This is a genomic window from Luteimonas panaciterrae (assembly GCF_020511115.1).
In the GTDB taxonomy this organism is placed as follows: Bacteria; Pseudomonadota; Gammaproteobacteria; order Xanthomonadales; family Xanthomonadaceae; genus Luteimonas; species Luteimonas panaciterrae.
Genome location: NZ_JAJAVH010000004.1, coordinates 457,584 through 515,254 on the forward strand (window position 1 = coordinate 457,584; position 57,671 = coordinate 515,254).

Consider the following 57,671-nt stretch of genomic DNA (forward strand, 5'->3'; position numbering starts at 1 on the left):
TTTCTCGCGAATCACATGTCAAGCCGACAGGCTGGTGAAAGCCTCGCGCAAGGTCTGCACGCTGCCGCAATACGACGGATCGTAGCCGGGCAGCATGCCGAGTTCGTGGCGGAAGATCGGATCGCGCAACAGCGCGAGCAACTCGGTCAGGCGCGCGGATTGCAATGCTTGCTCGCGGCAGAGGAAGAAATAGTGCTCGGTGAGGATCGGCACGTAGTCCAGGCCGTAGCGCCGCGCCGGCGGCTCCAGGCCGAGGCCGGCATCAGCGAGCCCGCTGGCCACATAGGCCGCCACGGCGGCGTGGGTGAATTCCTCGACATCACATCCATGGATGGCGGACAGCTCCAATCCCTGCCGCGCCAACATGCATTCCAGCAGCAACCGAGTGCCAGAGCCGGGTTGGCGATGGATGAAGCGCACATCGTCGCGCAGCAGATCGCTGAGCACGCGTAGATGCTTGGGATTGCCGGGCGCGACGACCAACCCTTGCCGACGCATCGCCAGATGCACGACACGATCGTTTTCGAGATCGAGGCGATCCAGATAGTGCTGCAACAACTCGCCTTCCAGTTCGCCGATCGGCAGATGCAAGCCGGCGAGATCGCAACTGCCCGCGCGCAGCGCGCTCAGTGCATCGTCCGGGCTGCGATATTTCAGATCGAGTGGCAGCCCGGCGGTGGCCATGGCCCGGCGCAGCGTCTCCACGCCGAAGCCGTGCGAAGCATGCAGGCGCAGCGGCGCGGCATCAGCTGTCATGCTACGTTCGAGTTCGGCTTCCAGCTCGGTGGCGAGACTGTCGAGCGTAGGCGACAGGCGCGCGGCGATGCGGTTGTCCGCCCAGATCAGGCGCTCGCCCAGTGCCGTCAGACGCGCTCCTCGGCCACGCGTGGAACGCAGCAGCGGCAGTCCGAACAGCTGGCGCGCCTCGCGCAGCAGACCCCAGGCATAGCGATAGGACACCCCGGCTTCGCGACTGGCCGCCGCCAGCGAGCCAGTGGCGTGCACCGCCAGCAACAGCTCGATCAGCCGCGGCGGCATCTCCCGGCCGTCGGCGGTGCGCAGCTCCCATTGCGGGCGGATGGTGACCTTGTACATGCGTTCGCACCCTTCCGGTCAGCGTTGGTGCTGCGCGGCAACACCAGCAATGCGCCTATTTAATAGGCTATTGAAATCCTATTATTAGACCATCGCACCCAAGCAAAATCCTGTCAAATGGGGATAATTCCTCCCGATCCTTGAATCTATTGTGTTTCTGAAAGCATATTTATCGACTGACAGTCTCCGCCAGCCGCCACAACCTCGGGAGGGTTCATGGCCAGCACAGACGTAGTGGATGCGCCAACTCGGGAATTTCCGAGGGAAGAACATGGCTCCCAAGAGCAGGGCTTCCTATCGCGCGAACGGATCGTCGCCAAACCCGGATTCAACCGCTGGCTGGTACCGCCGGCGGCGCTCGCCATCCACTTGTGCATCGGCATGGCCTACGGCTTCAGCGTGTTCTGGCTGCCACTGTCGAAGGCGATCGGCATCACCCAGCCGGTTGCCTGCCCAGCCGACATGGGCACACTGGCACAGCTGTTCACCACCACCTGCGACTGGCAGGTGAAGATGCTCGGCTGGATGTACACGCTGTTCTTCGTGCTGCTGGGCTGCTCGGCGGCGTTGTGGGGCGGCTGGCTGGAACGCGTCGGCCCGCGCAAGGCCGGCGTGGTGGCCGCGGTATGCTGGGGCGGCGGCCTGCTGATTTCCGCGCTCGGCGTGTACCTGCATCAGCTGTGGCTGATGTGGCTTGGTTCTGGCGTGATCGGCGGCATCGGCCTGGGCCTGGGTTACATCTCGCCGGTGTCGACGCTGATCAAATGGTTCCCCGATCGCCGCGGCATGGCCACCGGCATGGCGATCATGGGCTTCGGCGGCGGCGCCATGATCGGCTCGCCGCTCGCCGACATCCTGATGAGGCACTTCGCCACCGGCAGTTCGGTCGGCGTGTGGCAATCGTTCGTGGTGATGGGCCTGCTCTACTTCACCTCGATGATGTGCGGCGCGCTCGGCTATCGCGTGCCGCCGCCCGGCTGGAAGCCCGCGAACTGGACGCCACCCGCGACCAACGGCAACGCCATGATCACCAGCGCGCAGGTGCATCTCGACCAGGCCTGGCGCACGCCGCAGTTCTGGTTGATCTGGGCGGTATTGTGTTTGAACGTCACCGCCGGCATCGGCGTGATCGGCATGGCCTCGCCGATGTTGCAGGAAGTGTTCGGCGGCCGCCTGATCGGTGTGGACGCCGGCTTCAAATCGCTCGACGAAGCGCAACTGAAGGAACTGGCGACGATCGCCGCCGCCTTCACCGGCCTGCTCAGCCTGTTCAACATCGCCGGCCGTTTCTTCTGGGCCTCGCTCTCGGACAAGATCGGACGCAAGGCCACCTATGCGGTGTTCTTCCTGTTCGGCATGGTGCTCTACGCTTCCGCGCCGCATCTGGGCGCCACCGGCAGCGTCGCGCTGTTCGTGCTCGGCTTCGGCGTCATCCTGTCGATGTACGGCGGCGGCTTCGCCACGGTGCCGGCATATCTGGCCGACATGTTCGGCACGCGCATGGTCGGCGCGATCCACGGACGGCTGCTCACGGCCTGGGCCGCGGCCGGCATCTTCGGTCCGTTGATCGTCAACTACCTGCGCGACTGGCAGCTCGCGCGCGGCCTGCCGCCCGCGCGCGTGTACGACCAGACGATGTACATCCTTGCCGGATTGCTCTTGCTCGGCCTGATCTGCAATCTGCTGATCAAGCCGGTGGATCCGAAATATCACATGAGCGAACAGCAACTCCGCGAGACCGAGCCGCCCAAGCCAATCGCCGCCTCGCCCGATGCGCCCGTCCATGCGCCGTCCGTCGGCAGCCAGGGCGTTCTGGTGGCGATCTGCTGGCTCGCGGTCGGCATCCCGCTGGCCTGGGGCGTGTGGATCACGCTGCAGAAAGCATTTGTGTTGTTCAATTAACCTCCAGGACGGAAAACACCGATGGGCAAACGCTCTAGGCAAATCGAATCGGTCACGCAGGTCGTTCCGCAGCTTGCCGCTTCGCAGCAGCAGGCGGTCTCCGCGGCGATCGAGCGGCATCGTGACCGGCTCGGTGCGCTGCTGCCGATCCTGCACGACGTGCAGGACGCGCTCGGCTTCGTGCCCGAAGGCGCCGTCGCGCCGATTGCTTCCGCCCTCAATCTCAGCCGCGCCGATGTGCATGGCGTGATCAGCTTCTATCACGAGTTCCGTACCGTGCCGGCAGGCCTGCACGTGGTGAAGCTGTGCCGCGCCGAAGCCTGTCAGTCGATGGGCGGACGCGCGTTGGAAGCGCATGCGCGGCGCAGGCTCGGGTTGAAACCGGGCGAGCACGACACGCCCGATCGCATCTTCACGCTGGAACCGATCTATTGCCTCGGCAACTGCGCGCTGTCGCCAGCGATGCTGCTCGACGGCGAACTGCACGGGCGCGTGAACCCCGAGCGTTTCGATGCGCTGATCGAAGCCAGCCTGACGGGAGAGCACGCTTGAGCGCCGTCACCGTCTACGTGCCTGACGATGCTGCCGCCGTGTCTGTCGGCGCGGACAAGGTCGCCGATGCGATCGCGAGTGAAGCGGCCGCACGCGGCGTCGAAGTGCGCATCATCCGCAATGGTTCGCGCGGATTGCTGTGGATGGAACCGCTGGTGGAGATCGCAACGCAAGCCGGCCGAATCGCCTACGCGCCGGTCGCGCCGGAAGATGCTCCTTCCCTCTTCGATGCCGGCTGGATGCAGGGCGGCGAACACCGTCTCCGCCTGGGCAATATCGAAACGCATCCGTACTTCGCTAAGCAGGAACGTCTGACCTTCGCCCGCGTCGGCCTGATCGATCCGCTCGATCCTGACGATTACGCCGCGCACGGCGGCTGGAAGGGATTGCAACGCGCACTGGGGATACCGCAAGCCGACATCGTGCAAGCCGTCGCCGACTCCGGCCTGCGCGGACGCGGCGGCGCGGCATTCCCGGCGGGCATCAAATGGCGTACCGTGCTGGACACGCCCGCCGCGCAGAAATACATCGTCTGCAATGCCGACGAAGGCGATTCCGGCACTTTCTCCGATCGCATGCTGATGGAAGGCGATCCGTTCTGCCTGATCGAAGGCATGATCATCGCCGGCATCGCCACCGGTGCCACGCAGGGCTACATCTACCTGCGCAGCGAATACCCGCATGCGTGGCGCAAGCTCAACGCCGCCATCGCCCGCGCTTATCAGGCCGGCTGGCTCGGCGAGAAGGTCGGCGGGTCGCAACATCGCTTCGATCTGGAAGCGCGCCTCGGCGCCGGCGCCTACATCTGCGGCGAGGAAACCTCGCTGCTGGAAAGCCTGGAAGGCAAGCGCGGCATGGTGCGCTTCAAGCCACCGCTGCCGGCGATCGCGGGCCTGTTCGGCAAGCCCACCGTGATCAACAACGTGATCACGCTGGCATCCGTGCCGTTCGTATTGAGCGAAAGCGCGACGGCTTACCGCGACTACGGCATGGGCCGTTCGCGCGGCACCTTGCCGCTGCAACTGGCCGGCAACATCAAGCATGGCGGCCTGGTCGAGAAAGCCTTCGGCCTGACCTTGCGCGAACTGTTGTACGACTACGGCGGCGGCAGTGCCAGCGGGCGGCCGATCCGTGCAGTGCAAGTCGGCGGGCCGCTTGGTGCCTATCTGCCCGAATCACAATTCGACACCCCGATTGATTACGAAGCATTCGTCGCCATCGGCGCGATGCTCGGTCACGGCGGCATCGTCGTGTTCGACGACAGCGTCGACATGCGGGAACAGGCGCGCTACGCAATGAAATTCTGCGCCATCGAATCCTGTGGCAAGTGCACACCCTGCCGCATCGGATCGACGCGCGGCGTGGAAGTAATCGATCGCTTCAAAACCGCTGGCGGAGACGACGTGCACGAAGCGCTACTGCGCGATCTGTGCGAAACGATGCTGCATGGCTCGCTATGCGCGCTCGGAGGCATGACGCCCTACCCCGTGCTCAGCGCACTGAATCATTTTCCGGAAGATTTCGGCAGCCGGCCCCAAGAAGCCGCTGCCTAGGAGGCCCCATGCGTTCCATCGCCGAACGGGATCTTGGCACCCCTGCCCCACAATTCGTGGAGCTTGAACCGCTGCAGACGGTCTGGCTTGAAATCGACGGCGAGCGCGTCGAAGTACCAATGGGTACCTCGATCATGCGCGCCGCCGCCATCGCCGGCACGCAGATCCCGAAACTCTGCGCGACCGATTCACTGGATGCTTTCGGTTCCTGCCGCCTGTGCCTGGTCGAAATCGAGGGCCGCAAGGGTTATCCGGCCTCCTGCACCACGTCGGTCACCGAAGGCATGATCGTACGCACCCAGTCGCCGAAGCTCGCGCAGCTTCGGCGCGGCGTGATGGAACTGTACATCTCCGACCATCCACTCGACTGCCTCACCTGCCCCGCCAATGGCCACTGCGAACTGCAGGACATGGCCGGCGTGGTCGGCCTGCGCGAAGTGCGTTACGGCTACGACGGCGAAAACCACGTCAAGCCGCAGCGTGCCGACGGCAGTCGTAATCCGCTGTTCGTCGGCAAGGACGAATCCAATCCCTATTTCGCCTTCGATCCGTCCAAGTGCATTGTCTGCTCGCGCTGCGTGCGCGCCTGCGACGAAGTGCAGGGCACGTTCGCATTGACGATCCAGGGCCGCGGCTTCGAATCCAAGGTCTCCGCGAGCCAGGACCAATCCTTCCTCGAATCCGAATGCGTGAGTTGCGGCGCCTGCGTGCAGGCCTGCCCCACCGCCACGCTATCGGAAAAATCGCTGATCACGATGGGCCAGGCCGAGCACAGCGTGGTCACCACGTGCGCCTACTGCGGCGTCGGCTGCTCCTTCCGCGCCGAGATGCAAGGCCAGGAACTCGTGCGCATGGTGCCGAATGCGGACGGCCACGCCAATCACGGCCACTCCTGCGTGAAGGGACGTTTCGCGCTCGGCTACGCCACGCACCCCGACCGCATCACCACACCGATGATCCGCGCCAGGATCACCGATCCCTGGCGCGTGGTGAGCTGGGAAGAAGCCATCGCTCATGCCGCCAGCGAATTCAAGCGCATCCAGGCCGAACATGGCCGCTTCGCCATCGGCGGCATCACCTCCTCGCGCTGCACCAACGAGGAAACCTATCTGGTGCAGAAGCTGGTGCGGGCCGGCTTCGGCAACAACAATGTCGACACCTGCGCGCGCGTCTGCCATTCACCGACCGGTTATGGCCTGAAACAGACGCTCGGCGAATCCGCCGGCACGCAGGATTTCGATTCCGTGCGTGATTCCGACGTCATCATGGTGATCGGCGCCAATCCCACCGATGGCCATCCGGTGTTCGCCTCGCAGATGAAGCAACGCCTGCGCCGTGAGCACGCTGATCGAGCGCCGGGAAAAGATCGCGCCAAGCTGATCGTGATCGACCCGCGCCGCATCGATCTGGTCGAAACCCCGCACATCAAGGCCGACTATCACCTCAAGCTGCGCCCGGGCACCAACGTGGCGATTCTCAATGCCCTCGCCCACGTGATCGTGACCGAAGGGCTTGTGAACGAGGAATTCGTCGCCGCGCGCTGCGAACCGGACGCGTTCGCCAAATGGCGCGCCTACGTCGCAGATCCGTCGCGCTCGCCGGAAGCGATGGAAGCCGAACTCGGCGTCCCGGCCACGCTGGTGCGTGGCGCCGCACGGCTCTACGCCACCGGCGGAAGCGCTACCGATCAACGCGGAAATAGCGCGATCTACTACGGCCTCGGTGTCACCGAACATTCGCAAGGCTCCACCGCGGTGATGGGTATCGCCAACCTCGCCATGGCGACCGGCAACATCGGGCGTCGCGGCGTCGGCGTGAATCCGCTGCGCGGGCAGAACAATGTGCAGGGTTCCTGCGACATGGGCTCGTTCCCGCATGAGCTGCCCGGCTATCGCCACGTCTCCGACAGCACGGTGCGCGGTCTGTTCGAGCAGGAATGGAACGTCACGCTGCACGACGAACCCGGCCTGCGCATTCCCAACATGTTCGAAGCCGCGCTCGACGGCTCCTTCCGCGGCCTGTACATCCAGGGCGAGGACATCGGCCAATCCGATCCCAATACCCAGCACGTCACCGCCGCGTTGTCGGCGATGGAATGCGTGGTGGTGCAGGACCTGTTCCTCAACGAAACCGCCAAGTTCGCGCACGTGTTCCTGCCCGGCAGTTCCTTCATGGAGAAGGACGGCACCTTCACCAATGCCGAGCGCCGCATCTCGCGGGTGCGCAGGATCATGGCACCGAAGGCCGTCTACGCCGATTGGGAGGTCACCCAGCTGCTGTCGAACGCGATGGGCTATCCGATGCACTACGCGCATCCGTCCGAGATCATGGACGAGATCGCGCGGCTCACGCCGACCTTCACCGGCGTCAGCTTCGAGAAGCTCGACCGCCTGGGCAGCATCCAGTGGCCCTGCAACGCGGAGCATCCGGAAGGCACGCCGACGATGCACGTCGAGGAATTCGTGCGTGGCAAGGGCAAGTTCATGCTCACGCCGTACGTCGCAACCAGCGAGAAGGTCACGGCGCGCTATCCGCTGCTGCTCACCACCGGCCGCATCCTCAGCCAGTACAACGTCGGCGCGCAGACACGGCGCACCGCCAACACGGTCTGGCACGACGAGGACCGGCTGGAACTGCACCCGCACGATGCCGAGGAGCGCGGCGTCAACGATGGCGACTGGGTCGGCGTGGAAAGCCGCGCCGGCGAGACCGTGCTGCGCGCCCGCATCACCGATCGCGTACAGCCGGGCGTGGTCTACACCACCTTCCACTTCCCGGGCTCGGGCGCGAACGTGATCACCACCGACAACTCGGATTGGGCGACCAACTGTCCGGAATACAAAGTCACCGCCGTGCAGGTCACACGCGTCACGCAGCCGTCGGAATGGCAGCGGCGACACAAAGTCTTCGACGAGTTCCAGTCGTCGCTGCTGCCGGAAACGGCGTCGCCCTGATCCATGAATATTGACGCCGTGGCCGCCGAACCGTCCGCGCAATCGCCACAAGGCAGCGTGCTGCGCCCCGTCGAGCGCCATCGCGCCGACGCGGAACGCCGTTTCGACGACCACATCGCCGAAGAAGTGCCGGTCGCCTTCGTCTACAACGGCCAGCCGTTCGCGGTGATGATGGCCACACCGGCCGACCTCGAGGATTTCGCGCTCGGATTCGCCTTGAGCGAAGGCATCGTCGGCGATGTCGCGGAAGTCACGATCGAGAGCATCGAGCATCTGCTGGAAGGCGTCGAAATCCGCATCCGCATCCCGGAAAACCGGCTGGACGCGCTGGAGCGCCGCCGGCGTTCGCTGAGCGGGCGCAGCGGCTGTGGCATCTGCGGAAGCGAACTGCTCGAAGCGGCGTTGCGACGGCCGGAGCCGGTCGGCGAAGGCATCCGCACGACACCGGACGCCCTGCACCGCGCCTTGCGCGAACTGCGCGACCGCCAGCGCCTCAACGCGCACACCGGCGCCACGCACGCCGCCGGTTTTGCCGATGCGCAAGGCCAGGTGCTGCTGGTGCGCGAGGACGTCGGCCGCCATAACGCGCTCGACAAGCTGATCGGCGCCATGCATCGCGGCGGCCTCGATGCGCAATCCGGCTTCGCCGTCGTCACCAGCCGCGCCAGTTACGAGATGGCGATGAAGGCCGCGAGCGCCAATCTGCCGATGCTCGCGGCCGTATCCGCGCCGACGGCGCTGGCGATCTCGCTCGCCGAACACAGTAACCTCACCCTGATCGGCTTCGCGCGCGAGGACGGCTATGCGCTCTACACGCATCCGCGACGCCTGCAGCACGACGCCACGCCATGACGATTCCATGAATGTGACCCGCCTGGCCGAGATGGCCAACGACATCGCCCACTATTTCGACGCGGAGCCGGATCACGCCGCCGCCATCGACAGCATGGTGTTGCATCTGCAGCGCTTCTGGGAGCCGCGCATGCGCGAGCAGATCGTGCTGTATCTGCAGGAAAATGACGGCGCGGGACTTTCTTCTTTCGCCCGCGAATCCATCGCCGAACTGGCGCGGCGGTCGCACGCGCCGCCGCGCTGACGATGCCCGCCAAGCTGGAGCTTCAGCTCCGGTCGTGCAGCTTCACCCAGTCGACGTACTTGTCCACCCAGCCCTGCAGAAACTTGCGGGTATCGTCGTTGCCGATGTTGCCATCCGCATCGATCAGCCCGTCCTTGTACTGCAGGAACACCTCCACCTGCCCCATCGTCGGCGTGTCCAGATAAGCCAGGACATTGCGCAGATGCTGCTGCGCCAACGCGGTTCCGATCGTTCCCACCGAAATGCCGAGCACGCTCGCCGGCTTGCCCGCGAACGAATTGGTTCCCCACGGACGCGATCCGATATCGATGGCGTTCTTGAGCACACCGGGAATGGAGCGGTTGTACTCCGGCGTCACGAACAACAACGCGTCGGCTTCGCTCACCTGCTGCTTCAGGCGTTTACCCGTATCGGGATAGTCGGCATCGAAATCCTGCGTGTAAAGCGGCAGATCATCGATGCGGACATGCTCGAATTCGAAATCGGCCGGGGCCAGCTTCTCGATGGCCTTGGCCAGCTTCTTGTTGTATGAATCCTTGCGCAGACTGCCAATCAATACAGCGACCTTGGTCTTGCTCATGACGGCTCTCCCAACAATGGAAGCCCCAGACTACCCTTTCGCACGTTTCGAAAAAGTGTCGAAGGCCGAAGGAAACGTCCCGCCCGTACCGGCAATCAGTGCTAAGGCTAGACCAGCGTCTCCGCCGCCGCGACGATCTCTTCTTCCGAAGGAATCACCAGGAACGCGGCACCCGCAAGCGGCGTGAACGTATCCGCGCCGACCACACGCCGGAACGGCCGTGCTCCGAAGCCGCCCTCGACGACCGCCGTGATGATGCCCTCGCCCACGCCGGCACTGCGACGACCTTCATCGACGATCAGGATGCGTTTGGCGGTCTTGGCCTGCTCGCGGATGAACGCCTCGTTGAGCGGCACCAGCCAGCGCAGATCGACCACGCGCGTCTTCCAGCCGTATTTCTTCTCGAGCGTGCGCACTGCGCGCAGGCTCATCGGCACGCCGTTGCCGAAGGTGAAGACCACCAGATCGTCACCGTTTCCGTAGACGCGCCCCTCGCCCAGCGTCATCGCCTGATCCGGTGATGGATATTCGGTCATCCACGCGCCATCGCCGGGCTCGTACAGATCCTTGGTCATGTAGAGCGCGATCGGTTCGAGGAAGGCGCAGACGCGTCCATCCACCTTCGCCAACGCGGCCAGCGTGCGCAGCATCGTTGCGGCGTCGTCGCCACGGCTCGGGCAACCGACGACCAATCCGGGGATGTCGCGCAGCGCGGTGATCGAATTGTCGTTGTGGAAATGCCCGCCGAAGCCTCGCTGATACCCCAGCGAGGCGATGCGCATCACCATCGGGTTCTGGTACTGGCCGTTGCTGAAGAATTGCAGGCTCGATGCTTCGCCGCGAATCTGGTCGCAGGCATTGTGGAAATACGCGAGATACTGGATTTCCGGCAGCGGCAGCATGCCCATGTTGGCGTAGCCCTGGGCCAGGCCGAGAATGATGGTCTCGTCCAGCAGCGTGTTGAACACGCGCTTGTTGCCGAAGGCCTTGTGCAGTCCTTTCGTGACCGTGTACACGCCGCCCTTCTGCGCCACGTCCTCGCCGAACAGCAGCGCTTCCGGGTATTTGCAGAACAGGTCGTGGAGGGCGTTGTTGATGTGAATGGCGAGATGCTTCGGCGCCTGCTTCTCGGGAAGCTTCGCTTCGCCGCCGAAGACCGCCGAACGCTTGTCCGCGAAGTCGAAGCGTTCGGCCTCGGCCTTCACCATCGAAGGCGTGTACGGCGCCAGCGGCGCCATGACTTCCTGCAACGTCGACAGACGCGGACGCCGGTCGGCATCCTCGGCCGCGGCGAAACATTTCTTGCGCGTGTCCTCGTACAGGGCGAGGACTTCGTCCTTCGACATCAACCCGGATTCGAGCGCGATCGCGGCCGAACGCAGCAGCGGATCGCCCGCTTCCACCGCGACCAGCTCCTCGATGCTGCGCCATTCGATCTCGAAATCGGTGCCGGCATGACCCATGATCCGCGTCGTGCGCAGGTGCAGAAAAGTCGGACGGCGCGTGCGCCGGCAATGCTCGACGGCGCGCTGGACATCGCCATATCCGGCCGCGAGATCGAGACCATCGGCGTAGAAATAATCGAGGTCGGGGCGATTACGGAAATTGCGGGCCACCCAGCCATCCGGCGTCTTCACCGAGATGCCGATGCCATTGTCCTCGCAGACGAACAACACCGGCGCCGGCAGCTTCTGGTACGCGGTCCAGGCGGCGGCGTTGAATGCGGTCTGCGCCGTGGCGTGATTGCTGGACGCATCGCCGAACGAGCAGATCGCGATGCTGTCGTCAGGTATCGGCAATTTGTGGCCGATGCGACGCGCCTGTTCGATCGCGACCGCCGTGCCGAAGGCCTTGGGCAGGTGCGAGGCGATCGTCGAAGTTTGCGGCAACACCCACAGCGGCTTGCTGCCCCAGACTTTATGACGGCCGCCGCTGGCGGGATCTTCCTTGCTGGCAGCGAACGACAGCGCCGAATCCATCACCGGGTCCATCCCCGGCAGCTTGCGGAAGCGCTCGGCCATGAAGCCGCCGCTGCGGTAATGCAGGAACGCCGGATCGGTATGGCGCGTGAGCCGCGCCACCATCGCATTGCCCTCGTGGCCGGAACTGCCGATGGTGTAGAAAACCTTATTCTGCACGCGCAGCACGCGCGCCATCAGATCGAGATGGCGCGAGATCAGCTGCGATTCGAACAATTCGCGGAACCCGCGCGCATCGAGCGCGCTGCCATCCAGGATCGCTTCGCTCGCCGCGGGCCTGGCATCGGCGCGACCGTTCCAGTCGCGCACGAACTCCTGGAAATTGACGTCGCAAATCTCGGCGCGATTGACGCCCTTCATGCGGGCCGGAATAGGATTTTTCGATGCGTTCATACGTTTCTCTGCCCTCCCGCGATGCAAGACGGCATGTCGATGGATTTCAGGATGAGGAGGATGCGGCCAACAATGCCGCGTTTTCCGTGGTGGGTTCGGGCATCGCCACGAAACCCGGCGTTTCGCGCACGCGCGCGAGCCAGGCGCGGATCGCCGGATATTCGGCCAGATCGAAGCCACCGTCATGGGCGACGTCGGTGTAGGCGAACAAGGCGGTGTCCGCGATGCCGTAGCCGGCGCCGGTGAACCAGTCGTGTTCGCGCAGATGGTCTTCCATCACCGCCAATGCCTGGTGCCCACGGTCCATGCAACGCGGTAATTCGGCAGCGCGGCGCGGTGAATCGAGTGGCGTCCAGCCGCGGATGAAACGTGCCACGGCGATGTAGGGTTCGTGGCTGTACTGTTCGAAGAACAGCCAGCCCATGGCCTGCGCGCGCTCCCAGGCGTCTTCGGGCAAAAATGAAGTGCCTTCGGCCAACCAGAACAGGATCGCGTTCGATTCGGCGAGCACGCGTCCATCGTCGAGTTCGATGATCGGTACGCGGCCGTTGCGGTTCTTGGCGAGGAATTCCGGCGTGCGCGTTTCGCCCTTGCTGCTGTCGATCTCGACCCAGCGATAGGCGCGGCCGAGCTGCTCCAGCAACAACCGCACCTTGTAGCAGTTTCCCGAGACCGAATAGCCGTATGCCGTGATCATGTCGAAGTCTGTTTTGACGAGGCGTGTCTTGACGAGGCATGTTTCGCGGAGCGGCGCGCGAACCATTCCTCGCGCGTCTGGCCCCAGATCTCGACTTCCTTGTCGTCGAATGGCTCAGGCAGGCGTCCATAACGCAGCAAACGCGCACCGACTCCCGCCGCGACCTTCTTCGACGGCAGATTGGCGAGATCGATCGTATGGATCACCTCGGTCCAGCCGAGCGCCTCGAAAGCCCAATCCATGGTGGCCTCGGCGCTTTCGACCGCGTAACCCTTGCCGCAGGAATCAGCCACGATGCCCCAGCCGACTTCGGTACCCGGCCAGCCTTCCGGCCGCCACGGGCCGACGCGGCCGATCCAGCGCCCGCTGCTCTTCTCGATCACCGAGAAAAACGCGAATCCGTAGGCCGTCCAACTGCCGATGACCGACATCATGTTGCGCCAGGCGACGGGCCGCGACTGCCGGCCACCGACGTAGCGCACATGCTCGCCGTCATCCATGAAGGCCGCCCAGGCGTCGAAATCCTCCAGGCGCGGTGGGCGCAGGATCAGGCGCTCGGTTTCGAGAGTCGGTCCGAGATCGATCATGGCATCGCCCTCACGATGAAGTTTGCACGGCGCGGCGCTCGCGCCATTCATCGCGCGACTGGCCCCAGATTTCGACCGGATGGTCTTCGTAGGGCGCGGGCAACTGGCCAGGCCCGCGATTGCGCGAGCCCAAACGTTCGGCGAGCTTCTGCGAAGCGACGTTGCCGGGATCGATGGAATGGATGACTTCCTTCCAGCCGAGCTGTTCGAAAGCAAATCCCATCGCCGCCTCGCCCGCCTCGGTGGCGTAGCCCTTGCCCCAGGTTGCGCGGCGGAACGACCAGCCGACTTCCGGTCCCGGCCAGCCTTCCGGTCGCCACGGGCCGATCTGACCGAGCCACTCGCCGCTCTTGCGATCGATCACCGAGAACATGCCGAAGCCCTGCACCAGCCACGCACCGGGCATCTGCAGAAATTTGCGCCACGCCTCGGCGCGCTTGAGCGGGCCGCCGACGAAACGGGCGGCTTCCTCGTCGCCGAAAAGCTCCGCAAATCCGTCGAAATCCTGCTGCTGCGGCACGCGCAGGATCAGGCGGCGCGTTTTCAGCTCCAGATGCATGATGTCCATCAGGAAATGGACCTCAGAACGCGTTGATGCCGGTCAACTCGCGCCCCACCACCAGCTGGTGCACGGTCTCGGTGCCCTCGTAGGTGATCACCGATTCCAGATTCAGGCCGTGGCGGATCGGGCAATGCTCGGTGGTGATGCCGGCGCCGCCGAGCAGGTCGCGCGCCTCGCGCGCGATGTCGATCGCCATGCGGCAGTTGTTCCACTTCGCCAGCGAGACCTGCGTGGGCTGCATGTTGCCGGCGTCCTTCAGACGGCCAAGCTGCAGCGAAAGCAGCTGCGCGGTGGTGATGCGGCGCGCCCAGTCGGCCATCTTGATCTGCGCGCTCTGCGTTGCCGCCACCGGGCGGTTGAACAGCATGCGTTCCTTGGAATAGTTGAGCGCCTCGTCCAGGCAGGCGATCGCGGCACCGATCGGACCCCAGGTGATGCCGTAGCGCGCCTGCGTCAGGCAGCCGAGCGGTCCCTTCAGGCCTTTCACGTTCGGCAGGCGGTTCGCTTCGGGCACGCGCACGTTGTCGAAGAACAACGCGCTGGTCACCGAGGCGCGCAGGCTCATCTTGTGCTTGACCTCCTGCGCGGCGAAGCCTTGGAAACCCTTTTCGACGAGGAAACCCTGGATGCCGTCCTCGGTCTGCGCCCAGACGATGGCGATGTCGGCGAGGTTGCCGTTGGTGATCCACATCTTGGAGCCGTTGAGCACCCAGTCGCCGCCGTCCTTGCGGGCGTTGGTCTTCATGTTGCCCGGGTCGGAGCCACCGTGCGGTTCGGTCAGGCCAAAGCAGCCGATCACCTTGCCGGCAGCCATGTCGGGCAGCCAGCGGCGGCGCTGCTCCTCGCTGCCGTAGGCATAGATCGGGTACATGCACAGCGAGGACTGCACGCTGGCGAAGCTGCGGATGCCGGAATCGCCGCGCTCCAGCTCCTGGCAGATCAGGCCGTAGCTGACGGCGTTGAGGCCGGCGCAGCCGTATTCCTCGGGCAGCGACGAGCCGAGCAGGCCGAGCTCGGCCATCTCGGGGATCAGTTCCTTCGGAAAGCGGCCCTGGTCGAAGCAATCGCCGATGATCGGCAGCACGCGCTCGTCGGTGAACCGCGCCACCGTGTCCTGCACTGCGCGCTCCTCTTCGCTGAGCAGGGAGCGGACGTCGTACAGGTCATAGGGATGCAGGGCCATGGGAGCGGTCTTGGAGAAGGGAAACCGGGATTTTAACCGGTCCCCGCGAGCGAAGCCCCATCGTTCGTATGCAAAACGAGAACGGGGCCGGATCGCTCCGGCCCCGTTTCGGGAAAAAATTACGGGAAAACGTCTGTTCGAGAAAACGCTTACCGCATCGGCATCGATCAGTAGCGGTTGTTGCTGCCGCCGTCCGCCGACGCCGTCTGTGTCACCACCTGTCCGTCGATCACCGGCAGGCGCTGGCCCGGCTCGTTGTCCATGCGGACGGTGCGCTCCTGGCCGTTGTAGCGATAGGTCACGTCGTAGCCGACCGTGCGGTCTTCATTGCCCAGGGCGATGCGGCTGCCCGGCTTGCTGCCGGTACGCATGGTGCCGGTGGTGCCGTCCGGGTTGCGGTAGGTGACGTTGTAGGCCACCACGCGCGAGGACTGCGAGGTGTCGGAAACGGTGTGGCACTGGCGCTCGGTACGGTTGACGACCTGGCCGCCGACGTGGCGACGGTCGATCTCGCGGCCGGCGAAGCCGCCGCCCACCGCGCCGGCGACGGTCGCCAGCTTGCGGCCGTTGCCCTTGCCCACCTGGTTGCCGATCAGGCCGCCGATGACGGCGCCGGCCACCGTGCCGCCGACGTTACCGTCGCGCTCCGGCGCACGTTCCTGCACCACGACGTCGTTGCAGACTTCGCGCGGGGTCGACTGGCTGGTGGTCTCACGGACCGGCTCGGTGCCGATCACGGTGGCATAGAGCTTCTCGCTGTTGGTGATCGGCTTGACGTTCACCACGTCGGCGTAATCGACGCGACCGCTGCCCGGGATGTTGTTGCCCTGGGCGGTGTCGCCCTGGAGGGCCGCATCCTGCTGCAGGGCGGGGTCACCGGAGAGCTGCGCGGCAGTAGCCGGCGCATCGGGCTTGCGGGCGCTCTGGAAGGCGGCGACGGAAACACCCCCGACGAGCAGTGCGGCGATGGCGATGGCGATCGTGTTCTTGTTCATGGTGAGCCTCTCGTTGGGTGGCGGATGATCCGCTCTGATCGTGTCGGGTCAATTGCAGCATTCGCCAGCTGAACGCGTCCCGGTTGCCGGCGCGCGAAGCTGACGCGGGGCTAAACTCGATAATAGGACAACCGGCGTTCCGTCGCCGTCAAAGCCCCATCTTTGCCCCATCCATCCGTCCGACGAGGCCACCTTCATGCCCAACCCCCTGCTCGCCCCCGTGCTGCGCTGGTTCGGTCGCCTGAGCTATCCCAAGCTTTTCCTGACGGCGGCGGTGCTGTTCCTCGTCGATGCCATCGTTCCGGACTTCATCCCTTTCGCCGACGAACTGCTGCTCGGCCTCGGAACGCTGCTGCTGGCGAACTGGAAGAAACCCAAGCCCGCCGACGGGGACAAGACCATCGAAGGCGAAGCGACACGCCGCTGACCGCCTCCGACCCACGATGCTGATCGACAGCCACTGCCATCTCGACGCGCCGGAGTTCGATCCCGATCGCGACGCGGTGGTGCGCCGCGCGCGGGACGCCGGCGTGACGCGACAGATCGTGCCCGCGATCCACGCGGCCAGCTGGCCGGCATTGCGCGAGGTCTGCGCGAGCGGCGACGGCTTGTATCCGGCTTACGGCCTGCATCCGATGTATCTGTCGGAACATCGTCCGGAACATGTGGATGCGCTGCGCCAATGGATCGAGCGCGAGCGACCGGTCGCGGTCGGCGAATGCGGGCTGGATTATTTCGTCGAAGGATTGGATCACGACAGCCAGCAGCATTATTTCGATGCGCAGTTGCGCCTCGCGCGCGAGTTCGACCTGCCGGTGATCGTGCATGCGCGTGGCGCCGTCGACGCGGTGATCGCATCGATCCGTCGCATCGGCCATCTGCGCGGCGTCGTCCACAGCTACTCCGGCAGTCCGGAGCAGGCGCGACAACTGTGGGATCTCGGTTTCATGCTCGGTCTCGGCGGACCGGTCACCTACGATCGCGCCAATCGTCTGCGCCGTCTCGCCGCCACGATGCCGCTCGAACATCTGCTGCTGGAAACCGATGCTCCGGATCAGCCCGACGCCGGCATCCGCGGCGAACGCAACGAACCTTCGCGACTGATCGCGGTGCGCGACACCATCGCAGCATTGCGCGGCATCGATGCCGATGAGTTGAGCGCAGCAACGACACGCAACGCAGAACGGTTGTTCAAGCTCGCGCGCATCGACACGCGCTGACGCGAAACAGCGCGTGCGCATCACGCACCGCATGCCCGATGCGCGGCATCAAAATCGTGTTCACATAAATCATCGCCATGATGTGAACCACATCCCATCACGGAACATTGACGACGCTTTGATTGCAATAGGCGCGTAGGGAAACTCATTCCAATCTGAATGCGGCGACTTGATGCTCAAGTCGCAAGGGGAAGTATTGCGTTCAACCCAACGGTTTCTCTGACGCGCGCCGCGCCGGAGCGGGCAACCGTGTCCAAAATCTCAGGAGCTCTCTCCATGAAAAAGAAAAAACTCTTAGGTGCATTGGCGCTTGCCGCCATCGGTACCGCGGGAGCAACGGCGACTTATCTGCAAACGCAGGAAGTCACCACGCAAACTGCCGACACCGCCCCGACCAGCCAGGGCATGCCCGCGCCTCAGCCACTGCCGATGACCACGACGGTGGGGAGTCAGGCGCCTTCGCAGGAATCCCAGGAAGCCGCGGCAAGAGCGGTCATCTTCGGCAACACCTCGGACTCGGCGACCTCGCTGGTTCCGGGCGAGGACCCCGGAACGACCATCATCGGCTTCATCATCAGCAACATCGTCTCCGGCCTGTTGAGCATTCCGGTCATTCCCGACGTCATCATCGAGGCGTTCGAACTGCGCGAAACCGCGATCCCCGAACCACGCGACATGTCGTCGCTGACGCAGCGCAATACATCGGTACCGATTCGTCTGCGTTCCGACACCGTCGGTGGCGACATCATCGCCGATGAAATCGATCCGCTGCTGATCTACGAGATCGCCGAGCGACCGAAGCACGGCACGCTCAGCGGCACCCCACCCTATGTGACCTACACGCCGAATCCTGGCTACACCGGCTTCGACCGCTTCAAGTTCTCGGTGCGCTCGGTCATCCAGGCGATTCCGCTCACCCTTCCCGCCCAGGTCGACGTCAAGGTACAGGGTTCGTACAACGCGTTCGAAAGCGGCCAGGTGCGGCCGCTCGCGTTGAATTCCGACAAGACGCGGCTGTACGCGGTCAACACGCCCGACAACCGTCTGGAAATCTTCGACGTCACCCAGGCGGCTCCGCGTCTGCTCAAGAGCGTGCCGGTCGGCATGGAACCGGTCGCGGTGTCATTGCGCAACGACGGCGAGGCCTGGGTGGTGAACACGTTGTCCGACAGCGTCAGCGTGGTCGACGTCGGGGCGCCCGTGCCGTATGTGAAGCGCACGCTGCTGGTCGGCGACGAGCCGCAGGATGTCGTTTTCGCCGGCCCCAACAAGCGCCGCGCCTTCGTGACCACGGCGCATCGCGGCCAGAACTCGCCTTCCGACATGGCCGCGCTCACGCCCGGCATCGGTCGCGCCGACGTCTGGGTCTACGATGCGCCCAGCGTCGATCAGCAGCAGAACGACGCCGCGCCGCTGAAGATCCTCACGCTGTTCGGCATGCCGGCGCGCGGCCTGGCGGTGAGCCCGGACGGCGGCACGGTGTATGCCGCGATCTACAAGTCCGGCAACCAGACCACCGTCATCGGCCCCAACACACTGCTGCTTGGCCCGAACAGCACCAAGTTCGGCAAGCCCGGCCTGAAGACCGACGCCAGCGGCCTGTTCGGCAACCTCGACGGCAAATGGGCGCCGAACACCGGCGTGATCGTGCAGTTCAACGGCACCGATTGGGTCGACAGCTACGGCACCAAGTGGAACGACTACGTCAACTTCAAGCTGCCCGACAAGGACGTGTTCGCGATCGACGCGAACGCGGCCGATCCGGTGGTGAAGACCGACTTCGCCCACGTCGGCACCTCGCTGTTCAACATCGCGGTCAACCCGGTCTCGGGTGCGCTGTACGTGTCCAACCTGGAGGCGAAGAATCTCAACCGCTTCGAAGGTGACGACCGCACCGACGGCAAGCTGTCGGTCAACGGCCGCTTCATCCAAAACCGCATCACCGTGATCAAGAACGGACAGGTGCTGCCGCGCAATCTCAACAAGCATCTGGTCGATGCTATCACCTACGGCAATCCGGGCGACAACGAGCGCAGCCTGGCGATGCCGTTGCAGATGCAGGTCGACAGTCAGGGCCGCACGCTGTATCTGGCCGCCTATGGTTCCTCGAAGATCGGCGTGTTCAATACCGACCAGCTGGAAGCGGACTCCTTCACACCGTCGACGCTGTCGCAGATCACGGTCAGTGGTGGCGGCCCGGCTGGCATGGTGCTGGACGAGGCTCGTGGCCGCATGTACGTGCTCACGCGCTTCAACAACAGCATCGCGGTGGTGAACACCGTAGCGCGCGCCGAAACCGCATCCGTGCCGATGTACAACCCGGAACCGGATTTCGTGGTCAAGGGGCGTCCGTTCCTGTACGACGCGCGCTTCAGCTCGGCCAAAGGCGATTCGTCCTGCAGCAGCTGCCATCTGTTCGGCGACAACGACGGGTTGGCCTGGGATCTCGGCAATCCTAAGGAGAAATGGGCGCTCAATCCGCGCAAGTACGTGACCTCGATCGCCTCGACGCTGGCGCAGCGCGCCAACCATCCGCTGAAGGGGCCGATGACCACGCAGAGCTTCCGCGGGCTGGAGTTCAACGGACCGCAGCACTGGCGCGGCGATCGCACCGGCGCCACGCGCGTGGCGGGCGAATCGCGCGAAAGGGCGGCGTTCAAGCTGTTCGCGCCTGCCTTCGTCAGTCTGGTGGGACGCACCAGCGAACCGACTCAGGAACAGATGGGCTCGTTCGCCGACTTCATCATGCAGCTGCGCTATCCGCCGAACCCGATCCGCAATCTGGACGACACCCTGACTCCGGACGAGGTCGTGGGCAAGAACGTGTTCTACAACAAGCTGACCACGGGCTTCCGCGCGCTGCGTGACGAGTTCGGCATCAGCAATGCCACGATGACCACCTGCAACGAATGCCACGAACTGCACCCGCAGCAGCAGCGCTTCGGTTCGGCGACGAAGATGAGCTTCGAAGGCCTGCCGCAGGACATGAAGGTCGCGCACTTCCGCAACCTGTATCAGAAGGTCGGCATGTTCGGCATGTCCTCGATGCTCGGTACGTACGGCGACAAGAACGCGCCGCAGGTGTCCGGCTTCGGCTTCATGCATGACGGCGCCATGGATACCACGGAGCACTTCATCGGCGCGGCCCGCACCGGTCAGCAAGGCTTCGTCGTGCCTCCTGCGGAGTTGCCTGGCCTGCTGAAGTTCATCATGGCCGAGGACAACGGGCTCGCTCCGGCGGTGGGACAGCAGTTCACGCTCAACCAGCTGAGCGCGGGCGCGGTGTCCCGTGTCGATCTGCTGGTGGATCGCGCGCTGGCGCACACCCGTCCGGGCGCCGAGAAGGTCAAGCGCTGCGAACTCATCGCCAACGGCCTGATCTACGGCAAGTCCTATAGCTTCCTGCTGCAGGACAACGGTGAATTCGCGACGTCGGACAGTGGCATTCCCACGTTCTCGGAAAGCGGCCTGCGCTCGCTGGCGGTCGAACCGGGCAACAGCGTGACCTACACTTGCGTCCCGCCGGGTGCCGGCACGCGCATGGCCCTGGATCGCGACGAGGATGGCATCCCCGACGGCGTCGATGCGGTGACGTCCGGCGTTGCCTACACCAGCATCCAGCCGTCGAACCCCAACGCGCCAGTGGAAACCGATCGCATGGAGACGGCGCTCGAGCACAACTATCTGCTCGAAGCGGTGCAGGCGGTCCTGTTGCAGTGGCCCACCTTCACGACGTTCTAAGCAAGCAAGAAAGTTTTCAAGCAGCACAATACCGCGCGGCGCCAACAGGCGCCGCGCGGAGCGGAAAGGGGGAAAGCCGCGGCCGTATCGCTACGGTTCGCGGCTTTTTTTCAGCAGCATTTCCAGCGCCTTCCCGGCGGCGGCGAACGCGAACGCACCGGTGATGTGCGTGGCCGCGCCCAGCCCTGCCCCACAATCCAGCTTGAGCGCGGCATCGGCGCCCAGTTGCGGCCGCAAGCCGCAGACACTGCCATCGGCCTGCGGATAGCGCACGTTCTCCAGCGAATAGATCGCCGGCACGCCGAAGTAGCGTTTCGGCCCTTTCGGGAAATTGAATTCGCCGCGCAGTTTCTTGCGCACCAGCGCCAGCATCGCATCGTGCTCGGTGCGGGACAGGTCGCGCACGCGCACCAGGGTCGGATCGATCCGGCCGCCCGCCGATCCCACGGTGATGATCGGCTGCTTGCGGCGCCGGCACCAGGCGATCATCTCGACCTTGCTGCGGAAACTGTCGCAAGCATCGACCACCACATCGAAACCCGGGCCAAGCAGCGATTCCATGTTCGTCGGCGTCAGGAAGCTGACGATCGGCCGCACATCGATCGCCGGATTGATGGCACGGCAGCGCTCGGCCATCGCCTCGGCCTTGCCGCGGCCGTACTGACCTTCCAGCGCCGGCAATTGACGATTGGTGTTGGACACGCACAGATCATCGGCGTCGATCAGCGTCAACGCGCCGATGCCGCTGCGTGCCAACGACTCCACCAGCCAAGAACCGACGCCGCCCAAGCCGACCACCGCGACATGGCAAGCGGCGAATCGTTTCAGCGCGCCGCGTCCGTACAACCGGTCGATGCCGGCGAAGCGTTCCTGCCAAAGTGAATCGTCATACGGAGATGACATCTTGTCGGTGTCAGCCAGGGGCGCGGATTCCCGATCGGAAACGACCGAATCCGCCGATCCACGACCGGATCGTGCTTCGTCGGAAACGGCAATGGCGGCCTGATGGCGTGTCGTCTGCATTTGCATAGTCTACTGCCGCGCATGCTATGTTCGGCCGGAGCCAGCCAGGAGCCCGCCATGTCGACAACGCCCAGCCCCGCCCCGAAATCGTCGGCCTTCGGCCGCTACTTTTTCCTGTTCCTGCTCGGCCTGGTGGTGGGCGCGGTGGCGGCGGTCATGGCGATGCGCGCGATCGATGCCCGCCGCGACCATTACCCAGGCGCAGTGATGAACGTGATGCAGGCGCACGCCAGCCAGCTGAAGACCAGCCTGGAGGCGAACCGCTGCGGCGCGACCGATATCCTTCCGCACCTGCAGAGCCTGCGCACGATGGCCAACGACATCGAGCCGGCCTTTGGCGATCTGCGCGAGGACGAACGCTTCGCCAAGCACGCCAGCCAGCTGCGCGCCACGCTCGATGGTGCCCTCGCCTCGCCTCCGCTCAACTGCGCCGGCGTCGGCGCGACAGCCGGCAAGATCGGCGAAGCCTGCAAGGCCTGCCATCAGGACTTCCGCAACTGACGCGTGCTTCCTCGCGCCCGCGAATGAATCAACGCTGAGGCGCGGTTTCGGGGCGATCGCGCAATTGGTGACCGGTTCACCGTCAAGCTCCTAAGGTCAGTGCAAGCGCGGCCCCCTTTCCGCGAATGATGATGAGGAGATTGGCATGAAGATTCGTCTGCTCGGCGCCGGCGCTCTGATCACCGTACTCGCGGCCGCGGGTTGTGCCACCACTTCGCCCGGATACGGCGGCGGTGGCTATGGCAACAACTCCGGCGGTGGTTCCTACGGCAGCCGCTGCGACGCCTGCGGCACGGTGACGCGCATCGAAACCGTCGCCCGAGGACAGAACGTCCCGAACGCCACCGGCGCGGTACTCGGCGGCATCGTCGGCGCCGCCGCGGCGCGCGAGATCGCCGACCACAACACCGACAGCAAGGGACGCAAGAACACGGCGACGGTCGCCGGCGCGGTCGGCGGCGCCCTGGCGGGCAACGCGATCCAGAATCGCGTGCAGGAGTCGAGCACCTATCGCCTGTACGTCCGCTTCGACGATGGCCGCACCACCACGTTCACGCAGAGCGACCTCGGCGGCATCCGCGAGGGCTCCTACGTCGAAGTGCGTGGTGGACACGCTTATGTGCGCTGATCCCCGCTGAGGGATCGATGCCTCTCTTGCCGCGTCCGAACTCATCACACCGGATGCGATAATGGCAGATCACAGAATGGCCCCGTGAACCGGGGCCATTTCTATTTCAAGTGATCTTTATTTCAAGAATCGCATCTGCAGCCCGGGAATCTTTTCATCCAGGCCCGTCGGAGCTTTCACGCCCTTTTCGGCCGCGCAGTAGGTGCCGAACACCAGATCCCAGATGGGAAAATGGGCAGCGAAATTCTTGTTGTGATGCTTCGCGTCCAGCGCGTGATGAATCCGATGCTGCTGGGGCGTGGTCAGGATACGGGACCAGAGTCCGCTACCGATCTTCACATCGGCATGGACGAAGAAGTTCCATGCGGTGAAGAACAGCACGGCGATCACCGGCGGCGTCGTGTCTCCGAACAGGAAAAGCACGGGCAGACTCACGACGAAGGCCTGGATCACGATCTCGCTCCAATGCTGACGCACATAAGTGGTCGCATTGAAATTCGTATCGCTGTGATGCACACCATGCCAGAGCCAGAGCGGCCGGAAACGATGCTGCGCCCTGTGCCACCAGTAGTAGAAGAAATCCACGATCACGTAGTAGGCGGCCACCTGCAGGATTACGATCAGCGAATTCTGCGAGGGGAAACCAAAAGGCAGGATGCCGCTTTGACCCGGCGGAATGATGCGTTCACGCCCCATGTGAACCAGCGGAACCAGCAGCGCATAGATGGCGCACACCAGCATGCCGTTCGCCATGTTCCGCAGCTTCGCCCCGATCTGTTCGCCGAATCGGCGATTGATCATCAGGTCGATGAACGTGCCGACGATGAGAATCCCCGCCCAGAGGATGGCGGGCGTCTGAAACAGATAGAGTTTGAAGTAATCGCCGAGCATGTTCAGGCGACCGCCTTGCCGGTCACGGCGGCTTCGAGCCGCTGCTTGATTTCGCCAACTTCCATTTGGACACCCCGCGCCGCACCTTGAACGGTGCCGCATCCTGCTCTAGTCATCGTGCACCCGAATCCCTATTCATCACTATAGGGCTCCGGCGGAACTCAGGCAACGAGCCGGCCACACCCGGCAATTCCCGCGTGCCGCCGCCGGGGCCCGACGCGCTGGCCGAAACGCAGTCGCGGTCACCCTCCCTGAACAGGGTTTCTCATCCCATGCACATGCTGCGTGCGCAACATGCTTCGCCGCCGCCGCAAGGCTAACTTGTGGGAACAGGGGCGATCCAAATCCATTCCTACAACTCCCGGGGAGAAGACTCGATGAGAAGCACCATCCTTAGCGTGGCGATGGGAACCGTATTGCTCGGCGCCGGCATCGCCAGCGACGCCGCCCAGCCTTTCGCGAAATCAAATCCGCTGCGCGTCGAGATGGCGGCGGCCAACGCGAAAGCGGGTTCGTTCCTCGGCGTCGTGGATATCGTCGTCACCAACGTCAGCAACCACACCGTCCGCGTTCCGAAGCAGAAGCTGCCTTCGGACGATCTCGAAGCCAGCCTGTTCCAGGTCAGCCGCGACGGCAAGCCGGTGCGCTATGAAGGCAAGCTGGTCAAGCGTGGACTGCCGCAGGCCGAGGATTTCGTGATCCTCAAGGCCGGCGAGCAGTACCGCGTCCAGGTCGACCTGTCGGCCGCCTACGATCTGGCCCAGAGCGGCTACTACTCGGTCACGTTGAGATCACCCCTGCAATACGCTTCGAGCAGCGATGGCAGCATGCTGAAATCGCCCAACGGCCTGCCGATGCTGCTGCAGAGCCAGTCGGTGCGCCTGTGGGTGGACGGTAGCGACCAGCTCGGCGCGATGAAGAGCGCATCGAGGGGCAAGCCCGGTGGCGGCGGCACCCTCGTCAACGGCATCACCTACAAGGGATGCACGACCACGCGCATGAACGACATCGACCAGGCCATCACCGCCGCGCGCAACTACACCGAGAACAGCAAGGGCTATCTCAACGCCGGCAATACCGGCCCGCGCTACACCACCTGGTTCGGCACCTACACGTCTTCCCGCTACAGCACGGCCAAGTCGCACTTCACCTCCATCGACAGCGCGATGGACCAGAACGGCGGCCAGATCACCGTGAACTGCGGCTGCAACCAGAACTACTACGCCTACGTGTATCCGAACCAGCCGTACGAGATCTACGTCTGCAAGGCTTTCTGGACCGCGCCGCTGACCGGCACCGACTCCAAGGCCGGGACCCTGATCCACGAGATGAGCCACTTCAACGTCGTGGCGGGAACGGACGACGTGGTGTACGGCCAGAGCGGCGCCAAGAGCCTCGCCATCAGCGATCCCGACAGCGCGCTCAACAATGCCGACAGCCACGAGTATTTCGCGGAAAACACCCCGTCCCAGAACTGACCGGCCACTGCGGCGCAAACAAAAACCCCCGGCATCGCTGCCGGGGGTTTTTTGCGGATCGAAGCTTGGCGATTACAGCGGCTGGACGGCGTCCGCCTGCAGTCCCTTCTGGCCCTGCACGACGGTGAAGCTGACCTTCTGGCCTTCCTTCAGGCTCTTGAAGCCCTGGGTCTGGATCGCACGAAAATGCACGAACACATCCTCGCCGTTCTCGCGGCTGATGAAGCCGAAGCCCTTGGCGTCGTTGAACCACTTCACGGTTCCGTTTTCGCGAGCACCTTCTGACATCTGTATCACTCCCCGTAGCAGTCTCGTATGGAACACCGCCATCTTGCGGGATGGGTCGGCGGCTGGTCGCAAGCAGGAAGCGAAATGGAACGGTGTCGCGGATCGATGGAGCCGGCAGCACGGATCGAACGCATCCAGGCCACGGTACGTTGTGGCCTTGACAAACACAGCGCCAGCAAATTAACCCGGCATTTGTGAAAATGCAATCGGCCTCCAGGACCACCAGAAAAACCGGATTTCAGGGGCTTTCGGCCCCTATCTCCCTATAAGATCGATATTATTCATAACGCACGTCACATATCGGTTCCGCCCTCGTGACGACGTGCCCTCTCTCATCCTCAGGAGCAGGATCAAGATGGACCCGCATGCCGCTTGGTACGTGATCGCCGCCGCGATGGTGTTGTTGGGCCTGATCGGCATCGTGTTGCCGGCCCTGCCCGGTGTTCCCTTGATCTTCGCCGGCATGTTGCTGGCCGCCGCCGCGGATGGATTCGAGCGCGTGCAGTGGTGGTGGATCGTGATCCTCGGCGTGTTGACGCTGATCTCGGTCGGCATCGATTTCTGGGCGACGGCGATCGGCGCGAAACGCGTCGGCGCCAGTCGCAAGGCATTGCTGGGCGCCGTGCTGGGCACGTTCGCGGGTTTGTTCTTCGGACCGATCGGTCTGTTCGTCGGACCATTCGCCGGCGCGGCATTGGGCGAGCTCTGGCATGGGCGCAGCATCGATTCGAAACGCGTCGGACAGGCGGCGAAGGTCGGTTTCGGCACATGGCTGGGCATCGCGCTCGGCATCGCGCTGAAAATCGCGCTTGCCTGCACGATGCTGGGGCTGTTCGCATGGGCCTGGTTTCTCTGAAGCACGCGTTACGCCCGCGTAGGCGCGCGCAAGCGCGTCGCTGCGGCATCGGTACATGTCGGACAGGTAGACTGGCGCCTCCTTTTGCCCTATCCCACCCGCATCATCCGATGAGCTTGCTGCACAAACGCCTATTTCCTGTCCTGCTGATCTGCCTCATGTCGCTGGCGGCAGCGTTGCCCGCCGTGGCTGCCGCCAATCCCACAGCCGTCAACCCCGCGGCCGCCGCCGATACGAAGATCGGCAAGAGCGTGCAAGCCAAGCTGGCCACGGTCGAAGGCCTGAAGAACGTCACCGCGAGCGTGGAAGGCGGCGTGGTGCAGCTCGGCGGCACCGTGCTTGAATTCGAGCAGCGCAAACAAGCCGCCGACATCGCCACTGCGGTGCCCGGCGTGACGTCGGTCGAGAATGCGATCGCGCTCGACAGCAATCTCCGCAACCGCTTCAACGTCGCCTACGAGCAAGTGACGAACAAGCTGTTCAAGTTGCTGACATCGCTGCCATTGCTGTTCTTCGCCGCGCTGATCGTCCTGCTGGCGGTGTGGCTGGGCGGCTTCTTCGCCCGCCGCCTGCACTGGTTGCGGCTGCGCAGCAAGAATCCCTACATGGACACTTTGGTGCGCCGCACCGTGCAGACGGTGATCGTGCTGATCGGCGTGCTGCTCGCGCTCGATCTGCTCGGCGCGACTTCGCTGGTCGGTGCGGTACTGGGATCGGCGGGCGTGGTCGGCCTGGCACTCGGCTTCGCCTTCAAGGACATCGCCGAGAATTACATCGCCGGCGTGCTGCTGAGCGTGCAGCGACCGTTCTCGCCCGGCGAGCACGTCAAGATCGACAACTATGAAGGCAAGATCGTGGCGCTGACCTCGCGCACGACGCTGCTGATGACGCTGGACGGCAATGAACTGCGCCTGCCGAACGCGCTGGTATTCAAATCGGTGCTGCTGAACTACTCCCAGAACCCCAAACGACGCTTCGAGTTCGTGATCACCATCGATGGCGCCCAGTCGATCCGCGACGCGCAGATGCTGGGCATCGAGGCGGTGGCGAAGGTCGAGGGCGTTCTCGCCGATCCCGCGCCATCCTGGGTGGTGGTCGACTACACGCCCGGCGGCATCGGCCTGCGTTATTACGGCTGGGTCGACCAGCGCGCGAGTGATCTCGGCAAGGTGCGCGGCGAAGCGATCCGCGCGGTGAAGGCCGCCTACGCGCATGCGGACATCGAATCGCCGCGCACGGTCTATCACGTCGTCACCTCGCGCGAGCGCGGCACGGAAGACGAAGCGCGCGCGCCCCTGGAACCAGTGCACGACAAGAACATCGACACCTCGGTCAACACCGACATCGACGTCCAGCTGGCTGCCGCGCAACGCGCCGACCAGGGCCGCAACATGCTCGAAACCGGAGATCCCCCCGCATGAACAATGCCAGGATAACCACCCCTTTCCTTCTCACCGGCCTGCCCTTATCCGGCCTGCTCCTGTTCGGTGCGGACGCACTCGCGCAGACGGCACCGGCCGTCGGTGATGTGAACGCATGCACCGCGATCGAGAACGACGCCACGCGCCTGGCCTGCTACGACGCCGCGACCGGACGCAAGACGCTGAGCCCGGCCCAGGCCGATGCCGCCGCCGAGGCCGCGAGACAGCAACGGGAAGCCGCCAGCGATGCGGAACGCACCGCGTTGTCGCGCGGCGAGCGCGCCAAGCGTGCCTTCAGTGACGTGTACACCTCAGAGCCAGAGGAGAACGCCCTCGCCAACGCCGGCAAGGGCTCGCTGCTCGACAGCCGCTGGGAACTGGCGAAGGACTCGAAGCTCGGCACTTTCAACTTCCGCGCCTACAAGCCGGTGTATCTGCTTCCTGTGTTCTGGAGCAGCAACCAGAACGAGATGCCGCATTCGCCCAATCCGCTGAACACCGTCACCACACCGCAGAACCTCGACGCCTACGAGACGAAATTCCAGCTCAGCTTCAAGACCAAGGCGCTGGAGAATCTGTTCGGCGACAACGGCGACCTGTGGATGGGCTACACGCAGAGCTCGCGCTGGCAGGTCTACAACGCCGATGCATCGCGCCCGTTCCGCGAGACCAACTACGAGCCGGAAGTGCTGCTGGTGTTCCGCAACAATTACAGCTTCGGCGGCTGGAAGGGACGCATGAGCGCGATCGGCCTGAACCACCAGTCCAACGGACGCGCCGATCCGCTTTCGCGTAGTTGGAACCGGATCATGTTCAACTTCGGCTTCGATCGCGACAACTGGGCGATCATGGCGCGGCCCTGGATCCGTGTTTCGGAGGAGCGCAAGGACGATGACAACCCCGACATCTCCGACTACATGGGACGCGGCGACGTCACCATCGTCCATACCATCGGGCAGCACCAGTTGTCGCTGATGGGACGGCATTCGTTCCGCGGTGGCGACCGGTCGCATGGTGCGTTGCAGTTCGACTGGGGATTCCCGATCCATAACCAGTTGCGCGGCCATCTGCAGATCTTCGACGGCTACGGCGAAAGCCTGATCGACTACAACCACCGGGCCACCTACATCGGCCTGGGCGTGTCCCTGATGGAGTGGTACTGACGGCGGCCTAGCTCCGCCGTTGGGCATCGCCGCGTGAAGCGCCGCCGTTCGGCTATGCTGTCGGCGCCGCCGGCCCGGCGGCACGACACTCGCAGACAATGACGTCAGCCACGCCTCGCAAGCACCGCTCCTTTTTCGCCTACGCCTCCGCCCTGCTCGGCCTGTTGAGCCTGATGGCGGTGCTGTGTTTCCACTTCCCCGAACTGCTGACGAGCAAGGAATTCCGCGCCGTCTACAACGAGACCTTCGCGCGCCATCTGCTGCTGGTGGGCCTGGTCGCGGCCTTCATCCTCGGCACATTGGCGATCCTGCGCGACCGCAACAAGCGCATCGCCCTGATCGGCGTCGGTGGCGCGACATTGGCGGTGCTGCTCGGCGGCACCAACGTGCAGTTCGATGCCATCGGCGAGACGCCCTATTCGCTCGGGCTGGACTGGTTCGTGATCTCGCTGTTCTTCTCGGCGCTGGTGTTCGTGCCGCTGGAACGCTATCTCGGGCAGCGCGCGATCTCGCCGCTGCGGCCAGGCTGGCGCACCGATGTGGCCTATTTCTTCATGAGCCACGTGCTGGTGCAGTTCATCCTGATCCTGGTGACCGCCTCCACCTCGACCATCGCCGGACTGGCCGCTTTCCCGAGCCTGAAAGCGGCGATCCAGTCGCTGCCGGTCTGGGCGCAATTCCTGATCGCCGTCTTCGTCGCCGACATGGCGCAGGCACTGCTGCACCGCGCCTATCACAACATTCCCTGGCTCTGGCGTTTCCACGCCGTGCACCATTCCAGCCGGGAAATGGACTGGCTAGCCGGCTCGCGCATCCACTTCGTCGAGATCGTGCTCACGCGCAGCGCCGTGCTGCTGCCGTTGCTGATTCTCGGCTTCTCGGCATCGGCGGTGAACGCCTACGTGATCCTGGTCGGGCTGCAGGCCGTGCTCGCGCATGCCAATCTCGGCATCCGCTTCGGTTGGTTGGAATATCTGATCGTGCTGCCCCGCTACCACCACTGGCACCACGCGCGGCAGTACGAGTACATCGACGTGAACTACGCGATCCACCTGCCGCTGGTGGACATGCTGATGGGCACGTTCAAGCTACCGCGCGACCAGAGCGCCTGGCCGCAGGAATACGGCGTGATGAAACTCGAAACCGTGCCTCACGGCATCGTGAAGCAACATCTGATGCCTTTCCTGAAGCGGAAGACTTACGACGACTACGTCTCCTGACGGCGCGCACGCTGTCAGCCGCCGTCCAATCCTCGGCGGATGCCCCACTCACGCAATGCGTCGATCGCCGGGCGCAGTTCCTCGCCGTCCGGTGTGAGTCTGTATTCCACGCGCGGCGGCACTTCGGCGTAGACCGTGCGGGTGATCAAACCTTCCTCTTCCAGCTCGCGCAGCTGCTTGGTCAGCATCCGCTGTGTCACGCCGGGCAGGCGTCGCTTGAGTCCGTTGAAACGCTGCATCCCGGTGAGCATCAGGTGGTAGAGGATCATCACCTTCCATTTGCCGTTGATGACGTCCATGGCCGCTTCGACGGCACAACGTTTTCTTCCATCTAGGGCACTCGGTGTGAGCATGGGGCGGAGTCCTGACAGGTATACTTTTTGATACTACATACAGAAATAGTGCGTACTTGCGCACATCGGGGGCAAGCCTAACATCGCCTCTCGACGAATACCGTCTTTATTCGAGATTCCCATGTTCCGCTCCCCTGCTTCCCTCTGGCGCCGCCTCGCGGCGTCCCTGCTACTCCTTGCCTGCTCGATGGCGACGACCGCCTTCGGCGCCAAATCAGTAGCGTCCCCGGTCACTTCCGTGCGCCTGTATGCGATCGACTGCGGCCATCTTTCCTTTAAGGACATGGCCATGTTTTCCGACACCGGCGAGTTCGACGGCCAGCAAGGCGAGATGGCCGTCCCCTGCTTCCTGATCCGGCACCCGAAAGGCGATCTGATCTGGGATGCCGGCCTCGGCGATGATCTGGCCGGCCCGAAACTCGACGCCCTCTATGCCCCGCTCGGCGTCAAAGCCACGATCAAGACCACGCTGATCTCGCAACTGAGCGAACTGAAGCTGACGCCGGATGACATCGAATTCCTCGGCATCTCGCACCTGCATCTCGACCACGTCGGCAACTCGCACCTGTTCAAGCATTCGACCTGGCTGTTGAATCGCAAGGAAGTGGCCTGGGCCACGACGGATGCTTCTGCTGCCGGTATCGTTCCCGACCTGTTCTCCGGCTATCGCGACGCCAAGGTGGAGTGGCTGGGAGACAACGATCACGACGTCTTTGGCGATGGCAGCGTGCGCATCCTGCGCGCACCAGGGCATACCGCCGGCCATGCCGCGCTGATCCTGAAACTGGCGAATGCCGGCACCGTGATCCTCTCCGGCGACCTGTATCACACCCATCTCAACCATGCGAAGCATCTGGTGCCGCCATACAACTACAGCCGTGCCGAGACGCTGGCGTCGTTCGATCGCATCGAGAAGCTGTTGGCCGATCGCCATGCGCGACTGGTCATCCAGCACTCGCCGGAAGACTTCGCGGCGTTGCCGAAATTTCCGGCTTATCTCGATTGAGGCGTCTCATCCGTCATTCCCGCATCGGTCACGGGAATGACGTGCTTCAGCGCGAGCTGCGCCAGCGCCGGTCCTCGACCATCAGGCACTGGTCCTGTACCACGTCGATTCCGGAGGCAATGAGCTTCTCGGCGAACTCGTCGTTGCGGATGCCCGTCTGCATCCAGACGACACGCGGCCGCGCCTTGACCAGGTCGTCCAGGTGCGCCGACAGATCCTCCGGCTTGCGGAACACGTTCACCAGATCGACGCGGCCGGGAATGGCCGCCACGCTGCGGTACACCGGTCTGTCGAAGATGCGTTGGATGTCCGGGTAGTACACCGGTACCGGCAGGATCTCGTAGCCGACGCGGCGCAGATACGAAGGCACGATGTGCGCGGGCCGGTCGGCACGGTCCTCGGGCTTGATGCCCAGCACCGCGATGCGGCGCAGCGCGCCGATGACGCGATCGAAATCGCGATGGTCGGTCAACAGCTTGCCGCACTTGAATATCACGCTGCCTCCTCAGGCGGCCTTGATCAGGCAATCTCGACCACGGGAATCTTACCGATCCGTGCCTGCCATTCGCGCGGGCCCGTGCGATGCACCGACTCACCGCTCGAGTCCACGGCGACGGTCACCGGCATGTCCTGCACGGTGAATTCGTAGATCGCCTCCATGCCGAGGTCCTCGAAGGCGAGCACGCGCGCGGCCTTGATCGCCTTCGACACCAGATAGGCAGCGCCGCCCACGGCCATCAGATACACCGACTGATGCTTGCGAATCGCCTCGATCGCCGTCGGTCCGCGTTCGGCCTTGCCGACCATGCCGAGCAGGCCGGTCTGGCTGAGCACCTGTTCGGTGAACTTGTCCATGCGCGTGGCGGTGGTCGGGCCGGCCGGGCCGACGGCTTCGTCGCGCACCGGATCGACCGGGCCGACGTAGTAGATGAAGCGGCCCTTGAAATCGACCGGCAGCGTCTCGCCCTTGTTGAGCATGTCGACCATGCGCTTGTGCGCGGCGTCGCGGCCGGTGAGCAGCTTGCCGTTGAGCAGCAGCACCTCGCCCGGCTTCCACGAGGCGACTTCCTCGCGCGTCACCGTGTCCAGATTCACGCGGCGGCCTTTCGAGGCATCGTAGGTGAGCTTCGGCCAGTCTTCCAGCGAAGGCGGGTCGAGCATCACCGGCCCGCTGCCATCAAGCACGAAATGCGCGTGGCGCGTGGCGGCGCAGTTCGGAATCATCGCCACCGGCAGATTGGCGGCATGCGTCGGATAGTCCTTGATCTTGATGTCGAGCACGGTGGTCAGGCCACCCAGGCCCTGCGCGCCGATGCCGAGCGCGTTGACCTTCTCGTACAACTCAAGACGCAATTCCTCCAGCCGGTTCGACGGCCCGCGCGCCTGCAGATCGACGATGTCGATCGGCTCCATCAGCGCTTCCTTCGCCAGCAGCATCGCCTTCTCGGCGGTGCCGCCGATGCCGATGCCGAGCATGCCGGGCGGACACCAGCCGGCGCCCATGGTCGGCACCGTCTTCAACACCCAATCGACGACGGAGTCCGAGGGATTGAGCATCGCGAACTTCGACTTCGCCTCGGAACCGCCGCCCTTGGCCGCGACGATCATGTCGACCGTGCTGCCGGGGACCACGGAAATATTGACCACCGCCGGCGTGTTGTCGCCGGTGTTCTTGCGGCCGCCGACCGGATCGCGCAGCACGCTGGCGCGCAGCTTGTTGTCCGGATGCAGATAGGCGCGGCGCACGCCCTCGTTGACCATGTCCTCCACGCCCATCGTCGCGCCGTCCCAGCGCACGTCCATGCCGATCTTCAGGAACACGGTGACGATGCCGGTGTCCTGGCAAATCGGGCGATGGCCTTCGGCGCACATGCGCGAATTGATCAGGATCTGCGCCATCGCGTCCTTGGCCGCGGGTGACTGCTCGCGCTCGTAGGCGGCGGCGAGATTCTTGATGTAGTCGACCGGGTGGTAGTAGCTGATGTACTGCAGGGCGTCGGCGACGCTCTGGATCAGATCGTCCTGTCGGATCGTGGTCAAGGCTGGCTCGAGGGCTTGCGGGGGGACCACATTTTACCGCGCGGAGCGCCGGCGCAGCGGCACGGAACGCCACGTCCCGCCGGTGCATGGCATGCTTCCGGCCCCGCCTGCCCGAAAGTCGCGAATGTCGAGCCCCTACTGGCGCATGCGCAGCCATGAGCCGCCGAAGTTGAATCTTCGCCAGCGTTTCGCGGCCCTGCGCAACCTGCCGCCGTTCCTGCGCAGCATCTGGGAGACCAGCCGGACGCTCACGCTCTCCAGCATCGGCCTGCGCCTGGTGCGCGCCCTGCTCCCGGTGGCGACGCTGTACGTCGGCAAATTGATCGTGGACGAGGCCGTGCGCCTGGTGGCGCTGGGCACGGCCAAGGCATCGCTGGCGGAGATGTGGCATGCCGGCACGCTCGATCACCTGTTCGGGCTGCTGGCGCTGGAATTCGCCCTGGCGATCGGCTCCGACCTGCTCGGCCGCGTGGTCGGCCTGGTCGATTCGCTGCTCTCGGAGCTGTACTCCAACAGCACCAGCGTGCGGCTGATGGAACACGCGGCCTCGCTCGACCTGGAGGATTTCGAAGACGCCGATCTGCAGGACAAACTCGACCGTGCGCGCCGTCAGATCGCCGGGCGCAGTCCGCTGCTGTCGCAACTGCTGGGCCAGGCGCAGGACATCGTCACCATCCTCAGTTTCGTCGTCGGCCTGCTGGTGTACGCGCCCTGGCTGATCGTGCTGCTGCTGATCGCGCTGCTGCCGGCCTTCATCGGCGAGATGCATTTCAACGCGCAGAGCTACGCGGTGAACTTCCATTCCACGCCGGAACGGCGCGAGCTGGACTACGTGCGCATGCTTGGCGCCAGCGCCACCTCCGCCAAGGAGGTGAAGAGCTTCGGGTTGAACCGCTTCCTGATCGAGCGCTTCCACACGCTGTCATGGTTGATCTATCGCGCGAATCGCAGCGTCGCGCTGCGCCGTGCCGGCTGGGGCGGCCTGTTCACCACCATCGGCACGCTCGGTTACTACGCCGCCTACGGATTCATCGCCTGGCGCACGGTGCATGGGGAATTCAGCATCGGCGATCTGACCTTCCTGTCAGCCTCGTTCCGGCGCCTGCGCGGCCTGCTGGAAAACCTGCTGACCGGGTTCTCGCAGGTAGCCGGACAGGCGTTGTATCTCGACGATCTGTTCTCGTTCTTCCGCATCCGGCCGGAAATCTTCTCGCCGGCGCATCCGCGGCCATTTCCGAAACCGATCCGGGAAGGTCTCCGTTTCGAGAACGTGGGTTTCCGCTATCCCGGCGCGCAGCGCTGGGCGGTGCGCCATCTCGATTTCACCCTGCACGCCGGCGAGGTGCTGGCCCTGGTCGGCGAGAACGGCGCCGGCAAGACCACGCTGGTGAAACTGCTGGCACGCCTGTACGACCCGGACGAAGGCCGCATCCTGCTCGACGGCCATCCACTCGACGAATACGACCTGGACGAACTGCGCGCCAACATCGGCGTGATCTTCCAGGATTTCGTGCGCTACTTCCTCACCGCTTCGGACAACATTGCCGTCGGCAGCATCGACGCGCGCGAGGACGATTCGCGCATTCGCGAGGCGGCACGGCGCAGCGTCGCCGACGAGGTGATCGAACGCCTGCCCGGCGGCTACGACCAGATGCTCGGCAAGCTGTTCAAGGACGGCGTGGACCTGTCCGGCGGCGAATGGCAGAAGATCGCCATCGCCCGCGCCTACATGCGCGATGCGCAGTTGCTGATCCTCGACGAACCGACGGCCGCGCTCGACGCGCGCAGCGAATTCGAGGTGTTCCAGCGCTTCAAGGAACTCTCGGACGACAAGACCGCCGTGCTGATCTCGCACCGCTTCTCCAGCGTGCGCATGGCCGATCGCATCCTGGTGCTGGAACAGGGGCGCATCGAGGCCAGCGGCACGCATGCCGAGCTGATGGCACAGGGCGGGCGTTATGCCGAATTGTTCGAATTGCAGGCCGCGGGCTATCGCTGACCGGCTTCTTGCACCTGCACTGCTAGTCGAACAATCCTTGTTGCGACGCCGCGGCGGCCGGATAGCGCAGCACCCCGTCGATCAGGCGCGCGTTTTCGTGCAAGGGATGCGGCTGCGTTTCCCCATGCGCCAGCAGGTGCACGACTTCCCAACCGCGGACGATGAAATCATCCGAGATCAACCGCCGATGGCAGCGCCACCATACCGCCTCGGCGCACATCACCGCGCAACGGGAACGTGTGGCGATCTTCATCAAGCGTTCGCGAGCGTGCGCGAACGCGGGCGTCGCCATGTAGTCGGCATAGCCGCGGAAGGCGGCGACACGCCAGGCGTCGTTGACGGAGTCCGCGACCGGCTCGCGCCGTCCGCCCAGTTCCGGCATCGCCACGTATTCGATCCCGACCTCGCGCAGGGCCTGCGCCATGGCCGCCCCCGCGTATTGTGGATTGCGGCGCGAGCCCGCGAAACGGCGCACATCGGCCAGTGTCGCGATGCCGGCATCCCGCAGCATGTCGACGAAAACGGGCCAGTCGCGGGTGGAGTGGCCGATGGTCCAGAGCGTTCCCGGGGGCATGCCATAGCCTAATCCCGAAGGCTCTCGCGGGATGAGAACGCAGTTTCGGCCGTCACGCTGCCAGTCACTTGCACGCGGCCTGCGGCCCGTTCGGCACTGTTTTAAACCTTCCCCCGCCCCGTAGCATCCGATTGATCATGTTGATGGCCGCGATGACCGAACCCATGCCCGCGATTTCGCTGGACGCGCCTGCCGAGGATGCCGACGCCGCCCTGGTCCGCGTGGCGCGCGGCGGGGACATGGGAGCCTTCGAAGCCCTGTACCGGCGGCATGCCGGGCGGGTGCACGGCGTGATCCTGCGCCTGGTCGGCGGCCAGCACGGCCGCGCCGAGGACCTGACCCAGGACGCCTTCGTGCGGGCCTGGCAAGCGCTGCCGTCGTACCGTTTCGAAAGCGCCTTCGGCACCTGGCTGTACCGGCTGGCGGTGAACACGGCTCTGATGGAACTGCGCTCACGCCGCGGCCAGCCGCTGATGGATGCGGATGACGCCTACGACAGCGTCGGCAGCATCGATTCGGCCGGCCACACCACGGCGCTGTCGACCGACCTGGAGCGCGTGGTCGCCTCGCTGCCGCCACGAGCACGCGCCGTGCTGGTGCTGCACGATGTGGAAGGATGGAAACACGAGGAAATCGCCGTCGAACTGAGCATGGCCGTCGGCAGTTCGAAGGCACAGTTGCACCGCGCCCGCACTTTGCTGCGCGCGCGGCTTGGAGGTGAAGCATGATTCCGAACGACACGTCCCCGAACGATCAAGAGCGCGCGATCGACAGCGCCGACGAGATGCCCGATGCCCTGCGCTGGCAGTTGCGTGGCCTGCGCGAAGACGTCGCGCCGCAGCGCGACCTGTGGGCCGGCATCGCCGAACGCATCGCCGCCGGGCCGGAGAGCACGCAGCCCGCGCCGACGCTCGCCCTGCCCCGGCCTTCACGCCGCCTGCGCTGGATGGCGATGGCCGCCTCGATCGGGCTCGCCTTCGCGCTGGCCTGGCAGTTGCGCCCGGCGTCGGTCACCGCGCCGGTGCCTGCCGGTTCCAACGACGTCGCCGCGAACACGATTTCCCGCGAAGCCGCCGCGATGACCCAGCAATACCAGACCGCGCTGCGCGAGATCGACGCTCACGGGCGCCCCGTCACCGCGCACGCCGACGCCTTGCGCGAGCTGGACACGGGTGTCGAGCAAGTGCGCGAAGCGCTGACGCACGATCCCGATTCCAGCTTCCTTCTCAGGCAACTGCAGAAGCTTTACACGCAACGGCTCGCGCTCACCCAGCGCTTCGCCATGAGCTAACCCCATTGGCTGACCACACTGGCTGATCAGGACCTTCCGGAGTACTTCATGAAACTGCAAATCCTCACGCTGTCCCTGCTGATCGGCCTCGCATTCCCCGCCTCGGCCGCGAAGCCCATCGACGAAACCCGTCCGCTCGATGCGCGCGGCACGGTCAACGTCAAGAACATCAGTGGCCGCATCGAAGTGCGCGTGTGGGACAAGCCGCAGGTCCACATCGGCGGCAGTCTCGGCAACGGCGTGGAGCGATTCGAAGTCGAAGGCGACAGTCGCCAGCTCGACATCAGGGTCAAATATCCGCGCAACAGCAACAATACCGAACCCACGACCCTCATCCTGCAGGTGCCAACCCTGGCCAGCCTGTCCATCGAGGGCGTCTCGGCCGACATCGACGTCACCGGCACCGCCGGCGCCAAGCTCGATATCGACAGCGTCAGCGGCGATATCACCGTCGTCGGGGCGCCTGGGCGGGCCGACATCCAGAGCGTCAGCGGCGATGTGGTGGCGACGCTCAACAGCACCGATGTCTGCGTGCAGTCGGTGAGCGGAGACCTCTCGTTGCGCGGCCGTCTCGATGGCTCCATCAAGGGTGAAGTCGTCTCCGGCGAACTCAACATCGACACGCGCGACAAACGCGTGCGCGACCTGACCGCCAACAGCATCTCCGGCAACATCATGGTTCGCGGCAATCTGGCCGATGGCGGCAGGATCAATGCCGAGACGACCAGCGGCGACATCAAGATCGTCATGCCTAAATCGTTGTCGGCCCGCGTCAACGGCAAGAGTTTCAGCGGCGACCTGACCGCACCGGGCGCACGCATCAGCCGCCCGCAATACGGCCCGGGTTCGGATTTCGACCAGCGTTATGGCGACGGCAGCGGCGAGATCCGCATCCAGACCTTCTCCGGCAACGGCAAGCTGGAACTGTACTGACGTCGCGCTGAGCAACCGCACTGAACGACTGATCCCCGCGAGCGGCCAGAACCGCCGCTCGCTCCCTCCAGATTCTTAATCCGCGCGGTGCGTGCCGCCGCGTCGGCCCCGTTCGTCCGCACGTCTTGGAGGATGTCATGCGTTCGGTCCTGATCTGTCTGCTGCTCGCCGGTTCCGCGGCTGCTTCGGCGACGCCGCGCCACCTCACCCTGGTCAACGACGGCCCCCGCCGCATCAGCGCCGTCCACAGCGCCGTGCCCGGCAGCAACGATTGGCGATCGGTTTCGATCGTGGAAGGCGGGCTTTCCGGCGGCGGCGATGCCGAAACGTTAAAAATGGAGACCGGGCCTGGCTGCCTGAGCGACCTGCGCATCGCCTTCGCCGGCAACCGCCAGTTGATCGTCCGCGGCTTCAACGTCTGCCGCTACCACAGCCTGCGTGCCGGCACGGCCTGGCGGCTCGGCCACGCACAGCAACGGGCGCAGGCGATCATCGCCACCAAAGATGAGAGCGGTTCTCATCCATGAGGTACAATAGGGGAAGCTTCTTCGTTACCGCCCCCGCATGTCCTCAGCGTTTGGCACCGAGACGGTGCTGGACGTCCGTCACTGGACGGACGACTACTTCAGCTTCACCACCACTCGCGACAACGGCTTCCGTTTCGAGAACGGCCAGTTCGTGATGATCGGCCTCGAAATTGAGGGCCGCCCGCTGCTGCGCGCGTACTCGATCGCCAGCGCCAACTGGGAAGAGCAACTGGAGTTCTTCAGCATCAAGGTGCCGAACGGGCCGCTGACCTCGCGCCTGCGCGACATCCGCCCCGGCGACGGCGTGCTGATCGGCCGCAAGCCGACCGGCACCCTGCTCATCCACGACCTGCACCCCGGCCGCAACCTGTACCTGCTCGGCACGGGCACCGGCTTCGCGCCGTGGCTGTCGGTGATCAAGGATCCTGAGACCTACGAGCGCTTCGAGCGCGTCGTGCTCTGCCACGGCGTGCGCAGCGCCACCGACCTCGCCTACCGCGACTACATCGTCAACGAACTGCCGCGACACGAACTGCTCGGCGAGCAGATCGCGCAGAAGCTGCTCTACTACCCGGCGGTGACGCGCGAGGATTTCCTCTTCGCGGGCCGCGACCACCGCGGCCGGCTCACCGAACTCATGGACAGCGGCCGGATGATGGAAGACCTCGGCCTGGAACCGCTCGACGCCGCACACGACCGCGCCATGATCTGCGGCAGCCCGCAGATGCTGGCCGATTTCCGTGCCCTGCTCGATGCCCGCGGTTTCGCCGCCGCGCCGCGCATCGGCACGCCAGGGCAGTACGTGTTTGAGCGGGCGTTCGTTGAGAAGTAATCGGTTTTGCTTTTTGCCTGTCGTCCCAGCGGAAGCTGGGATCCATTTGGCTTTTGCCTTTGTTGCTACTTCTGCCGTGACCAAGTCAAAGTCCAAAGCGTTTCGTCCGCTGCGCGGCCGAGTTCATTTCTTTTGGTAAGCGCCACTGCACGCGCACGAGCGCGTGCGAACGGCGAAGCCGGCCCCGAAGGGGTGAGCGCCATGGATGGCGCGAATCAAAGAAACGAACCAAAGAAAAGCGCTTTTCTCGACACAGCAATCCCATGGCGGATGGAGCCCCAGGATTTTCCGACTCGCCATCCATGGCTCGGTCGGAAAACGGCGAGCATCCTGCCCGCCGCCCTTCGGGTCTAGAGACAATTGCGGCTCGCAAAGTTCTCAGCAACAGCACACGAGCAAAAGCCTTGCTCGGCTTTGCCTCGCCTTTCGCTTCTAAAGATGCTTGAACGCCCAGACAACCGGAGACCCGGAGGGGGGCGCACAGGGATGTGCGCCGTTTTTCGACCGAGCCATGGATGGCGAGTCGAAAAATCCCGATAGCAACGAAACTCTGGGGCTGACTTGTCGGGGAAAGCGTTTTTCTTTGGTTCGTTTCTTTTGACGCTTATCAAAAGAAATGAACTCGGCCGCGTAGCGGACGAAACGCTTTTGCTTTTCAATAGCATGAGCTAAAGAGCAAAGACGCTGGATTCCCGCTTTCGCGGGAATGACAAGCAACAGCAACAGCAAAATGGATCCCAGCTTCCGCTGGGACGACAATCAAGCAAGCGCCGCTTCGATATCGGCCGCCAACGACTCCGGCTTATCCGTCGGCGCATACCGCTTGATCACACGCCCATCGCGACCAACAAGAAACTTGGTGAAGTTCCACTTGATCGCATCAATGCCAAGGAAGCCCCCCTTCTCTTCCTTCAACCACTTCCACAGCGGATGCGCGTCACCACCGTTGACATCAACCTTGGAAAACATCGGAAAGTCGACATCGTAGGTAAGCGAGCAGAAATTCTTGATCTCGGCCTCGTCACCGGGTTCCTGATGACCGAACTGATCGCAGGGAAAGCCCATCACCACCAGGCCACGATCGCGATAGGTCTGCCAGAGCTTCTCCAGCCCCGTGTACTGCGGCGTGAACCCGCATTTCGAGGCGACGTTGACGATCAGCAACACTTTGCCGGCGTACTGGGACAGCGCCTGCTGACCGCCGTCGATGTCGTTCGCGCTGAAATCGTAGGCTGTGGTCATGGCGGAGATTCCTGAGAAGTTACGGCGATCTTAATACAAGCCTCCGTGGCGGGCGTCATCTGTCTGCAACACGCGGTTCCTAACGTGCCGGGTTTCTCCATCCCCGGGAGCGTTCCGATGCTGCGTCGCCTTTCCTGCGCCTGTACGCTGGTTCTCGCCGGCTCCATGCCGGTTTTCTCCGCCCAGGCCGCCGATTGGTCGCTCAGCGATGTGGTGCCGATCTCCGCCCACAGCGTCGACCGCACCGCGCCCGGGAAGCAGGCCGCCAACATCAACCGCCTCGGCTTCTTCTCCGACCTTAAATACGACGCGTCGACCGGCACCTGGTTCGCGCTTTCCGATCGCGGCCCCGGCGGCGGCGTGATTGGCTACAGCACGCGCGTGCAGCAGATGCTCGTGCCGCTGCATCCGATTTCCGGCGCCGTGCTCGGCAAGCCGCTGGTGCTGCGCACGATCCTGTTCACCGATCGCAACGGCAATCCGTTCAACGGCCTCAACCCGACCTTGCTCAACGGTTCGCCCAACGTGCTCGGCAACAGTTTCGATCCCGAGGGCATCGCCGTCGGTCGCAACGGACATCTGTTCGTGTCCGATGAGTACGGCCCGAGCCTGTACGAATTCGATCGCCGCGGCCGCTTCGTGCGCGCCTTCGACATTCCCGCCAACCTGCGCCCGGTGCAGGCCGACGGCCAGTCCAATTACACCGATGGCCGCGGCACGATCGTCAACGGCCGCCAGGACAACCGCGGTTTCGAGGGCCTGACTTTCAACACCTCGCGCACGCGCCTGTACGCGGTGCTGCAGGACCCGCTGGTGAACGAAGGCGACAAGGGCGACGGCCGCCGTAGCCGCTGGGTGCGGATCGTCGAGTTCGATCCCGCGTCCGGCACCAGCACGGCGCAGTATCTGTATCCGCTGGAAACCGTCGACGTGCTCAATGCGATCGATCCCGGCACCGCCGACGATTTCAAGGCTACCGACCAGGGCCGCAGCATCGGCCTGAGCGCGATCGAGGCCGTGTCCGATCACGAGTTTCTGGTGATCGAACGCGACAACCGCGGCGTCGGCGTCGAGGAAACCGCCACGCCGATCCACAAGCGCATCTACCGCATCGACCTGCGCGGCGCCACGGACGTGCAGCACGTATCGCTGGCTGGCCGCAGTGATCTGCCCGCCGGCGTGGTGCCGGTGTCGAAGCAGCCGGAGGTCGACGTCCTCGCCGCCCTGCGCAGCGCCGGCGCCGACGTGCCGGAAAAGCTGGAAGGCCTGGCCATCGGCCCGCGCCTGCTGTTCGGCGGCCGTGTGGTGCTGGTGGGCAGCGACAACGATTACAGCGTCACCCAGACCGGCGCGGGCGAGCAGTTCGATGTCTGCGTCAACGCCGACAACAGCGCGCGCCAGCAGGTGCCGCTCGACACCGCCTGCCCGGCCGGCATGGATCTGATCCCGGGCTACTTGCTGTCCTTCAAGGTGCGCTGATCGCGTACTGACCCGCCATGCATTGGCCGCACCTCATGCTTCGTCCGTGAGGTGCGGCCGCCGGCTTGCGGCCATTCGGGGCACTGGTGACAATCCCCCCGTGGACCCCGCCATCAGCCATCCGGACTCTCTGTCCAACCTGTTCCTGCACGTGCGGGTGCTGCTGGGCATGGTGGTGGGCCTGGGCCTGACCCATCTGATCCGGCATTTCGCGCGGGCCATCGATCGCCCGATGCGCGAGCGGGGCTACTGGGTCCACATGGTCTGGGCGATCTCGATGTTCGTGTACCTGCTGCACTTCTGGTGGTGGGAATTCCGCCTGGCCGACACGGTCCACTGGACCTTCATGCTCTACCTGGCCGTGGCGCTGTACGCGCTGCTGCTGTACCTGCTGTGCGCGATCATCTTCCCGGACAATCTGGAAGGCCACACCGGCTACGAGGAATATTTCTATTCGCGTCGGAAATGGTTCTTCAGCCTGCTGGCGCTGGCCTACATGGCGGACCTCGGCGATACCTGGATCAAGGGCCGGCAGTATTTCGACAGCTTCGGCCCGGAACTCGAATTGCGCTGCGTGGCCTACGTGGCGCTGTGCCTGGTGGCGATCGTCACCAGCAACCGCCGCTTCCATGCCTTCTTCGCGGTCGCGAGTCTGGCGTATCAATTGTCGTGGATCGTGCGCCAGTTCGAGACGCTGTGATCGCGCCCTCGAGGAGGCGGACTCGGCCGACGACGCGCCTCACCCCTGCCTAAAGTCACAGGTGGCATGCTGCCGCTTGGGCTAGGCTGGCCGGCACATTCCTCGACCACCCTGCCCATGAAGCACCCGCTCGCCCTCGCCCTGACCGCGGCCCTGGCACTCGCCGCTCCTGCCTACAGCATGGCCGAAACACCCGTGAACAGCACCGTTACCCCCGCCTCCTTCAGCGCCTCCAACCCGTTCCACGATCAGAGCACGCTGCCGCTGCACTACCCGCAGTTCGACAAGATCAAGGACGGCGATTTCGCCCCGGCCTTCGACGCCGGCATGGCCGAACAGCTGAAGGAAGTCGAGGCGATCGCGAACAATCCCGAGCCGCCGACCTTCGACAACACCATCCTCGCGCTGGAGCGCTCCGGACGCGTGCTCGATCGCGCGACGACCGTGTTCTTCAACCTCGTCGGCACCGACACCAATCCCGAGCGCAACCGCCTGCGTGGCGAGTACGCGCCGAAGTTCGCCGCGCACGGCGATGCCATCCAGCTCAACCCGAAACTGTTCGCGCGCATCAAGTCGCTGTACGACCAGCGCGAGTCGCTCGGCCTCGACGACGAGGGCAAGCGCCTGATCGAGCGCTACCACACCGACTACGTGCGTGCCGGCGCCGCGCTCTCCGACCAGGACAAGGCGCGCCTGAAGGACATCAACGCCCGGCTCGCCAAGCTCGGCACCGACTTCAGCGAGAACGTGCTGAACGAGGTCAACGATTCGGCCATCGTCGTGGATTCAAAAGCCGAACTCGACGGCCTGACCGACGAGCAGATCGCCGCTGCTGCGGAAGCCGCCAAGGAGCGCAAGCTCGACGGCAAGTACGTCATCACCCTGCTCAACACCACCGGCCAGCCGCCGGAATCGCAGCTCACCAATCGTGCGCTGCGCGAGCGTCTGCACAAGGCATCGGTGACGCGCAACAGCCGCGGCAACAAGTTCGACAACACCGCCATCGTCGCCGAAGTGCTGAAGCTTCGCGCCGAGCGCGCCAAGATGCTGGGTTATCCGACCTACGCCGCCTACGTGCTCGCCGACGAAACCGCGAAAACGCCCGACGCCGTCAACGACATGCTCTCCAAGCTGGCCCCACCCGCCGTGGCGAACGCCAAGCGCGAAGCCGCGGCGATGCAGGCGATCATCGACAAGGAACAAGCCGCCAAGGGCGAGCCGACATTCCAGCTACAGCCCTGGGACTGGGCGTTCTACGCCGAGAAGGTGCGCCAGGCGCAGTACGACTTCGACGAATCGCAACTGAAACCCTATCTCGAACTGAAGAACGTGCTGGAAAACGGCGTGTTCTACGCCGCCAACCAGCTGTACGGCATCAGCTTCAAGGAACGCACCGACCTGCCGAAGTACCATCCGGACACGACCGTTTACGACGTGATCGACAACGACGGCAAGCAGCTGGCGATCTTCATCTTCGATCCCTACGCGCGCCCGTCCAAGCGCGGTGGCGCCTGGATGAACAGCTACGTCAGCCAGTCCGAACTGTTCGGCACCAAACCGGTCGTCGCCAACCATCTCAACATTCCAAAGCCGACCGCCGGCAAGCCGACGCTGCTGACCTGGGACGAGGTGACCACCGCGTTCCACGAATTCGGCCACGCCCTGCACGGCATGTTCTCGAACGTGAAGTATCCGTACTTCAGCGGCACCAGCGTGCCGCGCGATTTCGTCGAGTTCCCGTCGCAGGTCAACGAGATGTGGGCCGACTGGCCGGAGATCCTCGCCCACTACGCCAAGCACTATCAGACCGGCGAGGCAATGCCCAAGGCGCTGCTCGACAAGGTGCTGGCCAGCCAGAAGTTCAACCAGGGCTTCGCCACCACCGAATATCTCGGTGCGGCGATGCTCGACCAGAACTATCACCAGGCGCCGGAAGCGCAGATTCCCGTCGCCGCGCGCGTGATGGCCTTCGAGGGTGATGCCCTGAAGAAGGACGGCGTCGACTACGCGCCAGTGCCGCCGCGTTATCGCACGCCCTACTTCAGCCACATCATGGGCGGCTATGCGGCTGGCTACTACGCCTACATCTGGTCGGAAGTGCTGGATGCGAACACGGTGGAGTGGATCAAGCAGAACGGCGGCCTGAAACGCGAGAACGGCGATCGTTTCCGCCGCACCCTGCTCTCGCGCGGCGGCAGCAAGGACGCCTCGCAGTTGTTCCTCGACTTCACCGGACATGCCCCGGACATCCAGCCGCTGCTGGTCAAGCGTGGCCTGGTCGCGGAAGCCCAGCCGCAGTCCGCTCCGGAAGTGAGCGGCAGCAAGTAAGTCTGTCTTTGCTCCCGCGGCTGCGCTTCAGCGCCGGCGGGAGCTCCGGAGGGTGGCGCACAAGGACGTGCGCTGTTTTTACACTGCCCTACTTTTCCGCGATGCCGAAGCATTTTCCGATTCGTCATTCCCGCGAAGGCGGGAATGACGAGCATCTTCGTGTCGTCGCTCGGGCTATCCGATCGAGCCTCTTCTCGGGAGAAGAGGCTCGATCACCAACTATCAACCGCGCGATTTACGGCTTACTGAGATCGAGAAAGATCTCGCGCGCCGCCACGCCGACATCCGGCTGATCGAAGAACATGCCCTGCACGCCCAGGCTATAGAGCTGCACGGCTTCACAAAGTGCCGACTGCGAAACACCGTTCGCCGTCTGCGTCAGGAAGCTCTCCTCTGCACGCAGGGTGTAGGGATGCACCAGCAATCCCGCCTTCAACGCGCGCGCCAGCATCGGATGCACCGCGCCGGTGTTGCGCGTGGCCAGCTCTGCCTTGCCGTCACCGTTGGCGTCGACCTTGGGATCGAGCGTGGTGCGCGGCAGCAGATTGGATTTCCAGGGGCCGATGCCCGAGGCATAGTTCGCCTTCATCCAGTTCAGCACCGATTGGCTGACCAGCGCGCCATAGGTCGTGTCCGCGCTGATGCCGCCTTCGATGCGCTGGTTCAGTTCGCCATAAATTCCCGCGAGGTCTTCGCCATGCGTGGCGTTGTAGACCATGTCGTAGGGCTTGGCCGAGTTGATGTCGTCATACAGCTGCACCAGCGGGAATGAAACACCCGCCGACGGCATGATGCGCTTCTTCAGCTCGAGCAGGTTCTCGACGTCGAAGCTCTGAATGAAGACGCGGCGCGAATCGGTGAAGCCTTCGGCCACCAGCGTCTCGATCAGCTTCGTGCCGAGCGACACATGGATCGGCGTACCGTCGATGCGGCGCCCTTCCTTGGCGAAATAGGTCGGATGCTTGGTCTCGGGATAGATGCCGACCGGACGGCCATTGCGGCTCTCGCGCTTGGCCAGTTGCACCACCTCGGCGAAGGTCGGAATCTGGAAGCGGCCGTCGTAACGCGTGTTGCCCGGACGAATGGCGGGAATGCGTTCCTTGGCGCGCAGCGTCTTGATCTCGGCGAGGGTGAAGTCCTCGGTGAACCAGCCGGTCAGCTTGACGCCATCGACGGTCTTGGTGGTGCGGCGGTTGGCGAATTCCGGATGATCGGCGACGTCGGTGGTGCCGGAAATCTCGTTCTCGTGGCGCGCGACCAGCACGCCGTCCTTGGTCGCCACCAGATCAGGCTCGATGAAGTCGGCGCCCTGGCGGATCGCTAGGCGGTAGGACTCGAGCGTGTGTTCGGGGCGATAGCCGCTGGCACCGCGATGACCGATCACGATCAGACCATGATGATCGTCGTCGTGATGGCGGGCGGGCTTGGCGGCCAAGGCGGACTCTTGTGCGAAGGCGGAGGCACCGACGGCGAGCAACGCCGTGGCGCACAGCATCGAGGTTAGCTTAGTGCGCAGACTCATGGGTTTGAATCCTGTGTCGGGGGATCGGACGTGCCGACTCCCCTGCAGCCGGCCCGCGCACAGGGTCGGCGACTTGGATTGCGATCCGTTGACAGTCTGCGTCCGGACATCATCCGGCCACGATACGCAAGGCCGGCAGTCAGTGCACGGCGGCTGGAACCTGCCCTGCGAAGAACGCGGGGTCCGGCTCGCGCAGCAGTGCCTTGCGGGCCACGCGCTGCTCTTCCGGCGGCAGCGTGACGAGCCATTCGACCTGCCCCGCGTTCAAGGTCGCCAGCGGCAGGCCGTCGCGGTAGAGCACGCGCGAGCCGGTCAGGCGCGGCAGCTTGCTGCCGGGCAGCACGGTGCCGACCAGATTCAGGGGGTCGGCGGCGGACAGGCAGATCAAGGCGCCGTCGTGAGGGCGTTGACGCATCTGGCGCATCAGTCCGATGGCCTCGGGCAGCGCGAACTGCTCGCCCGACAGGCCGGCGATGAAGCGGCCACCGCGGATTTCGCCGCGTGCCTCCAGCCGGTGATAGACACGCAACAACTCGCGCCACGGCGGCAGCCAGTTCGCCTCGCGTTCCAGTAGCCGCCAGCACACCACGCCGTAGCGACGCAGCAGGACGCGGGCGACGTGCTCGATCGCCTCCGGATCGGATTTCCCGTTCGGCACCGGCGCCGGTGCGTTGCGCCGGATCAGCGCCCAGCGGCCTGCATCCTCGATACCGAACAGCGCCGCACGGCGCCGCCGATGAGGAGATCCCCCCGATCGCTTCGATGCGGGCACCAGCAGCGCGCGCAATCCTGCATAACTGTCGCAATGGACGCGGCCACGCGCCACCAGCTCCGCCAGCGCGTCCTCGAGTTCCGTGCGCAGCAGATGCGCGCCCGTCACCAGTTCGTCGAAGAACGAAGCGCCTTGCTCGCTCAGATAATCGGCAACGCGCTGCGCGCGCGAGGAAATGCCGTCGTCGCTACTTTGTTCCGGCGCCAGCCGTGTCCAAGCCACGGCATGCTTGCGCGGCAGCAGGACGATCGGCGTCGCCCGCACGGGCGTGCTGCCACGCGATCCGCTGCTGTCACCGGCACTCACGCGCAAGCGCGTCCACATCGTGCGGCCGGCGGTGCAGAGGTCGTCGAGCCAGGTGATCGAATAATCGTTGACGCGCGCCGGCAGCAATTCCGCTTCCCACGCGGCCGCCGGTGCCTCGAAGCCTTCCAGCTGCGCGAGCACGCCCGCCAACGCCTCCGGCCCGCTGACGCGCGCACCGGGCGCCACGCGTTGCCAGTCGAAGAGGAAACGCATGAAGTCGCGCGGCTCCACCGGTTCGATCTCGCGGCGCAGGCGCTTGAGCGTGTAGCGATGGATGCGCGCGAGTAGATGTCGTTCGCACCATTCATCGACATCAGCCCCGGGCGTGAAGCGCCCTTGCATGACGTAACCTTCTCCCTGCAGACGCAGCAGGGCCATGTCCACATCCGAAGCAGGCAATGAAATCGCGGAGGCGAGCGTGGCCGCCGGCGTGGGGCCAAGACCGGTCAGACGCAGGCGCAGCAGTTCCACCGCAGCATCCTCACTTGTCCAGGGTTGCGCGGCGAACTCGGCCGGCGCTTCGATCGCCGGTTGCATCACGGCTTGCGGATGCAAGGCGTGCAATTGCGGCAAACGTTCCGCAGCGACCCACAACCCATCGCCAATGGAAAGCCGCGTCGCGCGATGGTCGCGCGCCAGCCGCTTGAGCCAGACGGACCAGTCGCCATTGCCCATCGCCTCGGCTTCCGTGACGAAACCAAGCCCCATCAGCGCTTCATGCATCTCGTCGGCGTCGCGCACCTGCGGCCAGGCTTCCTCGCGCACCGCCTCGATCGCGGTGAGGTCGAGCCTGCCGAGATCGTCGGCGCTCTGCGGATCGGCGTAGCGGCGCGTCTGCACGGCCTGGGTACGGCGTTCTTCCAGCGGCGCATCGTCGAGGAAGGCGTAGGGCCGCGCGTTCAAGGCCTCGGCGGCGAACGGCGACGGCGCGGTCAGATCGCGCGCCTCCACCCGCACCTGGCCGGACTCCATCGCGCGCAGCAGGCGCAGCCAGCCGTCGATGTCCATCGCCTCATGCAGGCAGTCGTGCAAGGTTTGCGCGACCAACGGATGGTCCGGCACCTGGCGCTCGCCGACGATGTTCTCCAGACAGGCGACCTGATCGGGGAATACCGTTGCCAGCAGATCCTCCGACTTCATCCGTTGCAACTGCGGCGGCACCTTCTTGCCGCCGACGAAGCGCGGCAGCGCCAGCGCGGTGGTCGCGTTCCAGCGCCAGCGCACGCCGAACAGCGGCGCGTCGAGCAATGCCTGGATCAGCACTTCCTGCGCCGAATTGGAATGCAGATAGCTCGCCACCTCGATCAGCGGAAAGCTGTGGCTGGTCGAGAGCGAGAGCACGATGGCATCCTCGGTCGCCGCCGCCTGCAGTTCGAAATTGAACTTGCGGCAGAAGCGCTTGCGCAGCGCCAAGCCCCAGGCGCGATTGACGCGGCTGCCGTAGGGTGTGTGGATCACCAGCTGCGTGCCGCCGGATTCATCGAAGAAGCGTTCCAGGACGATGGTGTCCTGGCTCGGCATCGCGTTGAGCGATGCCAGCGCGGAACCGAGGTAATCGATCAACTGTCGCGCGGCCTCCACCGGCAAGCCGACTTCGTCGACGCACCAGGCGAGCGCCGCCTCGACACCCTGCCCTTTGATCCGCTCGGCCACCGTTTCGCGCAATCGCGACACCGCGAACGACAGCTCGTCGGTGCGTCCTGGCGCCTCGCCCAGCCAGAACGGGATATTGGGCGGCGCGCCTTGCGCATCCTCCACGCGCACGCGTCCCGGCTCGACGCGCAGGATGCGATAGCTGGCGTTGCCGAGCTGGAAAATGTCGCCGGTCAGGCTTTCGACCGCGAAATCCTCGTTCACCGTGCCGATGTTCTGCGCCTGCGGCTCCAGGACCACGCTGTAATCGGCGGTGTCGGGAATGGTGCCGCCCGACATCAGCGCGGTCATGCGGCCGCCCTTGCGGCCACGCAACTTGCGATTGACCGCATCGCGATGCAGATAGCCGGCGCGCGGGCCACGCCGCGTGGTGAACCCTTCGGCCAGCATGCGCACGATGGCGTCGTAATCCTTGCGCGACAGCTCGGCGTAGGGCCAGGCGCGACGGAACCAGTCGTAGAGCGCGTCCTCGTCCCATTCGCGGCTCGCCACTTCGGCGACGATCTGCTGCGCCAGCACGTCCAGCGGTGCCTGCGGCATGATCAGGGCATCGAGTTCGCTGCGGCGCACGCCATCGAGCAGCGCGGCGCATTCGACGAGCTCATCGCGCGTCTGCGGGAATAGCCGACCCTTCGGCACGCCGCCGACATGGTGTCCGGAGCGGCCGACGCGTTGCAGGAACGCAGCGATCGAGCGCGGCGATCCGAGCTGGCAAACCAGGTCGACGTCACCGATGTCGATACCGAGTTCGAGCGAAGCCGTCGCCACCAGCACACGCAATTCGCCGCGTTTCAGGCGTTGTTCGGCATCCAGCCGCAGTTCCTTGGCGAGACTGCCGTGATGCGCGGCAACGGCCTCCTTGCCGAGTATCTCGCCCAGATGTCGCGCCGCGCGTTCGGCCATGCGACGCGTGTTGACGAACACCAGCGTGGTGCGATGCTGCGTGACCAATTCGGCGACGCGCGCGTAGACCTGCTCCCACTGATCGTTCGACATCACCGCGCTCAGCGGCGTCGGTGGCAGTTCCAGCGCGAGATCGCGCTGCTTCACGTAGCCGATGTCGACGATCTCGCAATCCGGCACGCCATCCTTCGACACCCCGGCCGCACCAACCAGGAAACGCGCCACTTCCTCGATCGGCTTCTGCGTCGCCGACAGGCCGACACGCGTGATTCGATCGCCGCACAAGGCTTCCAGGCGCTCCAGCGACAGCGCGAGATGGCTGCCACGCTTGCTGCCGGCCACGGCGTGGATTTCGTCGACGATCACCGTGCGCACGGTGGCCAGCATCGCCCGCCCGGATTCGGAACCGAGCAGGACGTATAGCGATTCCGGCGTGGTGACGAGGATGTGCGGCGGCTTGCGTCGCGTCAGCGCGCGCTCGGCCTGCGGCGTGTCGCCGGTGCGCACGGCGGTGCGGATCTCGATGTCCGGCAGGCCCATGCGCTCGAGTTCGGAGCGGATACCTGCCAGCGGCGCCTCGAGATTGATACGGATGTCGTTGGAGAGCGCCTTCAGCGGCGAAACGTAGACCACCACGGTCTGGTCGGGCAGACCCGACGTTGATTGCCCCAGCAGATCGTGCGTGCCCTGCTCCAGGCCCTGCCGCACCAGGCCGTCGATCGCGGTCATGAAGGCGGTGAGCGTCTTGCCCGAACCCGTTGGCGCCGCCACCAGCGTGTTGCGCCCGCTGCGGATCGCCGGCCACGCCGCGATCTGCGCCTGCGTCGGCGCCGGGAACGCGCTGCGGAACCAGTTGGCGACGGCGGGATGGAACGCTGTCAGCGGCATCGGAGGATTATCGCCCCGGGAAAGGGAAAGGCATGAACGAAAGATCGGAGCGGGGCCTCTGGAATTCAACGTAGGCAGAATTCAAACCCGCGACACCCGATCAGACAGGCGGACCCTAGCCGCAAGCCGTCTCAACCACTGAGACCGCTCTTGCAAATGCCCGCCGTCGCCCAAAACACGAGCTCACCATGGAAAACGCTAGGATGCGGCGATGAACGCCTCTTTCGCTGAACCGGCCGATGTCGGAGGGCCAGATGTCGAATCCGCCAGCGTGAATCGGCTGCGCGACTGGCTGGCCCCCTTCCGTCGCGTCTTCGTCCTCACCGGCGCCGGCTGCAGCACCGATTCCGGCATCCCCGACTACCGCGACGCCGACGGCGCGTGGAAGCGCAAGCCGCCGGTCACCTATCAGTCCTTCACCGGCGATCCGGCCGTGTACCAGCGCTACTGGGCCCGCAGCGCCATCGGCTGGCCACGCTTCGTGCAGGCCGCGCCGAATCGCGCGCATTTCGCCTTCGCGGCCTGGGAATCGACGGGCACGCAGTCGTTGCTGGTCACGCAGAACGTCGACGGGCTGCACCAGCGCGCCGGCAGCCGCGCCGTGGTCGATCTGCACGGTTCGCTCGACGCGGTCGTCTGCCTGGACTGCGGCCTGCGCGAAGCGCGCAGCACCGTGCAGGAAACGATCGCCGCCGCCAACGCCGACTGGGAAGCCGCGCACGCCGCCACCGCACCCGACGGCGATGCGGACATCGACGACGACGCCGTCGCGCGTTTCGTTCCGCCGCGCTGTCCCGCTTGTGCGGGTCCGCTGAAGCCGGATGTCGTGTTCTTCGGCGAGAACGTGCCCCGCGCGCGCTACGAGCAGGCGCGCGACGCGTTGCAGGCCTCCGACGCCATGCTCGTCGCGGGTTCGTCGCTGATGGTGTACTCCGGTTTCCGCTTCGCGCGCATGGCGCACGAGGCCGGACTACCGATCGCGATCCTCAACCGCGGACGCACGCGCGCCGACGATCTCGCCGCGCTCAAGCTCGACACCGACGTCGGGACGACGCTGCACGCTGCATTCGCCTGAGATCGGTGCGGTCGGGGTTTCGCTTCGCGGGTTCGCCACGGAGACGTCAGCGGCTATGATCGCCGCACCTCCAGGGAGACCCCAACGATGAGCGCACCGCCCTCACTGATGGCACGGCTGATCCGGCCCAAGAGCATCGCGCAACTGCAGGCCGAACTCGGGCAGCGTCGCGATTTCCGTCGCGTACTCGGCGTCTGGCAGCTCACCGCGATCGGGCTCGGCGGCATCATCGGCGTCGGCGTGTTCGTACTCGCCGGCCAGCAGGCCGCCGCGAATGCCGGGCCCGCGGTCGCACTCGCCTTCATCATCGCCGGCATCGCCAGCGCCGCGGCTGCGCTGTGCTACGCCGAATTCGCCGGCATGATTCCGGTCACCGGCAGCGCCTACACCTACGGCTACGCGGTGCTCGGCGAGCTGCCTGCATGGCTGATCGGTTGGGACCTGTTGCTCGAATACGCGATGGTCGTGGCCGTGGTGGCCAGCGGCTGGTCGGGCTATGCGCAAGATCTGCTGCATCGCATCGGCATCGACTTGCCGGTCTGGGCGCAGGGCGCGCGTGGCAGTGGCGAAGGCCATGTCTTCAACCTCGTCGCCGCCGTCGTGTCGCTGCTGGTCGCCGTGCTGCTCACCGTGCGCACCGAATGGGGCGCGCGCTTCAACACACTGATCGTGGCGATCAAGGTGCTGGGCGTGGTGCTGGTGATCGGTGTCGGCGTGTTCTACATCGATCCGGCCAACTGGACGCCATTCATCCCCGAACGCACGGTCGACGCGAACGGCGCCTCGCATTTCGGCTTCAACGGCGTCGTCACCGCCGCCGCGGTGGTGTTCTTCGCCGTGTTCGGCTACGACACGCTGACCACGGCGGCCGAGGAAGCCAAGAACCCGCAACGCGACCTGCCGCGCGCGGTGATGCTGTCGCTCGGCATCTCGATGGCGCTGTATCTCACCATCTCGCTGGTGCTCACCGGCGTCGCCCACTATTCCACGCTCGGCAACAGCGCGCCGGTCGCCAATGCCTTCCGCGATCTCGGACTGGACTGGGTCGCTACGTTGATCTCGCTGATCGCCGTCACCGGCATCATCAGCGTCGTGTTCGCCTTCATGCTGGCGGCCGCGCGCATCTGGTACGCGCTCTCGCGCGATGGCCTGCTGCCGATGTGGTTCGCGAAATCGCATCCGCGCTACGGCACGCCCTATCGCCCGACGCTGCTGCTCGGCGTGATCACCGCGCTCGCCGCGGGGTTCTTCCCCATCGGCGAACTGGCGGAACTGGTCAATGTCGGCGTGCTCGCCGCCTTCATCGTCATCTGTGCCTCGATCCTGGTGTTGCGCAAGCGCCAGCCGTCGCTGCCGCGCAGCTTCCGCACGCCGTGGGTGCCGTTCGTGCCGCTGATCGGGATCGCCTTCTCGATCTGGCTGATCTCGGGCTTGCCGTGGATCACCTACGAGCGCTTCCTGATCTGGATGGCGCTCGGCCTGGTGGTGTACTTCGGTTACGGCATCCGCAACAGCCGGTTGGCGCAAACGCCCTGATTTGGTAACGATCCGAGCGGTGCGACCGCCGGAGAAATGCGCAACCTGGATCAATCGGAACCGCCCAGCATTCGTACCGCGGTATCGACGGAGTCCGGAATGAATCGCCCGAACACGCAACGCAGCTACGCCACCCGCATCGAGCGGGTGGTCGCGCACATGGCCGATCGTCTCGACCAGCCGCTGACGCTGGAACAGCTGGCGACTGTCGGCCATTTCTCGCCCTACCACTTCCACCGCATCTATCGCGGCCTGATGGGCGAAACGGTAGCCGACACGCAGCGGCGGATGCGTCTGCATCGGGCGGCGGTCGAACTGGTGCGCGGCACGCGAACGCTCGAAGCCATCGCGCATCGCTGTGGCTATGGCAGCAGCGCCGCCTTCAATCGCGCGTTCGCCCAGAGCTATGGCCTGCCTCCGGGGGAATTCCGTCGCCGCCAGGACGCGAGCATTCCCGCTCCGCCCTGCCCCGATCGAACCCTTGATGAGGACACGACCATGTACGAAGTGAAAATCACGCAACTGCCGTCCGTCAGCGTCGCCGCACTGCGGCATCACGGCGCCTATCACGACATCGGCAGGACGTTCGAAAGACTCGGCGCCTGGGCGGCAGGACGCGGACTGAGCCAGTCCCGCTCCTTCGGCATCTACTACGACGATCCGGAGAGCAAGTCCGAGAACGAGTTGCTGTCAGACGCCTGCGTGGAAGCACCGAGTGATCTCGCACTGGAGGCTCCGATCCGACGCGCCACGATCGAAGGTGGCCGCTACGCAGTTTTGGTCCACGTCGGCCCCTACGCCGAACTCGAACGCCCCTATCGCTGGCTGTTCGGCGAATGGCTGCCGTCCAGCGGCGAGGAAGCCTCCGACGCGCCGGTGATCGAGGAATACCTCAACGACGCGCGCATGCTTCCGCCGACCGAATGGCGCACGGCGATCTGCGTGCCGCTACGTGGATGACGACGCGGCTCGTCCCGTTCACGCGGGACGAGCACTATCTCGGCGCCACGTATCCACCGGGCACGCCACCCGGTGACAGCACCAGTTGCCAGAGCTGGATGCGCCGGGCGCGGAAGCTCGCCATCGAGGCGGCGAGATAGAAACGCCACATGCGGCGGAAACGCTCGTTGTAGCGCGCTGGCAGGCGATCCCAGGCCGCCTCGATGTTGGTGCGCCAGGCCTGCAGCGTGAGGTCGTAATCGGCACCGAAGTTGTGCCAGTCCTCGATGATGAACAGGCCTTCGGTCGTCTCGGCGATCTGCCGCGCCGATGGCAGCATCGAATTGGCGAAAATATATTTGGTGATCCACGGATCGCTGTGGTTCACCGACTTGTTGCCGCCGATGGTGTGCAGCAGGAACAGCCCGTCTCCGGCCAGGCAGCGCCGTGCCATTTCGAAGTAGGTGCGGTAGTTGCGCACGCCGACGTGTTCGAACATGCCGACGGAGAAAATGCGATCGAAGCGCTCATCGAGTTCGCGGTAGTCCTGCACGCGAATTTCGATGGGCAGACCGGTGCACAGTTCCTGCGCGAACTCCGCCTGCTCGTGCGAAACCGTGATGCCGACGCCGTTCACGCCATAACGCTCGGCGGCGAACTTCAGCGCCTCGCCCCAGCCGCAGCCGATGTCGAGCACGCGCATGCCAGGACGCAGGCCGAGCTTGCGGCAGATCAGGTCGAGCTTGGCCTCCTGCGCCGCGTCCAGCGACGCCGCGACGGTGCCGTCGTGCGCATGCCAATAACCGCAGCTGTACACCAGCCGCTTGCCCAGCATGGCCGAGTAGAGATCGTTGCCGAGATCGTAATGCCGCTCGCCGACGTCGAAGGCATGGCGGCCGGCCTGCATGTTGAACAGCCGCGCGCGGATCGCCAGCAGTATGTCGCCGATGCCGTGCACGCGTTCATCGACGTGGGCTTCGAGCAGATGGAACAGGAAATCGTCGAGGGACTCCGCGTCCCACCAGCCGTCCATGTAACTCTCGCCCAGGGCCAGCGATCCGCCGGCCATCAGCCGTGCCGGCAAACGCGAATCGTGGGGGCGCAGGTCCCAGGGGCGGTTGCCGCCCACTCGAACTTCAGCTTCGGCAAGCAGGGATTGGATGCGGTCTTGGAAAGGATGCGTCGCGGACATGGGGGGATCGTCGACACGAACAGGGCAATTCCAGATTACTCCAGCCGCCGTTCCTTCATCGTCATGCAAGCTTGCAACACAGCGTCGCCCGACCGATCAGGAGGATCGATCGGGGCAACCGATCAGCCCGCCGGCGCGGGTGCCGGTTTCGGCGCCGCCGGTGACGGTGCGGGCGTGGATGCGAACAGGTCGCGATATTCCTGCGCGACGTGCGGCAGCAGCACCGAGGCCGGCACCTCCACCGTCTGCACGCCGTCGGAATAAGGACCGACCTGATAAGGCGGGAACACGAAGCGCAGCGCCGACAGCTTGTTGTCCGATGCCAGCACCGGCTCGAACTGGGCGAAATTGTCGGCCTCGGGCATGGAGCCCTCGTCGATCATCTTCAACGCCGACTTCATCAATTCGGCGCGCTCGGCCGGCGGCATTTCGTCGGCGTCGATGCGTTGCGACAGCGCCGCGTGCAACTGCTCGCGCACGTAGCCGGAAAGATCGCGCCAGCCGTTCTTGTCGACGATCAGCTCGTTGATCTTCAGCGCCTTGTTCTGTTGCGGCAGCCAGACGAAACGTGCCACCAGCGGATTGCCGTGCGCGCCGCCGGTATAGCTGCTGCCGTCGGCGGACACCGCCACGATCTGCGGCGTTTCCAGCACGGTGTTGAAGGAGAGCGTCAGGTCGTAGGGCGCCGACGGTTTTTCGGTGCCGAGGCCGTCGAGCGCCTGCTTGAGTTCGTTGCGCGCCGCGTCGGAATACTGGCGCAGTTCGGCGGCGAGCCCGGGATATTTGTCGATGCCCTTCGGGTAGCTGATGCCGATCACGTAGCGCGGATCGCGCTCGATCACGTCCTTGAGTTCGGCCGGCGCAGGCGGTGGCGTGGCGGCGGTTCCCGGCTGCTCCTGACCCGGCTGGGCCGGTGCCTGCGCTGCGGGTTCCTCGCGCTTGCAGGCGGCGAGCATGACGAGAGCGATGAGGATGGGCGAACAGGCCAACAGGCGGCGCATGGCGGTCTCCTTGACTCCGAAG

48 protein-coding genes and 2 pseudogenes are annotated in these 57,671 nt (G+C 64.8%); 30 read left to right on the plus strand and 20 right to left on the minus strand.

From position 1 onward, the window contains the following. Window positions 1-18: 18 nt before the first annotated feature. Window positions 19-1,095: a substrate-binding domain-containing protein gene (locus tag LG367_RS06890; RefSeq protein ID WP_226468478.1), complete on the minus strand. Its 1,077-nt coding sequence runs from the start codon at window positions 1,093-1,095 to the stop codon at window positions 19-21. 525 nt (window positions 1,096-1,620) lie between these two features. Here LG367_RS06890 and LG367_RS06895 point away from each other — a divergent pair. The 7 genes and pseudogenes from LG367_RS06895 to LG367_RS06920 all read left to right on the plus strand — a co-directional run. Further along, a pseudogene (locus LG367_RS06895) lies at window positions 1,621-2,901 on the plus strand (OFA family MFS transporter); the annotation flags it as partial. Continuing rightward, window positions 2,899-2,997: pseudogene (locus LG367_RS18745) on the plus strand (MFS transporter small subunit); the annotation flags it as partial. The pseudogenes LG367_RS06895 and LG367_RS18745, both read left to right, overlap by 3 nt. Window positions 2,998-3,018: 21 nt before the next feature. After that, window positions 3,019-3,549: a formate dehydrogenase subunit gamma gene (locus LG367_RS06900; protein ID WP_226468480.1), complete on the plus strand. Its 531-nt coding sequence runs from the start codon at window positions 3,019-3,021 to the stop codon at window positions 3,547-3,549. Continuing rightward, window positions 3,546-5,102 (plus strand): formate dehydrogenase beta subunit, encoded by a 1,557-nt coding sequence (locus LG367_RS06905; protein ID WP_226468481.1) that lies wholly within the window; start codon window positions 3,546-3,548, stop codon window positions 5,100-5,102. Before LG367_RS06900 ends, LG367_RS06905 begins: the two co-directional genes overlap by 4 nt. Window positions 5,103-5,110: 8 nt before the next feature. Next, the gene (fdhF, locus tag LG367_RS06910; RefSeq protein ID WP_226468482.1) at window positions 5,111-8,056 is read left to right on the plus strand and encodes a formate dehydrogenase subunit alpha; all 2,946 of its coding nucleotides are present in this window, start codon (window positions 5,111-5,113) and stop codon (window positions 8,054-8,056) included. Window positions 8,057-8,059: 3 nt separating this feature from the next. Then, on the plus strand, window positions 8,060-8,908 hold the full coding sequence (gene fdhD, locus LG367_RS06915; RefSeq protein WP_226468483.1) for a formate dehydrogenase accessory sulfurtransferase FdhD: 849 nt from the start codon (window positions 8,060-8,062) through the stop codon (window positions 8,906-8,908). Window positions 8,909-8,915: 7 nt separating this feature from the next. Continuing rightward, window positions 8,916-9,152 carry a formate dehydrogenase subunit delta gene (locus tag LG367_RS06920; protein WP_226468484.1) on the plus strand — a complete coding sequence of 79 codons (237 nt, stop codon included), beginning with the start codon at window positions 8,916-8,918 and terminating at the stop codon, window positions 9,150-9,152. A 22-nt stretch (window positions 9,153-9,174) separates the two neighbouring features. Here the strand turns inward: LG367_RS06920 and LG367_RS06925 are convergent, their stop codons facing one another. From LG367_RS06925 to LG367_RS06955, 7 genes are all read right to left on the minus strand, one after another. Further along, window positions 9,175-9,732, minus strand: a complete 558-nt coding sequence (locus tag LG367_RS06925) for an NADPH-dependent FMN reductase (RefSeq protein WP_226468485.1) — start codon at window positions 9,730-9,732, stop codon at window positions 9,175-9,177. A gap of 107 nt (window positions 9,733-9,839) precedes the next feature. After that, a complete protein-coding gene (locus LG367_RS06930) occupies window positions 9,840-12,104 on the minus strand; it encodes a thiamine pyrophosphate-dependent enzyme (protein ID WP_226468486.1) in 2,265 nt (754 codons plus the stop codon). Between the two features lie 46 nt (window positions 12,105-12,150). After that, a complete protein-coding gene (locus LG367_RS06935) occupies window positions 12,151-12,801 on the minus strand; it encodes a glutathione S-transferase family protein (protein ID WP_226468487.1) in 651 nt (216 codons plus the stop codon). Continuing rightward, window positions 12,798-13,388 (minus strand): GNAT family N-acetyltransferase, encoded by a 591-nt coding sequence (locus tag LG367_RS06940; protein ID WP_226468488.1) that lies wholly within the window; start codon window positions 13,386-13,388, stop codon window positions 12,798-12,800. The genes LG367_RS06935 and LG367_RS06940 overlap by 4 nt, the downstream gene beginning before the upstream one ends. A gap of 10 nt (window positions 13,389-13,398) precedes the next feature. Further along, window positions 13,399-13,956: a GNAT family N-acetyltransferase gene (locus LG367_RS06945; RefSeq protein WP_226468489.1), complete on the minus strand. Its 558-nt coding sequence runs from the start codon at window positions 13,954-13,956 to the stop codon at window positions 13,399-13,401. A gap of 13 nt (window positions 13,957-13,969) precedes the next feature. After that, window positions 13,970-15,133 carry an acyl-CoA dehydrogenase family protein gene (locus LG367_RS06950; RefSeq protein ID WP_226468490.1) on the minus strand — a complete coding sequence of 388 codons (1,164 nt, stop codon included), beginning with the start codon at window positions 15,131-15,133 and terminating at the stop codon, window positions 13,970-13,972. Between the two features lie 167 nt (window positions 15,134-15,300). Next, a complete protein-coding gene (locus LG367_RS06955) occupies window positions 15,301-16,128 on the minus strand; it encodes a glycine zipper 2TM domain-containing protein (RefSeq protein WP_226468491.1) in 828 nt (275 codons plus the stop codon). A gap of 196 nt (window positions 16,129-16,324) precedes the next feature. Between LG367_RS06955 and LG367_RS06960 the strand changes: the two genes are divergently transcribed. The 3 genes from LG367_RS06960 to LG367_RS06970 all read left to right on the plus strand — a co-directional run bounded on the left by LG367_RS06960 (window position 16,325) and on the right by LG367_RS06970 (window position 21,089). Further along, window positions 16,325-16,555 (plus strand): DUF6116 family protein, encoded by a 231-nt coding sequence (locus tag LG367_RS06960; protein WP_226468492.1) that lies wholly within the window; start codon window positions 16,325-16,327, stop codon window positions 16,553-16,555. Window positions 16,556-16,571: 16 nt separating this feature from the next. After that, window positions 16,572-17,348, plus strand: coding sequence for a TatD family hydrolase (locus LG367_RS06965; protein ID WP_226468493.1), 777 nt, complete (start codon window positions 16,572-16,574; stop codon window positions 17,346-17,348). A gap of 276 nt (window positions 17,349-17,624) precedes the next feature. Further along, entirely contained in the window at window positions 17,625-21,089 is a 3,465-nt protein-coding gene (locus tag LG367_RS06970; RefSeq protein WP_226468494.1) for a beta-propeller fold lactonase family protein, read from the plus strand. A 90-nt stretch (window positions 21,090-21,179) separates the two neighbouring features. Here LG367_RS06970 and LG367_RS06975 read toward each other — a convergent pair whose 3' ends face one another. After that, window positions 21,180-21,992 (minus strand): tRNA threonylcarbamoyladenosine dehydratase, encoded by an 813-nt coding sequence (locus LG367_RS06975; protein WP_226468495.1) that lies wholly within the window; start codon window positions 21,990-21,992, stop codon window positions 21,180-21,182. Window positions 21,993-22,169: 177 nt separating this feature from the next. On the opposite strand from LG367_RS06975, the gene LG367_RS06980 reads away from it, so the two are divergent. Beyond that, complete coding sequence (locus tag LG367_RS06980; protein WP_226468496.1) at window positions 22,170-22,613, plus strand: cytochrome c; 444 nt, start codon at window positions 22,170-22,172, stop codon at window positions 22,611-22,613. 145 nt (window positions 22,614-22,758) lie between these two features. Further along, on the plus strand, window positions 22,759-23,241 hold the full coding sequence (locus tag LG367_RS06985; protein WP_226468497.1) for a glycine zipper 2TM domain-containing protein: 483 nt from the start codon (window positions 22,759-22,761) through the stop codon (window positions 23,239-23,241). Window positions 23,242-23,358: 117 nt separating this feature from the next. Here the strand turns inward: LG367_RS06985 and LG367_RS06990 are convergent, their stop codons facing one another. Further along, a complete protein-coding gene (locus LG367_RS06990; RefSeq protein WP_226468498.1) occupies window positions 23,359-24,132 on the minus strand; it encodes a sterol desaturase family protein in 774 nt (257 codons plus the stop codon). A 377-nt stretch (window positions 24,133-24,509) separates the two neighbouring features. On the opposite strand from LG367_RS06990, the gene LG367_RS06995 reads away from it, so the two are divergent. After that, window positions 24,510-25,610: a M35 family metalloendopeptidase gene (locus tag LG367_RS06995; RefSeq protein WP_226468499.1), complete on the plus strand. Its 1,101-nt coding sequence runs from the start codon at window positions 24,510-24,512 to the stop codon at window positions 25,608-25,610. Window positions 25,611-25,682: 72 nt separating this feature from the next. Here LG367_RS06995 and LG367_RS07000 read toward each other — a convergent pair whose 3' ends face one another. Further along, window positions 25,683-25,898, minus strand: coding sequence for a cold-shock protein (locus LG367_RS07000; RefSeq protein ID WP_226468500.1), 216 nt, complete (start codon window positions 25,896-25,898; stop codon window positions 25,683-25,685). Between the two features lie 355 nt (window positions 25,899-26,253). Between LG367_RS07000 and LG367_RS07005 the strand changes: the two genes are divergently transcribed. From LG367_RS07005 to LG367_RS07020, 4 genes are all read left to right on the plus strand, one after another. Next, window positions 26,254-26,754: a DUF456 domain-containing protein gene (locus LG367_RS07005; protein ID WP_226468501.1), complete on the plus strand. Its 501-nt coding sequence runs from the start codon at window positions 26,254-26,256 to the stop codon at window positions 26,752-26,754. 110 nt (window positions 26,755-26,864) lie between these two features. Then, on the plus strand, window positions 26,865-28,175 hold the full coding sequence (locus LG367_RS07010) for a mechanosensitive ion channel domain-containing protein (RefSeq protein WP_226468502.1): 1,311 nt from the start codon (window positions 26,865-26,867) through the stop codon (window positions 28,173-28,175). 11 nt (window positions 28,176-28,186) lie between these two features. Beyond that, entirely contained in the window at window positions 28,187-29,338 is a 1,152-nt protein-coding gene (locus LG367_RS07015) for a phospholipase A (protein ID WP_425490935.1), read from the plus strand. Between the two features lie 98 nt (window positions 29,339-29,436). Continuing rightward, window positions 29,437-30,558 (plus strand): sterol desaturase family protein, encoded by a 1,122-nt coding sequence (locus tag LG367_RS07020; RefSeq protein WP_226468504.1) that lies wholly within the window; start codon window positions 29,437-29,439, stop codon window positions 30,556-30,558. Window positions 30,559-30,572: 14 nt separating this feature from the next. On the opposite strand, the gene LG367_RS07025 is transcribed toward LG367_RS07020, so the two are convergent. Continuing rightward, a complete protein-coding gene (locus tag LG367_RS07025; protein WP_343225834.1) occupies window positions 30,573-30,857 on the minus strand; it encodes a winged helix-turn-helix transcriptional regulator in 285 nt (94 codons plus the stop codon). Between the two features lie 343 nt (window positions 30,858-31,200). Between LG367_RS07025 and LG367_RS07030 the strand changes: the two genes are divergently transcribed. Next, entirely contained in the window at window positions 31,201-31,917 is a 717-nt protein-coding gene (locus LG367_RS07030; protein WP_226468506.1) for an N-acyl homoserine lactonase family protein, read from the plus strand. A 46-nt stretch (window positions 31,918-31,963) separates the two neighbouring features. Here the strand turns inward: LG367_RS07030 and LG367_RS07035 are convergent, their stop codons facing one another. Next, window positions 31,964-32,413, minus strand: coding sequence for a CoA-binding protein (locus tag LG367_RS07035; RefSeq protein ID WP_226468507.1), 450 nt, complete (start codon window positions 32,411-32,413; stop codon window positions 31,964-31,966). A gap of 23 nt (window positions 32,414-32,436) precedes the next feature. Beyond that, entirely contained in the window at window positions 32,437-33,957 is a 1,521-nt protein-coding gene (locus LG367_RS07040; protein ID WP_226468508.1) for a fumarate hydratase, read from the minus strand. 124 nt (window positions 33,958-34,081) lie between these two features. Between LG367_RS07040 and LG367_RS07045 the strand changes: the two genes are divergently transcribed. Further along, entirely contained in the window at window positions 34,082-35,956 is a 1,875-nt protein-coding gene (locus LG367_RS07045) for an ABC transporter ATP-binding protein (protein WP_226468509.1), read from the plus strand. 22 nt (window positions 35,957-35,978) lie between these two features. On the opposite strand, the gene LG367_RS07050 is transcribed toward LG367_RS07045, so the two are convergent. Then, window positions 35,979-36,530 (minus strand): DUF488 domain-containing protein, encoded by a 552-nt coding sequence (locus LG367_RS07050; RefSeq protein ID WP_226468510.1) that lies wholly within the window; start codon window positions 36,528-36,530, stop codon window positions 35,979-35,981. Between the two features lie 143 nt (window positions 36,531-36,673). Between LG367_RS07050 and LG367_RS07055 the strand changes: the two genes are divergently transcribed. The 5 genes from LG367_RS07055 to LG367_RS07075 all read left to right on the plus strand — a co-directional run bounded on the left by LG367_RS07055 (window position 36,674) and on the right by LG367_RS07075 (window position 40,113). Beyond that, entirely contained in the window at window positions 36,674-37,258 is a 585-nt protein-coding gene (locus LG367_RS07055) for an RNA polymerase sigma factor (protein WP_425490929.1), read from the plus strand. Next, entirely contained in the window at window positions 37,255-37,821 is a 567-nt protein-coding gene (locus LG367_RS07060) for a hypothetical protein (RefSeq protein WP_226468512.1), read from the plus strand. The genes LG367_RS07055 and LG367_RS07060 overlap by 4 nt, the downstream gene beginning before the upstream one ends. Before the next feature lie 48 nt (window positions 37,822-37,869). After that, window positions 37,870-38,754: a DUF4097 family beta strand repeat-containing protein gene (locus LG367_RS07065; RefSeq protein WP_226468513.1), complete on the plus strand. Its 885-nt coding sequence runs from the start codon at window positions 37,870-37,872 to the stop codon at window positions 38,752-38,754. Between the two features lie 137 nt (window positions 38,755-38,891). After that, window positions 38,892-39,281, plus strand: a complete 390-nt coding sequence (locus LG367_RS07070; protein WP_226468514.1) for a hypothetical protein — start codon at window positions 38,892-38,894, stop codon at window positions 39,279-39,281. Window positions 39,282-39,318: 37 nt separating this feature from the next. Further along, complete coding sequence (locus LG367_RS07075; RefSeq protein WP_226468515.1) at window positions 39,319-40,113, plus strand: ferredoxin--NADP reductase; 795 nt, start codon at window positions 39,319-39,321, stop codon at window positions 40,111-40,113. Window positions 40,114-40,872: 759 nt separating this feature from the next. On the opposite strand, the gene LG367_RS07080 is transcribed toward LG367_RS07075, so the two are convergent. Continuing rightward, window positions 40,873-41,355: a glutathione peroxidase gene (locus LG367_RS07080; protein ID WP_226468516.1), complete on the minus strand. Its 483-nt coding sequence runs from the start codon at window positions 41,353-41,355 to the stop codon at window positions 40,873-40,875. A 117-nt stretch (window positions 41,356-41,472) separates the two neighbouring features. Here LG367_RS07080 and LG367_RS07085 point away from each other — a divergent pair, with 117 nt between their 5' ends. The 3 genes from LG367_RS07085 to LG367_RS07095 all read left to right on the plus strand — a co-directional run bounded on the left by LG367_RS07085 (window position 41,473) and on the right by LG367_RS07095 (window position 45,862). Next, on the plus strand, window positions 41,473-42,834 hold the full coding sequence (locus LG367_RS07085; RefSeq protein ID WP_226468517.1) for an esterase-like activity of phytase family protein: 1,362 nt from the start codon (window positions 41,473-41,475) through the stop codon (window positions 42,832-42,834). Window positions 42,835-42,934: 100 nt separating this feature from the next. Further along, window positions 42,935-43,534 (plus strand): hypothetical protein, encoded by a 600-nt coding sequence (locus tag LG367_RS07090; protein ID WP_226468518.1) that lies wholly within the window; start codon window positions 42,935-42,937, stop codon window positions 43,532-43,534. 117 nt (window positions 43,535-43,651) lie between these two features. Continuing rightward, window positions 43,652-45,862 (plus strand): M3 family metallopeptidase, encoded by a 2,211-nt coding sequence (locus tag LG367_RS07095; protein WP_226468519.1) that lies wholly within the window; start codon window positions 43,652-43,654, stop codon window positions 45,860-45,862. A gap of 235 nt (window positions 45,863-46,097) precedes the next feature. Here the strand turns inward: LG367_RS07095 and LG367_RS07100 are convergent, their stop codons facing one another. Both LG367_RS07100 and LG367_RS07105 read right to left on the minus strand, forming a co-directional pair. Further along, window positions 46,098-47,384: a glycerophosphodiester phosphodiesterase family protein gene (locus LG367_RS07100; protein ID WP_226468520.1), complete on the minus strand. Its 1,287-nt coding sequence runs from the start codon at window positions 47,382-47,384 to the stop codon at window positions 46,098-46,100. Window positions 47,385-47,523: 139 nt separating this feature from the next. Further along, a complete protein-coding gene (locus LG367_RS07105) occupies window positions 47,524-51,906 on the minus strand; it encodes a DEAD/DEAH box helicase (RefSeq protein ID WP_226468521.1) in 4,383 nt (1,460 codons plus the stop codon). A 211-nt stretch (window positions 51,907-52,117) separates the two neighbouring features. Here LG367_RS07105 and LG367_RS07110 point away from each other — a divergent pair, with 211 nt between their 5' ends. The 3 genes from LG367_RS07110 (at window position 52,118) to LG367_RS07120 (ending at window position 55,477) form a co-directional block, all read left to right on the plus strand. After that, window positions 52,118-52,981 (plus strand): NAD-dependent protein deacetylase, encoded by an 864-nt coding sequence (locus LG367_RS07110; RefSeq protein ID WP_226468522.1) that lies wholly within the window; start codon window positions 52,118-52,120, stop codon window positions 52,979-52,981. A gap of 87 nt (window positions 52,982-53,068) precedes the next feature. Continuing rightward, window positions 53,069-54,517, plus strand: coding sequence for an amino acid permease (locus tag LG367_RS07115; RefSeq protein WP_226468523.1), 1,449 nt, complete (start codon window positions 53,069-53,071; stop codon window positions 54,515-54,517). Window positions 54,518-54,616: 99 nt separating this feature from the next. Next, entirely contained in the window at window positions 54,617-55,477 is an 861-nt protein-coding gene (locus tag LG367_RS07120) for an AraC family transcriptional regulator (RefSeq protein ID WP_226468524.1), read from the plus strand. Window positions 55,478-55,511: 34 nt separating this feature from the next. Here LG367_RS07120 and cfa read toward each other — a convergent pair whose 3' ends face one another. Then, the gene (gene cfa / locus LG367_RS07125; protein WP_226468525.1) at window positions 55,512-56,648 is read right to left on the minus strand and encodes a cyclopropane fatty acyl phospholipid synthase; all 1,137 of its coding nucleotides are present in this window, start codon (window positions 56,646-56,648) and stop codon (window positions 55,512-55,514) included. A gap of 122 nt (window positions 56,649-56,770) precedes the next feature. Then, window positions 56,771-57,649, minus strand: coding sequence for a DUF3298 and DUF4163 domain-containing protein (locus LG367_RS07130; protein WP_226468526.1), 879 nt, complete (start codon window positions 57,647-57,649; stop codon window positions 56,771-56,773). Window positions 57,650-57,671 lie beyond the last annotated feature (22 nt).

What these genes read in the sequence shown, in the direction of transcription:
- LG367_RS07110 (WP_226468522.1), top strand. Translation starts at nt 52,118, where the DNA reads ATGAACGCCTCTTTCGCTGAACCGGCCGATGTCGGAGGGCCAGATGTC.
- LG367_RS07075 (WP_226468515.1), top strand. Translation starts at nt 39,319, where the DNA reads ATGTCCTCAGCGTTTGGCACCGAGACGGTGCTGGACGTCCGTCACTGG.
- LG367_RS06930 (WP_226468486.1), bottom strand. Translation starts at nt 12,104, where the DNA reads ATGAACGCATCGAAAAATCCTATTCCGGCCCGCATGAAGGGCGTCAAT.
- LG367_RS06950 (WP_226468490.1), bottom strand. Translation starts at nt 15,133, where the DNA reads ATGGCCCTGCATCCCTATGACCTGTACGACGTCCGCTCCCTGCTCAGC.
- LG367_RS07005 (WP_226468501.1), top strand. Translation starts at nt 26,254, where the DNA reads ATGGACCCGCATGCCGCTTGGTACGTGATCGCCGCCGCGATGGTGTTG.
- LG367_RS07120 (WP_226468524.1), top strand. Translation starts at nt 54,617, where the DNA reads ATGAATCGCCCGAACACGCAACGCAGCTACGCCACCCGCATCGAGCGG.
- LG367_RS06975 (WP_226468495.1), bottom strand. Translation starts at nt 21,992, where the DNA reads ATGTCATCTCCGTATGACGATTCACTTTGGCAGGAACGCTTCGCCGGC.
- LG367_RS07065 (WP_226468513.1), top strand. Translation starts at nt 37,870, where the DNA reads ATGAAACTGCAAATCCTCACGCTGTCCCTGCTGATCGGCCTCGCATTC.
- LG367_RS07050 (WP_226468510.1), bottom strand. Translation starts at nt 36,530, where the DNA reads ATGCCCCCGGGAACGCTCTGGACCATCGGCCACTCCACCCGCGACTGG.
- LG367_RS06890 (WP_226468478.1), bottom strand. Translation starts at nt 1,095, where the DNA reads ATGTACAAGGTCACCATCCGCCCGCAATGGGAGCTGCGCACCGCCGAC.
- LG367_RS06940 (WP_226468488.1), bottom strand. Translation starts at nt 13,388, where the DNA reads ATGATCGATCTCGGACCGACTCTCGAAACCGAGCGCCTGATCCTGCGC.
- LG367_RS07045 (WP_226468509.1), top strand. Translation starts at nt 34,082, where the DNA reads ATGTCGAGCCCCTACTGGCGCATGCGCAGCCATGAGCCGCCGAAGTTG.
- LG367_RS07030 (WP_226468506.1), top strand. Translation starts at nt 31,201, where the DNA reads ATGTTTTCCGACACCGGCGAGTTCGACGGCCAGCAAGGCGAGATGGCC.
- LG367_RS06970 (WP_226468494.1), top strand. Translation starts at nt 17,625, where the DNA reads ATGAAAAAGAAAAAACTCTTAGGTGCATTGGCGCTTGCCGCCATCGGT.
- LG367_RS06990 (WP_226468498.1), bottom strand. Translation starts at nt 24,132, where the DNA reads ATGCTCGGCGATTACTTCAAACTCTATCTGTTTCAGACGCCCGCCATC.
- LG367_RS07010 (WP_226468502.1), top strand. Translation starts at nt 26,865, where the DNA reads ATGAGCTTGCTGCACAAACGCCTATTTCCTGTCCTGCTGATCTGCCTC.
- LG367_RS06985 (WP_226468497.1), top strand. Translation starts at nt 22,759, where the DNA reads ATGAAGATTCGTCTGCTCGGCGCCGGCGCTCTGATCACCGTACTCGCG.
- LG367_RS07025 (WP_343225834.1), bottom strand. Translation starts at nt 30,857, where the DNA reads ATGGACGTCATCAACGGCAAATGGAAGGTGATGATCCTCTACCACCTG.
- LG367_RS07115 (WP_226468523.1), top strand. Translation starts at nt 53,069, where the DNA reads ATGAGCGCACCGCCCTCACTGATGGCACGGCTGATCCGGCCCAAGAGC.
- LG367_RS07020 (WP_226468504.1), top strand. Translation starts at nt 29,437, where the DNA reads ATGACGTCAGCCACGCCTCGCAAGCACCGCTCCTTTTTCGCCTACGCC.
- LG367_RS06920 (WP_226468484.1), top strand. Translation starts at nt 8,916, where the DNA reads ATGAATGTGACCCGCCTGGCCGAGATGGCCAACGACATCGCCCACTAT.
- fdhF (WP_226468482.1), top strand. Translation starts at nt 5,111, where the DNA reads ATGCGTTCCATCGCCGAACGGGATCTTGGCACCCCTGCCCCACAATTC.
- LG367_RS07095 (WP_226468519.1), top strand. Translation starts at nt 43,652, where the DNA reads ATGAAGCACCCGCTCGCCCTCGCCCTGACCGCGGCCCTGGCACTCGCC.
- LG367_RS07080 (WP_226468516.1), bottom strand. Translation starts at nt 41,355, where the DNA reads ATGACCACAGCCTACGATTTCAGCGCGAACGACATCGACGGCGGTCAG.
- cfa (WP_226468525.1), bottom strand. Translation starts at nt 56,648, where the DNA reads ATGTCCGCGACGCATCCTTTCCAAGACCGCATCCAATCCCTGCTTGCC.
- LG367_RS06925 (WP_226468485.1), bottom strand. Translation starts at nt 9,732, where the DNA reads ATGAGCAAGACCAAGGTCGCTGTATTGATTGGCAGTCTGCGCAAGGAT.
- LG367_RS06935 (WP_226468487.1), bottom strand. Translation starts at nt 12,801, where the DNA reads ATGATCACGGCATACGGCTATTCGGTCTCGGGAAACTGCTACAAGGTG.
- LG367_RS06945 (WP_226468489.1), bottom strand. Translation starts at nt 13,956, where the DNA reads ATGGACATCATGCATCTGGAGCTGAAAACGCGCCGCCTGATCCTGCGC.
- LG367_RS07070 (WP_226468514.1), top strand. Translation starts at nt 38,892, where the DNA reads ATGCGTTCGGTCCTGATCTGTCTGCTGCTCGCCGGTTCCGCGGCTGCT.
- LG367_RS06900 (WP_226468480.1), top strand. Translation starts at nt 3,019, where the DNA reads ATGGGCAAACGCTCTAGGCAAATCGAATCGGTCACGCAGGTCGTTCCG.
- LG367_RS07100 (WP_226468520.1), bottom strand. Translation starts at nt 47,384, where the DNA reads ATGAGTCTGCGCACTAAGCTAACCTCGATGCTGTGCGCCACGGCGTTG.
- LG367_RS07130 (WP_226468526.1), bottom strand. Translation starts at nt 57,649, where the DNA reads ATGCGCCGCCTGTTGGCCTGTTCGCCCATCCTCATCGCTCTCGTCATG.
- LG367_RS07000 (WP_226468500.1), bottom strand. Translation starts at nt 25,898, where the DNA reads ATGTCAGAAGGTGCTCGCGAAAACGGAACCGTGAAGTGGTTCAACGAC.
- LG367_RS06960 (WP_226468492.1), top strand. Translation starts at nt 16,325, where the DNA reads ATGCCCAACCCCCTGCTCGCCCCCGTGCTGCGCTGGTTCGGTCGCCTG.
- LG367_RS06955 (WP_226468491.1), bottom strand. Translation starts at nt 16,128, where the DNA reads ATGAACAAGAACACGATCGCCATCGCCATCGCCGCACTGCTCGTCGGG.
- LG367_RS07085 (WP_226468517.1), top strand. Translation starts at nt 41,473, where the DNA reads ATGCTGCGTCGCCTTTCCTGCGCCTGTACGCTGGTTCTCGCCGGCTCC.
- fdhD (WP_226468483.1), top strand. Translation starts at nt 8,060, where the DNA reads ATGAATATTGACGCCGTGGCCGCCGAACCGTCCGCGCAATCGCCACAA.
- LG367_RS07105 (WP_226468521.1), bottom strand. Translation starts at nt 51,906, where the DNA reads ATGCCGCTGACAGCGTTCCATCCCGCCGTCGCCAACTGGTTCCGCAGC.
- LG367_RS07060 (WP_226468512.1), top strand. Translation starts at nt 37,255, where the DNA reads ATGATTCCGAACGACACGTCCCCGAACGATCAAGAGCGCGCGATCGAC.
- LG367_RS06980 (WP_226468496.1), top strand. Translation starts at nt 22,170, where the DNA reads ATGTCGACAACGCCCAGCCCCGCCCCGAAATCGTCGGCCTTCGGCCGC.
- LG367_RS07055 (WP_425490929.1), top strand. Translation starts at nt 36,674, where the DNA reads ATGGCCGCGATGACCGAACCCATGCCCGCGATTTCGCTGGACGCGCCT.
- LG367_RS06965 (WP_226468493.1), top strand. Translation starts at nt 16,572, where the DNA reads ATGCTGATCGACAGCCACTGCCATCTCGACGCGCCGGAGTTCGATCCC.
- LG367_RS06995 (WP_226468499.1), top strand. Translation starts at nt 24,510, where the DNA reads ATGAGAAGCACCATCCTTAGCGTGGCGATGGGAACCGTATTGCTCGGC.